Source organism: Pseudomonas sp. RP-B7 (assembly GCF_059803535.1).
In genome coordinates this window covers 1-56,792 of record NZ_JAPFHC010000037.1, presented here as the reverse complement: position 1 = coordinate 56,792, position 56,792 = coordinate 1, and the positions used below count along the sequence as shown (strand labels likewise).

The 56,792-nt window shown below is 61.8% G+C and carries 51 protein-coding genes and 1 pseudogene (1 of these 52 running past the window's edge); 22 read left to right on the top strand and 30 right to left on the bottom strand.

The genetic code is table 11. The features are described 5' to 3' along the window. From OPU96_RS25225 to OPU96_RS25215, 3 genes are all read right to left on the bottom strand, one after another. Positions 1–96 carry the start of a class II aldolase/adducin family protein gene (locus OPU96_RS25225; RefSeq protein ID WP_192300592.1) on the bottom strand. Its footprint begins 687 nt before the window's first position, so only the first 96 of its 783 coding nucleotides appear in the window; its start codon is at positions 94–96; its stop codon lies off the left edge, out of view. A gap of 150 nt (positions 97–246) precedes the next feature. Next, the gene (locus OPU96_RS25220; protein ID WP_305391509.1) at positions 247–933 is read right to left on the bottom strand and encodes an LrgB family protein; all 687 of its coding nucleotides are present in this window, start codon (positions 931–933) and stop codon (positions 247–249) included. Further along, positions 923–1,294 carry a CidA/LrgA family protein gene (locus OPU96_RS25215; protein WP_192300594.1) on the bottom strand — a complete coding sequence of 124 codons (372 nt, stop codon included), beginning with the start codon at positions 1,292–1,294 and terminating at the stop codon, positions 923–925. The genes OPU96_RS25220 and OPU96_RS25215 overlap by 11 nt, the downstream gene beginning before the upstream one ends. Positions 1,295–1,392: 98 nt before the next feature. Here OPU96_RS25215 and OPU96_RS25210 point away from each other — a divergent pair, with 98 nt between their 5' ends. After that, positions 1,393–2,289 carry a LysR family transcriptional regulator gene (locus tag OPU96_RS25210; protein ID WP_192300595.1) on the top strand — a complete coding sequence of 299 codons (897 nt, stop codon included), beginning with the start codon at positions 1,393–1,395 and terminating at the stop codon, positions 2,287–2,289. Here the strand turns inward: OPU96_RS25210 and OPU96_RS25205 are convergent. Further along, a complete protein-coding gene (locus OPU96_RS25205; RefSeq protein ID WP_226457266.1) occupies positions 2,270–2,725 on the bottom strand; it encodes a flavodoxin in 456 nt (151 codons plus the stop codon). The genes OPU96_RS25210 and OPU96_RS25205 overlap by 20 nt on opposite strands. A 129-nt stretch (positions 2,726–2,854) precedes the next feature. Here OPU96_RS25205 and OPU96_RS25200 point away from each other — a divergent pair, with 129 nt between their 5' ends. Both OPU96_RS25200 and OPU96_RS25195 read left to right on the top strand, forming a co-directional pair. Beyond that, on the top strand, positions 2,855–3,322 hold the full coding sequence (locus OPU96_RS25200; protein WP_226457265.1) for a PAS domain-containing protein: 468 nt from the start codon (positions 2,855–2,857) through the stop codon (positions 3,320–3,322). Positions 3,323–3,382: 60 nt separating this feature from the next. Then, on the top strand, positions 3,383–3,988 hold the full coding sequence (locus tag OPU96_RS25195; RefSeq protein ID WP_192300598.1) for a hypothetical protein: 606 nt from the start codon (positions 3,383–3,385) through the stop codon (positions 3,986–3,988). A 2-nt stretch (positions 3,989–3,990) separates the two neighbouring features. Here the strand turns inward: OPU96_RS25195 and OPU96_RS25190 are convergent, their stop codons facing one another. Continuing rightward, entirely contained in the window at positions 3,991–4,950 is a 960-nt protein-coding gene (locus OPU96_RS25190) for a MerR family transcriptional regulator (RefSeq protein WP_498559901.1), read from the bottom strand. 212 nt (positions 4,951–5,162) lie between these two features. Here OPU96_RS25190 and OPU96_RS25185 point away from each other — a divergent pair, with 212 nt between their 5' ends. The 6 genes from OPU96_RS25185 to OPU96_RS25160 are packed head-to-tail and all read left to right on the top strand — an operon-like array spanning position 5,163 to position 8,098. After that, positions 5,163–5,723 carry an antibiotic biosynthesis monooxygenase gene (locus OPU96_RS25185; RefSeq protein WP_192300600.1) on the top strand — a complete coding sequence of 187 codons (561 nt, stop codon included), beginning with the start codon at positions 5,163–5,165 and terminating at the stop codon, positions 5,721–5,723. 57 nt (positions 5,724–5,780) lie between these two features. Further along, complete coding sequence (gene folM, locus OPU96_RS25180) at positions 5,781–6,491, top strand: dihydromonapterin reductase (protein WP_498559900.1); 711 nt, start codon at positions 5,781–5,783, stop codon at positions 6,489–6,491. Positions 6,492–6,511: 20 nt separating this feature from the next. Next, on the top strand, positions 6,512–7,072 hold the full coding sequence (gene folE / locus OPU96_RS25175; RefSeq protein ID WP_429479971.1) for a GTP cyclohydrolase I FolE: 561 nt from the start codon (positions 6,512–6,514) through the stop codon (positions 7,070–7,072). A gap of 2 nt (positions 7,073–7,074) precedes the next feature. Then, positions 7,075–7,452 carry a dihydroneopterin triphosphate 2'-epimerase gene (gene folX, locus OPU96_RS25170; protein WP_226457260.1) on the top strand — a complete coding sequence of 126 codons (378 nt, stop codon included), beginning with the start codon at positions 7,075–7,077 and terminating at the stop codon, positions 7,450–7,452. Between the two features lie 15 nt (positions 7,453–7,467). Further along, positions 7,468–7,764: a DUF1244 domain-containing protein gene (locus OPU96_RS25165; protein WP_305391513.1), complete on the top strand. Its 297-nt coding sequence runs from the start codon at positions 7,468–7,470 to the stop codon at positions 7,762–7,764. After that, positions 7,757–8,098: a HopJ type III effector protein gene (locus OPU96_RS25160; RefSeq protein WP_192300605.1), complete on the top strand. Its 342-nt coding sequence runs from the start codon at positions 7,757–7,759 to the stop codon at positions 8,096–8,098. The genes OPU96_RS25165 and OPU96_RS25160 overlap by 8 nt, the downstream gene beginning before the upstream one ends. A 181-nt stretch (positions 8,099–8,279) precedes the next feature. Here OPU96_RS25160 and trxB read toward each other — a convergent pair whose 3' ends face one another. Continuing rightward, positions 8,280–9,242 (bottom strand): thioredoxin-disulfide reductase, encoded by a 963-nt coding sequence (gene trxB, locus OPU96_RS25155; protein WP_192300606.1) that lies wholly within the window; start codon positions 9,240–9,242, stop codon positions 8,280–8,282. A 282-nt stretch (positions 9,243–9,524) separates the two neighbouring features. Between trxB and cysZ the strand changes: the two genes are divergently transcribed. Both cysZ and OPU96_RS25145 read left to right on the top strand, forming a co-directional pair. Then, on the top strand, positions 9,525–10,289 hold the full coding sequence (gene cysZ / locus OPU96_RS25150) for a sulfate transporter CysZ (RefSeq protein ID WP_192300607.1): 765 nt from the start codon (positions 9,525–9,527) through the stop codon (positions 10,287–10,289). A 54-nt stretch (positions 10,290–10,343) separates the two neighbouring features. After that, complete coding sequence (locus OPU96_RS25145) at positions 10,344–11,522, top strand: glycosyltransferase family 4 protein (protein ID WP_226457257.1); 1,179 nt, start codon at positions 10,344–10,346, stop codon at positions 11,520–11,522. 796 nt (positions 11,523–12,318) lie between these two features. Here the strand turns inward: OPU96_RS25145 and OPU96_RS25140 are convergent. From OPU96_RS25140 to rplU, 7 genes are all read right to left on the bottom strand, one after another. After that, positions 12,319–13,428, bottom strand: coding sequence for an NADH:flavin oxidoreductase (locus tag OPU96_RS25140; protein WP_226457300.1), 1,110 nt, complete (start codon positions 13,426–13,428; stop codon positions 12,319–12,321). 149 nt (positions 13,429–13,577) lie between these two features. Continuing rightward, the gene (locus OPU96_RS25135) at positions 13,578–14,060 is read right to left on the bottom strand and encodes a glutathione peroxidase (protein ID WP_192300609.1); all 483 of its coding nucleotides are present in this window, start codon (positions 14,058–14,060) and stop codon (positions 13,578–13,580) included. A gap of 101 nt (positions 14,061–14,161) precedes the next feature. After that, a complete protein-coding gene (locus tag OPU96_RS25130) occupies positions 14,162–14,626 on the bottom strand; it encodes a CreA family protein (RefSeq protein ID WP_034100556.1) in 465 nt (154 codons plus the stop codon). 16 nt (positions 14,627–14,642) lie between these two features. Further along, positions 14,643–15,761, bottom strand: a complete 1,119-nt coding sequence (gene proB, locus OPU96_RS25125; protein ID WP_003176047.1) for a glutamate 5-kinase — start codon at positions 15,759–15,761, stop codon at positions 14,643–14,645. A gap of 123 nt (positions 15,762–15,884) precedes the next feature. After that, positions 15,885–17,108, bottom strand: coding sequence for an Obg family GTPase CgtA (gene cgtA / locus OPU96_RS25120; protein ID WP_003230855.1), 1,224 nt, complete (start codon positions 17,106–17,108; stop codon positions 15,885–15,887). A gap of 194 nt (positions 17,109–17,302) precedes the next feature. Continuing rightward, positions 17,303–17,560, bottom strand: coding sequence for a 50S ribosomal protein L27 (rpmA, locus tag OPU96_RS25115; protein ID WP_003176049.1), 258 nt, complete (start codon positions 17,558–17,560; stop codon positions 17,303–17,305). A gap of 34 nt (positions 17,561–17,594) precedes the next feature. Next, positions 17,595–17,909 (bottom strand): 50S ribosomal protein L21, encoded by a 315-nt coding sequence (rplU, locus tag OPU96_RS25110; RefSeq protein WP_007950961.1) that lies wholly within the window; start codon positions 17,907–17,909, stop codon positions 17,595–17,597. Between the two features lie 239 nt (positions 17,910–18,148). On the opposite strand from rplU, the gene OPU96_RS25105 reads away from it, so the two are divergent. The 3 genes from OPU96_RS25105 (at position 18,149) to OPU96_RS25095 (ending at position 20,050) form a co-directional block, all read left to right on the top strand. Beyond that, positions 18,149–19,117, top strand: a complete 969-nt coding sequence (locus tag OPU96_RS25105; RefSeq protein WP_192300610.1) for a polyprenyl synthetase family protein — start codon at positions 18,149–18,151, stop codon at positions 19,115–19,117. A 174-nt stretch (positions 19,118–19,291) separates the two neighbouring features. Continuing rightward, entirely contained in the window at positions 19,292–19,633 is a 342-nt protein-coding gene (locus OPU96_RS25100) for a zinc ribbon domain-containing protein YjdM (RefSeq protein WP_027617845.1), read from the top strand. A 159-nt stretch (positions 19,634–19,792) separates the two neighbouring features. Continuing rightward, a complete protein-coding gene (locus OPU96_RS25095; RefSeq protein WP_056858344.1) occupies positions 19,793–20,050 on the top strand; it encodes a PA4570 family protein in 258 nt (85 codons plus the stop codon). 144 nt (positions 20,051–20,194) lie between these two features. Here OPU96_RS25095 and bamJ read toward each other — a convergent pair whose 3' ends face one another. Continuing rightward, positions 20,195–20,812, bottom strand: coding sequence for a BamJ family beta-barrel-assembly machinery protein (gene bamJ, locus OPU96_RS25090; protein ID WP_192300611.1), 618 nt, complete (start codon positions 20,810–20,812; stop codon positions 20,195–20,197). Positions 20,813–21,011: 199 nt separating this feature from the next. On the opposite strand from bamJ, the gene OPU96_RS25085 reads away from it, so the two are divergent. The 3 genes and pseudogenes from OPU96_RS25085 (at position 21,012) to OPU96_RS25075 (ending at position 28,739) form a co-directional block, all read left to right on the top strand. After that, complete coding sequence (locus OPU96_RS25085; RefSeq protein WP_498559899.1) at positions 21,012–26,648, top strand: membrane-targeted effector domain-containing toxin; 5,637 nt, start codon at positions 21,012–21,014, stop codon at positions 26,646–26,648. A 171-nt stretch (positions 26,649–26,819) separates the two neighbouring features. Continuing rightward, positions 26,820–27,884, top strand: a pseudogene (locus OPU96_RS25080) (methyl-accepting chemotaxis protein); the annotation flags it as partial. Continuing rightward, positions 27,876–28,739, top strand: a complete 864-nt coding sequence (locus OPU96_RS25075; protein WP_429480038.1) for a methyl-accepting chemotaxis protein — start codon at positions 27,876–27,878, stop codon at positions 28,737–28,739. The pseudogene OPU96_RS25080 and the gene OPU96_RS25075, both read left to right, overlap by 9 nt. A 638-nt stretch (positions 28,740–29,377) precedes the next feature. On the opposite strand, the gene OPU96_RS25070 is transcribed toward OPU96_RS25075, so the two are convergent. From OPU96_RS25070 to OPU96_RS25055, 4 genes are read right to left on the bottom strand one after another with little or no spacing between them, the layout of a single operon-like run. Then, a complete protein-coding gene (locus OPU96_RS25070; protein WP_498559898.1) occupies positions 29,378–29,746 on the bottom strand; it encodes a glyoxalase superfamily protein in 369 nt (122 codons plus the stop codon). Between the two features lie 30 nt (positions 29,747–29,776). After that, positions 29,777–31,240, bottom strand: a complete 1,464-nt coding sequence (locus tag OPU96_RS25065) for an N-acyl-D-amino-acid deacylase family protein (protein ID WP_226457253.1) — start codon at positions 31,238–31,240, stop codon at positions 29,777–29,779. Position 31,241: 1 nt separating this feature from the next. Beyond that, positions 31,242–32,102, bottom strand: a complete 861-nt coding sequence (locus tag OPU96_RS25060; protein ID WP_498559897.1) for a MurR/RpiR family transcriptional regulator — start codon at positions 32,100–32,102, stop codon at positions 31,242–31,244. A 12-nt stretch (positions 32,103–32,114) separates the two neighbouring features. After that, a complete protein-coding gene (locus OPU96_RS25055) occupies positions 32,115–33,518 on the bottom strand; it encodes a GntT/GntP/DsdX family permease (protein ID WP_192300617.1) in 1,404 nt (467 codons plus the stop codon). A gap of 194 nt (positions 33,519–33,712) precedes the next feature. On the opposite strand from OPU96_RS25055, the gene OPU96_RS25050 reads away from it, so the two are divergent. After that, positions 33,713–34,093, top strand: coding sequence for a lysozyme inhibitor LprI family protein (locus tag OPU96_RS25050; protein WP_192300618.1), 381 nt, complete (start codon positions 33,713–33,715; stop codon positions 34,091–34,093). Positions 34,094–34,132: 39 nt separating this feature from the next. On the opposite strand, the gene OPU96_RS25045 is transcribed toward OPU96_RS25050, so the two are convergent. From OPU96_RS25045 to OPU96_RS25030, 4 genes are all read right to left on the bottom strand, one after another. Further along, positions 34,133–35,578: a SulP family inorganic anion transporter gene (locus OPU96_RS25045; RefSeq protein WP_498559896.1), complete on the bottom strand. Its 1,446-nt coding sequence runs from the start codon at positions 35,576–35,578 to the stop codon at positions 34,133–34,135. A gap of 197 nt (positions 35,579–35,775) precedes the next feature. Beyond that, the gene (locus OPU96_RS25040; RefSeq protein ID WP_305391517.1) at positions 35,776–36,672 is read right to left on the bottom strand and encodes a LysR family transcriptional regulator; all 897 of its coding nucleotides are present in this window, start codon (positions 36,670–36,672) and stop codon (positions 35,776–35,778) included. A gap of 30 nt (positions 36,673–36,702) precedes the next feature. After that, the gene (gene mdaB, locus OPU96_RS25035; RefSeq protein WP_498559895.1) at positions 36,703–37,293 is read right to left on the bottom strand and encodes an NADPH:quinone oxidoreductase MdaB; all 591 of its coding nucleotides are present in this window, start codon (positions 37,291–37,293) and stop codon (positions 36,703–36,705) included. Between the two features lie 116 nt (positions 37,294–37,409). Beyond that, positions 37,410–38,174, bottom strand: coding sequence for a sulfite exporter TauE/SafE family protein (locus OPU96_RS25030; protein WP_498559894.1), 765 nt, complete (start codon positions 38,172–38,174; stop codon positions 37,410–37,412). Positions 38,175–38,373: 199 nt separating this feature from the next. Here OPU96_RS25030 and OPU96_RS25025 point away from each other — a divergent pair, with 199 nt between their 5' ends. From OPU96_RS25025 to OPU96_RS25015, 3 genes are all read left to right on the top strand, one after another. Further along, on the top strand, positions 38,374–39,264 hold the full coding sequence (locus OPU96_RS25025) for a LysR family transcriptional regulator (RefSeq protein ID WP_498559893.1): 891 nt from the start codon (positions 38,374–38,376) through the stop codon (positions 39,262–39,264). A 109-nt stretch (positions 39,265–39,373) separates the two neighbouring features. Next, a complete protein-coding gene (locus tag OPU96_RS25020) occupies positions 39,374–40,774 on the top strand; it encodes an amino acid permease (protein WP_192300624.1) in 1,401 nt (466 codons plus the stop codon). 222 nt (positions 40,775–40,996) lie between these two features. Then, the gene (locus OPU96_RS25015) at positions 40,997–41,341 is read left to right on the top strand and encodes a cupin domain-containing protein (protein WP_498559892.1); all 345 of its coding nucleotides are present in this window, start codon (positions 40,997–40,999) and stop codon (positions 41,339–41,341) included. A 62-nt stretch (positions 41,342–41,403) separates the two neighbouring features. Here the strand turns inward: OPU96_RS25015 and mmsB are convergent, their stop codons facing one another. Continuing rightward, entirely contained in the window at positions 41,404–42,291 is an 888-nt protein-coding gene (gene mmsB, locus OPU96_RS25010) for a 3-hydroxyisobutyrate dehydrogenase (protein WP_226457247.1), read from the bottom strand. A 15-nt stretch (positions 42,292–42,306) separates the two neighbouring features. After that, positions 42,307–43,824, bottom strand: coding sequence for a CoA-acylating methylmalonate-semialdehyde dehydrogenase (locus tag OPU96_RS25005; RefSeq protein WP_226457246.1), 1,518 nt, complete (start codon positions 43,822–43,824; stop codon positions 42,307–42,309). A 129-nt stretch (positions 43,825–43,953) separates the two neighbouring features. Here OPU96_RS25005 and OPU96_RS25000 point away from each other — a divergent pair, with 129 nt between their 5' ends. Then, positions 43,954–44,910, top strand: a complete 957-nt coding sequence (locus OPU96_RS25000; protein WP_226457245.1) for a LysR family transcriptional regulator — start codon at positions 43,954–43,956, stop codon at positions 44,908–44,910. Between the two features lie 127 nt (positions 44,911–45,037). Here the strand turns inward: OPU96_RS25000 and yfiB are convergent, their stop codons facing one another. The 6 genes from yfiB to recC form a co-directional block, all read right to left on the bottom strand. Next, entirely contained in the window at positions 45,038–45,529 is a 492-nt protein-coding gene (gene yfiB, locus OPU96_RS24995; protein ID WP_498559891.1) for an outer membrane lipoprotein YfiB, read from the bottom strand. 4 nt (positions 45,530–45,533) lie between these two features. Then, positions 45,534–46,796, bottom strand: a complete 1,263-nt coding sequence (gene dgcN, locus OPU96_RS24990) for a diguanylate cyclase DgcN/YfiN (RefSeq protein WP_498559890.1) — start codon at positions 46,794–46,796, stop codon at positions 45,534–45,536. Further along, positions 46,793–47,359 (bottom strand): regulatory sequestration protein YfiR, encoded by a 567-nt coding sequence (yfiR, locus tag OPU96_RS24985; protein WP_305391521.1) that lies wholly within the window; start codon positions 47,357–47,359, stop codon positions 46,793–46,795. The genes dgcN and yfiR overlap by 4 nt, the downstream gene beginning before the upstream one ends. An 89-nt stretch (positions 47,360–47,448) precedes the next feature. Next, positions 47,449–49,521 carry an exodeoxyribonuclease V subunit alpha gene (gene recD / locus OPU96_RS24980; protein ID WP_498559889.1) on the bottom strand — a complete coding sequence of 691 codons (2,073 nt, stop codon included), beginning with the start codon at positions 49,519–49,521 and terminating at the stop codon, positions 47,449–47,451. Next, a complete protein-coding gene (gene recB, locus OPU96_RS24975; RefSeq protein WP_498559888.1) occupies positions 49,518–53,192 on the bottom strand; it encodes an exodeoxyribonuclease V subunit beta in 3,675 nt (1,224 codons plus the stop codon). Before recB ends, recD begins: the two co-directional genes overlap by 4 nt. After that, positions 53,189–56,641 (bottom strand): exodeoxyribonuclease V subunit gamma, encoded by a 3,453-nt coding sequence (recC, locus tag OPU96_RS24970; protein WP_498559887.1) that lies wholly within the window; start codon positions 56,639–56,641, stop codon positions 53,189–53,191. The genes recB and recC overlap by 4 nt, the downstream gene beginning before the upstream one ends. Positions 56,642–56,792 lie beyond the last annotated feature (151 nt).

Sequence of the window (56,792 nt, the reverse complement as noted above, 5' to 3'; positions counted from 1 at the left end):
GCGATAGCAGGCTGCCAGGTCGACACGGGTCTGCCATTCGGCAGCGCTGACCTGGCCTTGGACATTTTGCGGCGATAGAACCGGGGCTAAGCTCACGGTGATGACCTCCTTGGCGCACTTTCTTATTGTTTTTTTGAGTGATGGGCCAGTCTAGTCAGACGTCCCAGTCGTCGTAGTTGCCTTGGCAGCCAGCTTGATGACCGTACGAGTCAGCTTTGAGAATAGTTGAAACCTGCGCAAATGGCGTCAGAGAAGCGCCGCCAATAAAGGCGCGGCAAACAGGTTGAGCAGCCCGGTCAATACCATCACCAAACCGGCAACCGAGCCTTCTTCACCGCCCACTTCATGTGCCCGGCTGACCCCGGCGCCATGGGCCCCCACACCAAACAATGCGCCACGCGCCAAGGGCGTGCGCAGCGGCAGCCACTTGAGCAACACGCCACCGAGCATCGCACCGAATACGCCGGTGAACATCACGAACACGGCGGTGAGTTCCGGCACGCCGCCCAAGTCGGACGACACCGGCATGGCAAACGGTGTGGTGATGGAGCGCGGCACCAGGGACATTGTCACCGCGCTGTCCAGCGCCAGCGCTTTGGCCAGGCCGAACGAAGTGCCGATGGAGGCCACGCTGCCGGCGACCATTCCCAGCAGCAACGCCGACCAGTGCCGCGCCAACAGGCGGCGCTGTTGCCAGATCGGCACGGCGAATGCCACGGTGACCGGCCCCAGCACCAGCATCAGCCAGTGGGTATCGGCGGCGTATTCGGCGTAGGCGGTGTGCATCGGCACCGCCACCGCCAGCAAGAGCACCGGCACCAGAATCAGCGGCGACAACAGATAGCGCCCGGTGCGCCGGTAGATCCAGCGGCTGAAGATGTACGCGCCCAGGGTCAGGGCGAGCCAGAACACCGGCATCAGTTCAAGCTTCATGGCGCAGCCTCCAGCGGCAGACGATCTCAACGGTGAACGCCGTCACCAACATCACCGCCAAGGTGCTCACGCCGATCACCAGCAGGATGCGCCAGCCCTCGTTGCGCAGCAGGCCGCCGTAGTCCAGCAAACTCATCAAGGCCGGAATAAAGAACAGCAGCATCTCGGCCATCAACACGCCAGCGCCCAGTTGCAGGGCGGCGGGCTTGACCAGGCCGCTGGCGAACGTTGCCAGGAGCAGGCCCAGACCGACGACACCACCAGGGATAGGCCAGGCGAACCACACGGCCAGTTGGCAGCCGAGAAAGTAGATGGCCAGCAACACAACCAATTCAATAGACAGACGGGTGAAACGTTTCATGGGCTTTGGGTCCTCGCAAGCGCCCATTTTAAAGAGGCCACCCCCATACCCAAAGCGAATTGTTAGACTGTCAACTATTCCAAACCGGAATTGAGAGCATGGAATTCAAACAGCTGCGCAGCTTTGTAGAAGTCATCCACCGGGGCGGTTTTACCCAAGCCGGTAAAACCTTGCACATCAGCCAATCCGCCGTGAGCAAACAGGTGGCGCAATTGGAGCACAGCCTTGGCACACCGTTGCTTGAGCGCACCGGCTCGCACGTGCGCCTGACCGCCACCGGCGCCGTGGTATTACAGCGCGCCGAGGCGATGCTGCGCCTGCAAAGCGAGTTGCTCAGTGAGCTGGACGACATGCAGCAACTGGCCCGCGGCGAGCTGCGCCTGGGCTTGCCGCTGCTGGCGGGGGATACGTTGTTCGCCGGGCTGTTTGCCGAGTATCGCAAGCGTTACCCCAACGTCACTATCCAGTTGCTGGAGGGCGGCAGCCGCACTATCGAACAGGCGATCCTCAACGGTGAGCTGGATGTCGGTGGCAGCCTGATGCCCAACGACCCGGCCTTCGCCTGGCAAGCCTTTTGCGACGAGCCTTTGGACGCCCTGCTGCCGATGGATCACCCGCTGGCGGAAAACGCCCAGGTGCGCCTGGAGGAATTGGCGGACACGCCATTCCTGATGTACCAGCGCAGTTTTGTGCTGAACGACCGGCTGATGCAGGCGTGCAAGCAAGTGGGTTTTACCCCGAAGGAAATCGGCCGCAGTGGCCAGGCGGATTTTCTCGTGGCCTTGGTCGCGGCCGGTCAAGGCGTGGTGCTGCTGCCCAGCGTGGTCGCCCGTGGGCTGGTGCGACCGGGCGTGGTGCGCCTCACGCTCAAGGCGCCGGACTTCCTGCGCTGGGACATTGCATTCATCTGGCGTGAGGGCGCCTATCTGTCGAGAGCCGCCCAGGCCTGGCTGGCGTTGTTGCGCGAGTATCCGGTCAGCCGCGCAGTGCAGTGACCAGCTCGGCCAACCAGGGCTCGGCGTCGGCCTCGGGGGTGACGCTTTCGCTGGCGTCCAGGCGCAACATCGGCAGCACTTCGCGCACGCCCAGTTCGCCGAACAGTTCACGCATTTGCTCGCCGCCGCCGCAGAAGGTGTCGCCGTAGCTGGCGTCGCCCAGGCCGATCACCGCACCGGGCAGACCGCGCAAGGTGGCGGGCAGTTGGTCACGCAGGGCCGAATACAGGGGTTGCAGGTTGTCGGGCAGCTCACCCATGCCGGTGGTGGACGTCACCGCCAGAAACGCTTCGGGCGCGAAAGCCTGTACGTCCGCCAGGGTGGCGCGCGGGTTGTACCAGGCTTCAAAACCGGCGGCGTTGAGGATACCGGCGGCGTGGCGGGCGACTTCTTCAGCCGTGCCGTAGACCGAGCCGGAAAGGATGGCGACTTTCATCAATCTGATCCTGTAGTTGAGTGAAAGGCTGGGATATTAGCAGTTGTCACAAATATTTCAGCGGGCCCGGTGAAACATTCAACCGTTGCCATAAACTCAAAGCTCCCAAAACAAGCCATGGACCGCTCAATGATCAACGCAAAGCTGATGCAAATGGTTGTCAACGCTTCCAACGACGGGATTGTCGTCGCCGAGCGCGAAGGCAAGGACAAGCCGATAATCTACGTCAACCCGGCATTCGAGAAGCTGACCGGCTACCACCTGGATGACATCCTGTACCAGGATTGTCGCTTCCTGCAGTCAGGTGACCGCGACCAGCCGGCGCTGATGGCGATTCGCGAGGCGCTGGACAGTGGCGGTTCGTGCCGGGAAATCCTGCGCAACTATCGTCAGGACGGCAGTCACTTCTGGAACGAATTGTCGTTGTCGACGGTGTACAACGAGGCCGACAAGCAGACTTATTTTGTCGGTGTGCAAAAAGATGTGACCTTGCAGGTCAAGGCCCAGCAGCGCGTCGCCCAGTTGGAAGCCGAACTGGCCCAGGTCAAGGCCGAGCTGGCCGCGCTCAAGATGACGAGCGGATCTAACAAAATTTAGATAATGCGGTCTGTAGAGCGGATAATGGCATTTTAGTACCCCCTCATTGAGCAATGATCGATGCGACGCGACGCACTTCTGACCCAGGATGAACTGGATTTCATTCAGAACATGCAGCACACCCCCCAGCTAAACCTGCGGGATGCTTCATCGAGCCTGACCGTCAACGGCGGCGCGCAGATCCGCGATTTGCTCACACGCCTGGCCGCCCACGATCACGTCACCATCCAGGCACAGTTCGACAACCAGCAACTCACCTTCCCCCTGCATCTGGTGGAGGATGAGTTTCATGCGGTGCATCTGCGTCTGGGGGTGCCGAGCATTTTCGAAGACGGGCCGATGATCCGTCCATGGCGCCTGGCCCTCGAGGCACCGGTGGCACTGGAGAACATCAAAGGCACGCCGGGCGCGCTGTGGGTGCACGAAGTGTCATTCAAGGGTGTGCTGGTCGAGATCCGCGGCCGGGTCAAGGCGCCCAAGACCTTTGCGCTGTGGTTCAGCCCTTCCGGTTACGAACGCATTGCGCTACGCGGCACGTTGGAACGGGTAACCGCACGCGGTTTGTTCGCCTACCGCCTGAGCCAGAGCGATGCGGATGAGATCGAGCGCCTGCGCCAATTCATCCTGCATCAACACCGCCTGGTCCACCCGCACGTACACGCCTGATCTCAGGTATCCAGCAGCCCACTGAGAAACTGCTGCAAGCGACGCTGCATCAGGCGTCCTTCATTGCCCAGGCAGCCGATGGAAGAACCGGCGAGGTCCTTCTCGGCCAGGTCCGACGCGACCCCCGCCAGGAACAACGGGCAATCCAGGGTCAGCGCCAGGCGGCTCAGGCGCCCCGGCAGGTCATAACGGTGGGAACGGTTGGAATAGACGATCAGGGCCTGGGGACGGGTCTTTTCACAGACCAGTGTCAGCTCATCAAATGGCTGGCCCATGCCCAGCACCTTCACCGCCAGGTCGTCGCGCGTCATCAACAGCCCGGCCACCAGCAATTCCAACTTGCGGCATTCGCCGGGCATGGCCGCCAACAGCACCCGGGGGGCCGACGACGCGCACGCCACATGCAGACGCGCCAACGCCTGTACCCGCAGGAACGCGTCGAAGAACAGCCACTCACTGGCCTGGCCGAATCGGCCTTGATGGCGCAGCAGCTCGCTCCACAGGGGCATCAGGATGTCCTGGAACACGATGCTCTGGGGGTAGGTCGCAAAAATCTGGCCGTACACATGCTCCAACTGGCGATCATCGAAAGCACTCACGGCCAGCCTCAACCGCGCCTGCCATTGAGTCCACTCGGCGCCCTCGGGCGTGTCGTGCTCGGCACGCACGGCTTGCGCCTGCTGGTCATCGCGCGCCAGGATCTTGCCGACCTTGCTTACGGCCACGCCGCGCTCGATCCAATCAAGAATGCGATTGACCGTCTCAATATCGGCCTTGGAGTAGAGCCGGTGCCCGCTTTCGGTGCGCGTCGGCTGTATAAGGCCATAACGCCGCTCCCATGCACGCAGCGTCACTGGATTTATGCCTGTCAATCTCGACACTTCACGAATCGGAAAAAACGCCTCGGAATCGGTCGAATCCAGATGTGAAATGCTATCAAGGGGAGCAGTAATTTCGGGCATTTGAGACCAAAAAACCAATGGTAATTGGGGCAGCCATTTAACGCCTTTAGAGCTGTCTTTTTCAAGGTCCACCCTCTTTAGACCAATGTCACTGGCGTATTTCTGTAAAACAGGAATAATCCTTGCCTGTTTTTACATAGCGGCACTACCCCGCCGCTATGTTCGTGCGCCACCTACCCGGTCCAGCGCACCCGTTTATTTGGAGATACATAATGTCTACCTCCCCAGTCACCCTGATGGTTGCGCGTCGCGTGGCCAAAGGTCGCTACGAAGAACTGATGGCCTGGCTGCGCGAAGGCGAGCAATTGGCCACCGACTTCCCCGGTTACCTGGGTTCAGGCGTGCTCGCACCGCCGCCCAATGACGACGAATTCCAGATCATCTTCCGCTTCGCCGATGAAAAGACCCTGCATGCCTGGGAGTTTTCCGCGTCCCGCAGTGCCTGGCTGGGCCGTGGCAGCGAGCTGTTTGCCGACCCGTCCGAGCATCGCGTGAGCGGCATCGACGGTTGGTTTGGTGCAGTGGGGGCACGGCCGCCGCGCTGGAAGCAGGCCGTGGCGATCTGGCTGGCGTTTTTCCCGGTGTCACTGATCTTCAACTTTGTACTGGGTCCGCTGCTCAATGAGCTGGAGTTGGTGCCGCGCGTGCTGGTCAGCACCCTGGCACTCACGCCGCTGATGGTTTATCTGTTCATTCCACTGTCGACCCACCTGCTGGCCAACTGGCTGCACCCTGCGCCCACACCACGCAAGGCCACCGAAGCCGCCGCGTGAGTACAGGGGGGGCCGCTCGCTGGTATGATTTGAACCTGCCAGCGAAGCGAGCCCTCCATGACTGCAACACACGCCCCGATCCTGATCACCGGCGCCGGCCAGCGTGTCGGCCTGCATTGCGCCCAGCGCCTGCTGGACGACGGCCATCCGGTGATTTTCAGCTACCGCAGCGAACGTCCCGGCGTGCAGGCCCTGCGCGAACGTGGTGCGATCGGTGTGTTTGCCGACTTCTCCAGCGAAGCCGGCATCCTGGCGTTTATCGCCGAGCTGAACACCCACACCCAAAGCCTGCGTGCGATCATCCACAACGCCTCGGCCTGGATCGCAGAGAGTCCCGATGACGAAAGCCGTGCCTTTACCGACATGTTCAGCGTGCACATGCTTGCGCCTTACCTGATCAACCTGCATTGTTCAGCTTTGCTGCAACGCTCGACACCCGCCGACATCGTGCACATCAGCGATGACGTGGTGCGCAAGGGCAGCCGCCAGCACATCGCCTATTGCGCCACCAAGGCCGGGCTCGACAGCCTCACGCTGTCGTTTGCCGCGCAGTTCGCGCCGCTGATCAAGGTCAACGGCGTCGCGCCCGCGATGGTGATGTTCAACGAAGGCGACGACGCCGCTTATCGCACCCAGGTGCTGGCCAAGTCCGCACTGGGCATCGAACCCGGGCCCGAGGTGATCTACCAGAGCGTGCGTTACCTGCTGGACAACCCCTATGTCACTGGTACCACCCTGACCGTCAACGGCGGGCGGCATATCAAGTAAGCCGTTTGTGAGGATGTTGTATGACCTTATCCCTGCCCCAACACTACCGCGAGATCCTCAAAGGCCTGGGCGAAGACCCGGAGCGTGAAGGTTTGCTCGACACCCCCAAGCGCGCGGCCAAGGCAATGCAGTACCTGTGCCACGGCTACGAGCAGAACCTGGACGACATCGTCAACGGCGCGCTGTTTACTTCCGACAATGACGAGATGGTGATCCTCAAGGACATCGAGCTGTACTCGCTATGCGAGCACCACCTGCTGCCCTTCATCGGCAAGGCCCACGTGGCCTATATTCCGACCGGCAAGGTCCTCGGCCTGTCGAAGCTGGCGCGCATCGTCGACATGTATGCGCGGCGCCTGCAGATCCAGGAAAACCTCACGCGGCAAATCGCTGATGCGATCCAGCAAGTGACCCAGGCCGCCGGCGTGGCGGTGGTGATCGAGGCCAAGCACATGTGCATGATGATGCGCGGTGTGGAGAAACAGAATTCAACCATGAACACCTCGGTGATGCTCGGCGCGTTCCGCGAGTCGAACACCACGCGCATGGAGTTCCTGCAACTGATCGGACGGAGCAAGTAGCAATGCCACAACTTCAACCAGGCATGGCGCGCATCCGGGTCAAGGACCTGTGCCTGCGCACCTACATCGGCATCAACGAGGACGAAATCCTCAACAAGCAGGATGTGCTGATCAACCTGACCATCCTGTATGCCGCCCAGGAGGCCGTGCGCGACAATGACATCGACCATGCGCTGAACTATCGCACCATCACCAAGGCGATCATTGCCCATGTGGAGGGCAACCGTTTTGCCCTGCTGGAGCGCCTGACCCAGGAACTGCTGGATCTGGTGATGAGCAATGAAACAGTGCTGTACGCCGAAGTCGAAGTGGACAAGCCCCATGCGCTGCGCTTTGCCGAATCGGTGTCGATTACCCTGGCAGCCAGCCGCCAACCCTGAACCTGCGTGAGCCCTATGAACGACCAAGAACGCCTCGAACTCGAAGCCGCCGCCTTCCGCCGGCTGGTGGCACACCTGGACAGCCGCAAGGATGTGCAGAACATCGACCTGATGAACCTCGCAGGCTTCTGCCGCAACTGCTTGTCCAAGTGGTACAAGGCCGAGGCCGATGAGCGCCACATCGAGCTGAGCCTCGATGATGCCCGAGAAGTGGTGTACGGCATGCCGTACGCCGAGTGGAAAGCCCAATACCAGAAAGAAGCCAGCGCCGATCAACAGGCGGCGTTCGCCAAAGGAAAAACCCATGACTGATTTGAACACCCTGCGCGCCAGCCTCAACAGCGGCGAACATGCGTTTGCCGACACCTTGGCGTTTATTGCCGCAGGTTATGACTACCAGCCGCAAGCCTTTACCAATGGTGATGTGGAAAACGCTGCCGGCCAGAACGAAGGCTCCTGCAAGACCCTGGGCCTGGCTGTGCTGGAAGGCTTGAGCGATCAGCAAGCGCTGCTGGCGTTTGGCGAGCACTACCGTTCGGTGGTGGCGACGCCTGAGGGCAGTGACCATGGCAACATCCGTGCACTTATCGCACACGGCTTGGCGGGTGTGACGTTCACGGCGCAGCCCTTGACCCGCAGATCCTGAGTCAGACACCAATCAAACTGTGGGAGCGGGCTTGCCCGCGAAAGCGTTGGGTCAGTCGCCTAATTCAGTGACTGACACTCAGCATTCGCGGGCAAGCCCGCTCCCACATTTGTGCTTTGGTGTCAGTTAAAACGTGGGTGTAAAAAAACCGGCCTCTCAGCCGGTTTTTTATTGCTACGGTTTAGAGCGAAGCGTTACCCAAACCATCCAGGTAACGCTCGGCATCCAGTGCCGCCATGCAACCAGCGCCGGCCGAGGTGATGGCCTGGCGATACACATGGTCGGCTACGTCGCCAGCAGCGAAGATGCCTTCAAGGTTGGTCGCAGTCGCATTGCCTTCACGGCCGCCCTGTACGACCAGATAACCGTCTTTGGCTTCCAGCACGCCTTCGAACAACGATGTGTTCGGCGTGTGGCCGATGGCGATGAATACGCCGTCGACTTTCAGCTCGTCGAAGCTGCCGTCGTTGTTTTTCAGGCGGGCGCCGGTCACGCCCATGTTGTCGCCCAGGACTTCGTCCAGGGTGGCATTGAGCTTGAGGATGATCTTGCCTTCAGCCACACGGGCGTGCAGCTTGTCGATCAGGATCTTCTCGGCGCGGAACGTCTCGCGGCGGTGAACCAGGGTCACGGTGCTGGCGATGTTGGCCAGGTACAGCGCTTCTTCCACGGCAGTGTTGCCGCCACCGACCACAGCGACCGGCTTGTTGCGGTAGAAGAAACCGTCGCAGGTCGCGCAGGCGGAAACGCCCTTGCCCATGAACGCTTCTTCCGATGGCAGGCCCAGGTAACGGGCGCTGGCGCCGGTCGCGATGATCAGTGCGTCACAGGTGTAGACGCCGCTGTCGCCGGTCAGGCTGTAAGGCTTCTTGGAGAAGTCGACCTGGTTGATATGGTCAAACACGATCTCGGTTTCGAAGCGCTCGGCGTGTTCTTTCATGCGCTCCATCAGCGCCGGGCCGGTCAGGCCGTGGACGTCGCCCGGCCAGTTGTCGACTTCGGTGGTGGTGGTCAATTGACCGCCCGCCTGCATGCCGGTGATCAGCAGCGGCTTGAGGTTGGCCCGGGCAGCGTAGACGGCAGCGCTGTAACCGGCAGGGCCGGAACCGAGAATAATCACTCGCGAATGACGGGTATCAGACATGACTCACTCCTGTCGACCGCCCGGACCACAAGGCGGCTGGAATAAAAAAGGGACCACGAAGCACTTGGGGAAGGCTTTAACTCGCAGGCCCTGAAAATAATGGGTGCAGCGTATAGAGGGGGGCAAGATTAAGGAAATACGCATTAACAATCCAGCTCATAGACGGTCCCTATGCAGTCGACCCGGCTGATCGACGGGTTTGTTACGGCTGATGTCGCCGCTTTCGCCCGTGATACAAAGCCGGTAAGGTCGGCGCGTTCGCCCCTTTGCTCGGAGTTATCCATGCCCGCCCCTGCCCTTTCCGGCCCGCAATACCTGCGTGAAGGCCTCAAGCTGGTCTTGAGCCCTGGCCTGCGCCTGTTTGTGCTGCTGCCACTGGCGATCAACCTGGTGTTGTTCGTCGGCTTGATCTATTTCGCCGGCCATCAGTTCAGCCTGTGGGTCGACCACCTGATGCCGACGCTGCCGAACTGGCTGAGCTTCCTCAACTACTTGCTATGGCCGCTGTTTGTGGTGTTGGTGGTGCTGATGGTGTTTTTCACCTTCACCATGCTGGCCAATATCATCGCCGCGCCGTTCAACGGTTTTCTTTCGGAGAAAGTCGAAGTGGTGGTGCGTGGCACCGACGATTTCCCGGCGTTCAGTTGGGGTGAGTTGATCGCCATGGTGCCGCGCACACTGGCCCGGGAAATGCGCAAACTGGGTTACTTCCTGCCACGGGCCATCGGCTTGTTTATCCTGTCGTTCATTCCGGTGGTCAACCTGATCGCCGCGCCGTTGTGGCTACTGTTCGGGGTGTGGATGATGGCGATCCAGTACATCGACTACCCGGCCGACAACCACAAGCTGGGCTGGAACGAGATGCTCGCCTGGCTGCGCCAGAAACGCTGGCAGAGCATGAGCTTCGGCGGCATCGTTTACCTGGTGTTGCTGGTGCCGGTGGTCAACCTGTTGATGATGCCGGCGGCAGTGGCCGGGGCGACCTTGTTCTGGGTGCGTGAGCAGGGCGCCGAAGCGATGGCGCGACAGAACGTGACCACGTCATAAATCCATCATCCCAATGACACAATGACGACACGGCCCACAGTGACACTGTGGGCCATGACGACAGCCTCGCTTCACATCACTCTGATCACCGAAACCTTCCCGCCCGAAATCAACGGGGTGGCCAATACCCTTGGCCGCCTGTGCGAAGGTCTGCGCGCGCGCGGCCATCAGGTCGAACTGGTGCGTCCACGCCAGAACGCTGACCAGAGCCGTCCCAGCGACGACGAATTGCTGCTGTGCCGTGGCTGGCCGCTACCGGGCTACCCGGGCCTGCAATGGGGCCAGTCGTCGATGCACAAATTGCTGCGCCGCTGGACCCGCCAGCGTCCGGATGTGCTGTACATCGCCACCGAGGGCCCGCTGGGCTTATCCGCGCTGCGCGCTGCCCGGCGCCTGGGGATCAGCGTGGTCAGTGGCTTTCACACCAACTTCCAGCAGTACTCGAACCAATATGGGTTAAGCATGCTGAGCCGGGTAGTCACCCATTATCTGCGCTGGTTCCATAACCGCTCGACCTTGACCCTGGTGCCCAGTGCCAGCCAGCGCCTGGAGTTGGAACGCCGCCACTTCGAGCGGCTGGGCATGTTGTCGCGGGGCGTCGACAGCCAATTGTTCCATCCGGCCAAGCGCGACAACGTACTGCGTGAGAGCTGGGGCCTGGGCAATGACGACATTGCAGTTTTGCACGTAGGACGTTTGGCCCAGGAGAAAAACCTGGGTGTACTCAAGCGCTGTTTCGAGTCCCTGCGCAGCACATATCCACAGCGCAGGCTGAAATTGATCATCGTCGGCGACGGGCCGCAACGCTCACTGCTGGAACATGACCTGCCCGACGCCGTGTTCTGCGGCACGCAACGCGGCGAAGAACTGGCGCGGCATTACGCGTCGGGCGATCTGTTCCTGTTTCCCAGCCTCACCGAAACCTTCGGCAACGTGGTGCTGGAAGCCATGGCTTCCGGGTTGGGCGTGGTGGCGTATGACCAGGCGGCTGCGACCCAGCATATCCGCCATGGCTATAACGGCGTACTGGCGATGCCGGGGGATGAGGAGGCGTTTTGCGATGCGGCCTGCTGGCTGCTCGAAGAGCGCGAGAGTTTGCGCAGGGCGCGCCTGAACGCACGCCAACATGCCAGCCGCCAGGGTTGGCCGGCGATCATCGAGCAGTTCGAGCACCAGTTACGGGGTGTGTGCAAGGGAGAGTTTGTCGCTCCGCCGTTACCCTCCACCCGCTGATCCGGCGACAGTTTAAGTCATCCACTTCCCCACCCGGCGCCCACAGCCGACGGCTTATGGGGCCGCGATTCGGAATAGGCAATAGGCATTGTCTGAATCCCCGCCACCAAACAGGATATTTCGGGAACGCCACTCCGATTATGGCCACCCATGACGCACCTGCCTGGTGAAGGTGGGCACCCCATAATCTGAAAGAGTTTTTTATGTCGACACACATCAACGGAGCAGCGGCTCACGGTAATTGGCACTTCAGCGCTCCGGCGGATACGGGCAATCCCTCGCAAAGGCCCGAGACCCATCTTCAGCAACCGTGGTATCGCCCGCGCCCACCCCGGCCGGATAACCAACACACCCAGCCGGGCTGGAACCCACCACACCGGCCACAGCCGGATCAGCCATACACCCGGCCAGGCTGGAACCTTCCGTACCAGCCACAGCCGGACCACCAGTACACCCGGCCAGGCTGGAACCCTCCGTACCAGCCACAGCCCGACTGCCAGCACACTCGGCCAGGCTGGAACCCTCCGTACCAGCCACAGCCCGACTACCAGTACACCCGGCCAGGCTGGAACCCTCAGTACCGGCCACAGCCGGATCGCGACTACTCACAACCCGGCTGGGACTTCCGGCAAACCTCGTCAAGGCCTACACCGAGGCAGCCCGACCACGATGACGGTTACCGGACGCCCTATGCAGAGCGGCGGCCGGTACAACCACACCATCGTTTGAGCAACCGCTGAAATAAAAGGGCCGGGTATCGACATACCCGGCCCCTCTCCAACGCCGAATGGCTTGATCAGACCAATGTGGTCAACGCCTCGCGACTGAACGGCAGAATGTCGCCCTCGCGACCTTCGCGCACCTTCACCGCCCAATCCGGGTCCACCAGCAACGCACGGCCCACGGCAACCAGGTCGAATTCCTCATTGTTGAGGCGTTCCAGCAGCTTCTCCAGGCTGGCCGGCTGCGCGACCTTGTCGGTGTTGACCATGAATTGCAGGAACTCGCCGTCCAGGCCAACACTGCCTACGGTGATGGTCGGCTTGCCGGTGAGCTGGCGTGTCCAACCGGCCAGGTTGAGGTCGGAACCTTCGAATTCCGGCTCCCAGAAGCGGCGAGTGGAGCAGTGGAAAATGTCCACACCAGCGTCAGCCAACGGCTGCAGGAACTCACCCAGCGCCTCGGGGGTTTGCACCAGGCGTGCGGTGTAGTCCTGCTGTTTCCACTGGGAGAAACGGAAGATGATCGGAAAGTCCGCGCCAACCGCGGCGCGGGTGGCCTGGATCAACTCGATGGCAAAACGCGAACGGTTGGCCAAGCTGCCACCGTATTCGTCGGTGCGCTGGTTGCTGCCTTCCCAGAAGAACTGGTCGACCAAGTAACCGTGGGCGCCGTGGATCTCCACACCGTCCATGCCGATGCGTTGGGCATCCTTGGCGGCTTGGGCAAAGGCATTGATCACGTCTTGGATGTCTTGCCGGGTCATGCCATGGACAACGACATTGCCGTCCTTGAGTTTTTCCATTGGGCCGTAGGCCGGCACACTGGCATCCGGCTCGGTGCCGATGCGCCGCACACTGCCCACATGCCACAGCTGCGGGACGATCTTGCCGCCCTCGGCATGCACGGCGTCGACCACTTTTTTCCAGCCAGCCAGAGCGGCCTCACCGTAAAAATGCGGGACGTTGGGATAGCCGTTGGACGCTGGGTGGCCGACCACCGTGCCTTCGGTGATGATCAGGCCCACACCGGCAGCGGCGCGGCGGCGGTAGTACTCGATGACTTGGGCGTTGGGTACGCCGCCCGGCGAGAACGAACGGGTCATCGGCGCCATGACTACACGGGTCGACAGTTGCAGAGCACCGAGCTGGAAGGGTTTGAACAAGGCTTGGACAGGCATGGGGATGCTCCACGTAAGGCGGGTTTATGACGTGGATAATATTGGCCCCACACAGACCTGAACAGCACTATTGATCTGAATGATTAAAGGATAAAAGCGAACGGCGACTGACCTGTGGCGAGAGAGCTTGCTCCCTCTCCACAGGCCGGGCCGAGTTAATTCAAGGCTTTTTCGATGGCTTGGACGATGGTGGGATCATCCGGTGCGGTACGCGGAGAGAAGCGTGCAAGCACCCGCCCATCCTTGCCCAGCAGGAATTTCTCGAAGTTCCAGGTTATATCCCCGGGAAACTCCGCGCCCTCGCCCGCCAGCAAGCGGTAGAGCTGGTGACGGTCCGGCCCGTTGACGTCAAGCTTGCCGCCCAGCGGGAAGGTCACACCGTAGTTCAGGCTGCAGAACTCGCGGATCTCCTCTTCGCTGCCCGGCTCCTGGCCTGCAAACTGATTGCAGGGCAAGCCCAACACGACAAACCCCTGGCCCTTGTATTGCTGGTAGAGGTTTTCCAGAGCCGCATATTGCGGGGTCAAGCCACACTTGGAGGCCACATTGACCACCAGCACCACTTGCCCCTTGAAGGGTGCCAGTGGCAGCTCTTGTCCGTCCAAAGCTTTGAGTTTCAGGTCGTGGAAAGCACTCATGACGAACTCCAGATATCCCATGTTCTTAGCAAAGCGGCTCGTCGAGATTACAACCCGCAAGCCTGCAATCATAGACGCCGATGACAAAACCCGCCTGCGGATTACTGAGCGGTCGGCCACGGCAGGATCGGAATCGCCGTCACGGCGTTCTGCGGGCTGCCTTCGATCAGGCGGTCGCTGTACACCAGGTAAACCAGGGTGTTGCGCTTCTTGTCGAGGAAGCGCACCACCTGCATGGTCTTGAACACCAGCGACGTACGCTCCTTGAATACTTCGTCGCCATCCTTGAGCTCGCCCTTGAAGCGGATCGGCCCCACCTGGCGGCAGGCGATCGAGGCTTCGGCACGGTCTTCGGCCAGGCCCAGGCCGCCTTTGACGCCGCCGGTCTTGGCGCGCGACAGGTAGCACGTCACACCGTCGACCTTGGGGTCATCGAAGGCTTCGACGACGATCCGGTCGTTGGGGCCGACAAACTTGAATACCGTCGACACCTGGCCAACTTCTTCGGCAGACGCCAACAGTGGCATGGCCAATAGCAGGCCGAGCAATCCCTTCATTACGCGCATCGAATACTCCCTTTGTTTAAACCAGGATCAGGTTGTCGCGGTGCACCAGTTCCGGCTCCGCCATATAACCCAACAGGCCCACAATCGCGTCAGACGACTGCCCAATGATTTTCTGCGCCTCCAGGGCGCTGTAGTTGGCCAGGCCGCGGGCGATTTCACGACCGTCCGGGGCCACACACACCACCATCTCGCCACGGCGGAAGCTGCCCTGCACCAGCTTGACGCCGACCGGCAGCAAGCTTTTGTTGCCTTGGGACAGCGCAGATACAGCGCCATCGTCCAGCACCAGGGTGCCACGGGTTTGCAGATGACCGGCCAACCATTGTTTGCGCGCCGCGAGCATACCCCGCTCCGGCGACAGCAGCGTGCCGATCCGCTCGCCAGCCTTGAGGCGGTCGAGCACACGCTCGATGCGCCCGCCGACGATGATGGTGTGGGCACCGGAACGCGCAGCCAGGCGTGCAGCGCGCAGCTTGGTCTGCATGCCGCCACGGCCCAGGGCACCGCCGACGCTGCCGGCCACGGCGTCCAGCGCAGGGTCATCGGCGCGGGCTTCGTAGATCAGTTGCGCATCGGGGTTGTTGCGCGGGTCGGCGTCAAACATGCCGTCGCGGTCGGTGAGGATCACCAGCAGGTCGGCTTCCACCAGGTTGGCCACCAGGGCGGCCAGGGTGTCGTTGTCGCCGAAGCGGATTTCGTCGGTGACCACGGTGTCGTTTTCGTTGATCACCGGGATGACTTTCAGCTCTACCAGCGCACGCAGGGTGCTGCGGGCGTTGAGGTAGCGCTTGCGGTCGGACAGGTCGTCGTGGGTCAGCAGGATCTGCGCCGTGTGGCGGCCGTGCTCGGCGAAGCTGGATTCCCAGGCTTGTACCAGGCCCATCTGGCCGATGGCGGCGGCGGCTTGCAGTTCGTGCATCGCGCTGGGTCGCGCGGTCCAGCCGAGGCGGCTCATCCCGGCGGCAACCGCCCCGGACGACACCAGCACCAACTCAACGCCAGCCTCATGCAAGGCCACCATTTGCTCGACCCAGACGCTCATGGCTGCACGATCGAGCCCCTTGCCATCCGCCGTCAGCAGCGCACTTCCGATCTTTACGACCCAGCGCTGCGCACCTGTCACTTTGCTCCGCATCATCTTCAACCTTAGATAGAGGGCTGCGCGACCCAGCGCAACCCATAACGTTATTCGTGACTACGTATACCCAGATACCAAAACGCCGCTCAATTGAGCGGCGCTTAAGTTTACTGCAACGAATCAGTCGCGCACGTAAATGATTTCAGGACCGTCTTCATCATCCACGTCTTCTTCGTCCCAATCGTCGTCACCGATGTCATGGACCGACTTCACGCCGCTGCGGCGCAGGGCACGCTGGTCGTCCAGCGCCTGCAACTGGGCACGGGCTTCGTCTTCGATCTGCTGGTCGAGTTCAGCCAGTTCGGCCTTGAACACCGGGTCGGCCGCCAGGCGGTCGGCGCGGTCTTCGAGGTAGCGCATGATGTCGCGGGTCAGGCGCTCGGTGCCTTCTTTGGCGATGGCCGAGATCACGTAGACCGGGCCTTCCCACTCCAGGCGGTCGACGATTTCCTTGACGCGCTCTTCGTGCTCTTCTTCGAGGATCTGGTCGCACTTGTTCAGGACCAACCAGCGATCACGCTCGGCCAGGGCCGGGCTGAACTTGGTCAGTTCGCTGACGATCACTTCAGCGGCGTCCGCTGCGCTGGTTTCATCCAACGGCGCCATGTCCACGAGGTGCAGCAGCAAACGGGTGCGGGACAAGTGCTTGAGGAAGCGAATGCCCAGGCCGGCGCCGTCGGAAGCGCCTTCGATCAGGCCGGGAATGTCGGCGATCACGAAGCTTTTCCAGCGGTCGACGCTGACTACGCCCAGGTTTGGCACCAGGGTGGTGAACGGGTAGTCGGCGACTTTCGGCTTGGCGGCCGAGACCGAGCGGATGAAGGTACTTTTACCCGCGTTCGGCAGGCCCAACAGGCCTACGTCGGCCAGTACTTTCATTTCCAGCTTGAGGTCACGCTGCTCGCCCGGCTTGCCTGGCGTGGTCTGGCGTGGCGCACGGTTGGTACTGGACTTGAATCGGGTGTTACCCAGACCGTGCCAGCCGCCCTGCACAACCATCAGCTTCTGGCCGGCCTTGGTCAGGTCGCCGATCACTTCCTGGGTAGCGGAGTCGATAATCGTGGTGCCGACGGGTACGCGCAGCACCAGGTCTTCGCCTTTTTTACCGGTGCAGTCGGTGCTGCCGCCGTTGGAGCCACGCTCGGCATCGAAGTGCCGGGTGTAACGGTAGTCGACCAGGGTGTTGAGGTTTTCGTCGGCCATCATGTAGATGGAACCGCCGTCACCGCCGTCACCGCCGTTTGGACCACCGTTTTCGATGAATTTTTCGCGACGGAAACTCATGCAACCGTTACCGCCGTCGCCTGCTTTTACTCGGATGGAAACTTCATCAACGAACTTCATAACAAAACGCCTCTCGCCGCACGGACGAGCTTAAGAAACCAAGACATAAGACTCTTGCAAAAATGAGCGCAGCGACCTCAAGCAACGACCGCATATCCTGCTGCTATCGCCCATTACAAACAGCTTTGCAAGAGACTCACTCCACAAACGAAAAAGCCCCGTCGCAAGACAGGGCTTTTCCAGCGATCTCGCAATTAAGCTGCGACAACGCTCACGTAACGGCGGTTGAACGCGCCTTTTACTTCAAACTTGATCACGCCTTCGATTTTCGCGAAGAGGGTGTGATCTTTACCCATGCCTACACCGTAACCGGCGTGGAATTGGGTGCCGCGCTGACGCACGATGATGTTGCCCGGAATGATTTTCTGGCCGCCATACATCTTCACGCCAAGGCGTTTGGCTTCTGAGTCGCGACCGTTACGGGTACTACCACCAGCTTTTTTGTGTGCCATGAGTCAATTCTCCTAGTGAGGAATTAGGCTGAAATTAAGCCTGAATACCGGTGATTTTGATCTCGGTGTACCACTGGCGGTGGCCCATACGCTTCATGTGGTGCTTACGACGACGGAACTTGATGATGCGGACTTTATCGTGACGACCTTGGGAGATCACTTCAGCCACAACGGTAGCGCCAGCAACAACTGGAGCGCCGATGTTCACGTCATCGCCATTGGCGACCAACAGAACGCGATCAAAGGTAACGGATTCGCCGGTAGCGACTTCCAGTTTTTCGATCTTCAGGTATTCACCTGGGGCGACTTTGTATTGCTTGCCACCAGTAACAATTACTGCGTACGACATGGTATTTCTCCGATAATCCTGCTCACCCAGCTCTTTATAAGAAGAGGTATTGGCTGGCATGGCTGCATGGGATGGACGTCCCGAATGCAATTGCGTAAGGCAGGTGCTGCCCAGGAAGTTCAGGGTGCGCGATTGTACGCAAGCTATAGAAGCCTTGCAAGGGGCCGTCTATCGCGCCTTGACACTGCGGGGTCAGGGTCCTAGCATGCCGCGCAACCCTTCTGGAGCGACTGTAGCTGATGCAACCCCAAGCTTTCTACCGCGCGGTCGCGGACGATTTTAGCGCCGTCGACGGCATCATCAAGAAACAGCTCACGTCCAAAGTGCCGCTGGTCTCCAAAATTGGCGACTATATTACGTCGGCGGGCGGCAAACGCCTGCGTCCTTTATTAGTGTTGCTGTGTGGCAAGGCCCTGGGTCGCGAAGGCGACGACTTGCGTTTGCTGGCGGCGACTATCGAATTCCTGCACACCGCGACCCTGCTGCATGACGACGTGGTCGACATGTCGGGCATGCGCCGTGGCCGCGAGACCGCCAATGCCATGTGGGGCAACGCCCCCAGCGTGCTGGTCGGCGATTTCCTGTACTCGCGCTCGTTCGAAATGATGGTCGAACTGGGTTCGATGCCGGTGATGAAGATTCTGTCCCAGGCCACCCGCATCATCGCTGAAGGCGAAGTGTTGCAGCTGTCCAAGGTGCGTGACGCCAGCACCACCGAAGAAACCTATATGGAAGTGATTCGCGGCAAAACCGCGATGCTCTTCGAAGCCTCCACCCATAGCGCCGCCGCGCTGTGTGGCGCGACCGCCGAACAGGCCGAAGCCCTGCGCACCTTTGGCGACCACCTGGGCGTGGCCTTCCAATTGGTAGACGACCTGCTCGATTACCGTGGCGACGCCGAGACCCTGGGCAAGAACGTCGGTGACGACCTGGCCGAGGGTAAACCGACCTTGCCGCTGATCTACACCATGCGCGAAGGCACGCCGGAACAGGCGGCCCTGGTGCGCAAGGCGATCCAGAAAGGCGGGATCGAAGACCTCGAAAGCATCCGCGAAGCCGTGGAGGCCTCGGGTTCGCTGGACTACACCGCGCAATTGGCGCGTGACTACGTGGCCCGCGCCATTCAATGCCTGGAAGCCCTGCCGGCCAGCGAATACCGGGATGCACTGGTTGAGCTGAGTGAGTTTGCGGTAGCCCGTACGCACTGATTGCACACCGTTTAATGTGGGAGCTGGCTTGCCTGCGATAGCTTTAGTGAATTCACTGCCGATATCGCAGGCAAGCCAGCTCCCACATTAGACCGAGCCAAGCCGCCCCTCCCGCCGCTAAAACCCTATATAATGTGCGACTTTTAGCCATCCCTGACTCTACAAGGAGCTTTAGTGAGCACGTTGCCACCCTGCCCGAAATGCAATTCCGAATACACCTACGAAGACGGCGCCCAGCTGATCTGCCCGGAATGCGCCCACGAGTGGTCCGCCAATGGCGAGGCCGAAGCGGCTAGCGATGAAACCGTGAAGAAAGACTCTGTGGGCAACGTCCTGCAGGACGGCGACACCATCACCGTGATCAAGGACCTCAAGGTCAAGGGCACCTCCCTGGTGGTCAAGGTCGGCACCAAGGTCAAGAACATCCGCCTGTGCGATGGCGACCACGACATCGATTGCAAGATCGACGGTATCGGCCCGATGAAACTCAAGTCCGAGTTCGTCCGCAAGGTCTGAACCTGCAACTTCCATCCCGCGCCCGCCGCGGGATGGCGTTTCGCCCTCCCGGTTGACCCCGCGCAATAACCACACAGAAAAAACCACAAACCGCCAATAGGCACTTGCTATTCTACGAATAAGAATTATTCTCATTGAAACCCATCAAGGAGAACGACCATGACTTATTTGATAGACGCCTGGCTGGACCGCCCACACCCTTACCTGCGCATCCTGCATCGGGAAACCGGCGAAGTCTGTGCGGTATTGGAAGAAGAAGCGCTGAGCGAGCTGCAGGACCAGGGCGACCTGGACGTGAATGGCTTGAGCTCAAGTGAGCCCGGGGTACTGAAGGAAGTGGTGCGCAATCTGTTTCTGTTCTGCTATGCCCGAGCGTTGCGCCCGGCCACTGAATTGAATGGCAAATTCCATCCATGAGCCCATCCTGTGGAAGCGAGCTTCATGTGGGAGCGGGCTTGCTCGCGAAAGCGGTGGGTCAGTCAATAAATGTGCGACTGACACGCCGTCTTCGCGAGCAAGCCCGCTCCCACACAAGCCATTTCCCGCAGTAATCAGCAGGTCTTACAGAACGTCGAGCAGCTCGACGTCGAACACCAGAACGCTGTGCGGCGGGATGCTGCCAACGCCTTGAGCGCCGTAAGCCAGTTCGCTCGGCACGTACAGGCGCCATTTGCTGCCGGCATTCATCAGTTGCAGGGCTTCGGTCCAGCCGGCGATCACGCCGCCAACCGGGAATTCTGCAGGCTGGCCGCGCTCGTAGGAGCTGTCGAACACAGTGCCGTCGATCAGGGTGCCGTGGTAGTGGGTACGTACCTGGTCTTCACGGGTTGGCTTGGCGCCTTCACCGGCAGTCAGCACTTCAAATTGCAGGCCGGAAGCCAGGGTGGTGATGCCATCACGCTTGGCGTTCTCAGCCAGGAAAGCCAGGCCTTCGCCAGCAGCCGCTTCGGCCTTGGCAGCCGCTTCGGCTTGCATGATTTCGCGGATAACCTTGAAGCTGGCAGCCATTTGCTCTTGATCAACACGGCTTGGCTTGCCGGCGAAAGCGTCGGTCAGGCCAGCCAGGATGGCGTCCAGGCTCACACCCGGTGGCGGGTTGTCGCGCAGTTGGTCGCCCAGTTGACGGCCAATACCGTAGCTGACGCGGGTTTCGTCGGTGGACAGATTAACTTCGGACATGAAGGTGCTCCGCTGTAGGACAACACTGAAAACGCCGCACAAAAGCCGCGCGTTCCTTGTCACCCAAAACTAAAAGGGCCAGCAGACTAGCACACAACACCGTGCCTTGATGAGCGCACCGACATACCTATCTACTGCCGAACACGCCCCTGCGCTGCCCATGCTGGTGATTCCACTCACCACCTCAGGGGTTGTGCCAATGAGTACGCCGAATACCCGCGATGCCGCGCCCACGCTTGATCAGATTCACGCCCACTTGCTGGAGATTGACCCCACCCTGCGCAGCCAGAGCAAACGCCCCGTTACCTTGCCGGCGGAGTACGCCACGCTGCAACAGCTCAACACTGACCTCAAGCGTATCAACGCTACGTTTATGAGCCAGGCGCGTGCCCTGTATCAGGATGTGATCCCACCGGACCTGAACAGCCGCCTCAAGGCGCTGGATGAAACCAGCGCCGTCGCAGGGCAGAGCCGTAAGACTTATCTGACCTTCACCGCCGGCATCAACGCGCTGGAACTGGAAACCCGGCTCAACGTCAGTGACAACCTGCTGTCCCCCGCCGACCAGCAGATGCTGGAAAACTGCTCGCTGGGGCCAACCTTCCGCCCCGGCATGTACGCCCTGGCCTTCACCTACCAGGAACAGACCGTCACGTTCGCCGGTGCGTTTGTGCTGACGCGCCAGGCCAACCCCGTCGTCGACAGCCTGCAAGCAGCGCCCCCCGTGGGGCCGGTCTTGTTGTTCACGCCCGCGCGGGGTCTGGAAGCCTTCGACTCACTGCACGACCTGGACCAAGGCCTGCAATCTGCGATGGCGCTCGCCACCGGGCGGGCAGAGTTCAATCGTCACCTGCCTGTGCGCTACCAACACCTGGATACCGTTGATATATGGCCACTGACCTTACTTCCGATCCAGGACAAACCGCTGTTCGAACACGTCTACCAAGCCCTGCTCGACAAACGTGAACAGGACATCAATTACGCCCTGAGCCATGCAGACGCCACACACATCAAGGAGCACCTCGACAACGCCATCCAAGCCGCGTTGCCCGACCTGACGTTGCGCCTGGACTTTCGCGCACAGCGACTGCTTGAGCGCGACCTGTTCTACGCCCTGCCCGACTGGTACCGCAGCGCCAGCAAGCCGCTTCGCGACACCCTCGACCAACACCTGCGCAACTACAACCAGGCGCGCGAGGCGTTCATGAATCTGTTCGGCCCGGCGGCAACGCCCCAGGCCCTCGCCCGGCACCAATGGGCCGAGAAACTGGCCGATGAACTGGACATCCACGACCTCGACCCGGATCTGCTGCGCATCACAACCCGGCGCACAGTGCCGCCGGTCGGCACCTACGAGCAGCAGCGTTCACTGGTGGAACTGGCCTTGCGCGGCCTGCACACCGGCGACAGTGCGCCGGGCTCAGCCTTCCTTGAACACAGCACCTTGAGCTACGCCGGCGCCCCGCTCGATATGGCTTATGCCCGACTCACCCCGCAAGTGCTGATCCCCCTGCTGCAAGACCTGCAACCACGCCTGGACTTTGCCGACACACAAAAAACCGTGCTGGGCACGCCGCAGATCAAACAGGCGGCCCGCACGTTTTTCGATCAGCGCCTGGTCGCCTTGGCCTACATTGCCCAACTGCAAGGCCACCTCAGTCCGGACGATGTGCAGCTGTTTGCAGACCTGCGCGAAAATCCCCGCCCGCAGCTCTGCGCACAAACCGTGCTGCTGCACGGCGCTCAACTGCGAGACCTGTGGCTGCTGCGCGAAGATGATGCTCACGGCCAGGTCAAACGCCTATTGCTGTGCACCCCTGACGCCCCCAGCGCACAACAGTTCTTCGCCTTCAGCAGCCTGCGCGAATGCCAGACCCATATCATCGGCTGGCTGGATCAACCTCACACGATGAGCAATTACGTACTGCAACAAGTGCCGCTGCGCTTCCGCCCGAAAATGAGCACCTTCATCCAGGCGATCAGCCTGCGCCCCGATGCCGAAGAACACCGCGAGGTGACCTTCGGCAAACCCTGCAGCCACGCCGATTGCCTGGACGCGATGGCCGCACACCGCCTGGCGCTGCAACTGGATGATTACAGTTTCAGCTCACCAGCCTGGTTTCGTAACGCCTCCCTGGAAGACAGAACCCGGCTGATCACCCTGGCGGATAACATCGAAGGTGCCCTGCGCACCTACAATGCCAGACCCGATGCCGAAGCCAATTTCCCGAGCTTCGACAGCTATTTGCGCGATAAAGCCAGGCTCAGCCTGAACAGACTGCTGGGACGCTCCAAAAATGACGTCGACCCGGACAGCGTCTTCGCCTACTCGCCACGGACATTGCTCGGTGCGCCGCCAACACCACTGTCCTACACCACCCTGTACCGCGACGGTTATGCAGACGGCATCGGCTTTCTCGACGAGAAGTTTTCCAGATCCGCGGTCTTTCGCGGCCCCAGGGGCGTAGACCTGAGCCCGCTGACTGCACAGAACGTTGCCCGCTCGGTCACCGGCGTATGGGTCGGAGAACACTATATCAATGAAGTGCGCCAGCGCCTGCAATCCAGCGACAGCCCCGGTTATCACGAACGACGCAGTGCGGTGCTGGCGATTCACCAATTGCAGATGCAGAGTGCCGCGCTGGAGGCCCGACTCAAGGGGCATATCACCAGTGTCGACCTGAGCTGGCTCAACCAGGCCATCGACAGCTTGTCGGATACCCGCAGCACCACGCGCAATACCTACAAAGTCCACCGCTTGTTTATCGACGGTGATTGGGTGATGGGCAACTACCTGTTCAGCCACGCCGACTATCCCGTGTTGCTGTACACCCCCAACGCTCCGGACGGCGTCAACTTTCGCGAAGCGAAGCTGTTCAACTACCTGCTGAAAAAAGTCGAGGGCATGCCCGGCTATTGGTGCTCTCGCGTGTCGTTGCCGTCGATACGCAGAGTGCACCTGTTTCTGGAGAATGCCCGCAACGGCCTGCCGGATGACATCGACCGCACCACCCCAAGCCCGGCTCGGCACGACTCGATAAGCCGCGTCACGCCGCTGCTCGATCTGCGCCACGAGCTATACAACATGAGCTTGCAGCGCACCATCGATGACGTGCACGGCACAACGATCAATCGCACCCAAATGATTACCGGCATCCTGTGGACCTGTATCGAGTGGGTAACGGCCATTGCAACGATGCCATTCCCCTTGCTGAGCTTGACCTTGGGCGGCCTGCTGGCATTCAAGGACGCCATGCTGGCCCTCAACGCCTATCACCAGAACGACAGGGCAGCCGCGATTGAGCACTACGTCGGCTTCCTGGCCAATGCTATGGGGGCCGTGCTGTTCGATTTGCGCCCACTGCTCAAAAGCAGCTTCAAACCCCTGCGTGCCGTCATCCAGACCAGTTCACACGCCGTCGGCAGTGCGCCGCTCAGGCAACTGGATGCGATCAACCCCGAAGGCATGCAATCCATCCTGTTTGATGGGCAGCCACTGTGGGTATCGCAGACTCCCGACGCCTTGGGCCGTTACTTGCTGTATCGCCACGACCCGCTGACCGGCCAGCTCCATTCGACCGCACGCCTGGTCAGCCAGAACAGTGATGGGCAGTGGGTGCGCTTCAGCGTCCCCGGGGGTGGGCGCAAGCAATACGAAAAGCTGCTGGCGGATGAAAGCAGCCCGTTGGAGGCCTTCGACGTAGCGCCCGATCAGGCCAAGACCTTCCGCACCCTGCTCGACTCAGGCTTCCAAACACACATGCAAAGCCGGGGGCAGGACGCGGCGGCTGCCCAAGGCAACGCGTTTATCGAAGCGCAACCACTGCGCACGGCCTATGAACAAAACGTCGCACGCTTGAGCGAAGACGCCGACGCGTTCTACCAGGCGTTACCGGCCCCGGCGCCGAAAAGCGCACTGCCCGCACTGGCGAGCAACGCAGCCCACAGCGACATTCTCAAGAGCCTGTTCAGCCGCAACAAGCGCTTGATAATCGGAGCCGTCGACAACTCCATCGCCAGTAAACAGCTGTTGATCGAACAACTGCCAGGCCTGGCGGAACAGGGACTCAAGCGGGTGTACATCGAGAACCTGCCCCGCGACCTGTTCCATCGCAAGTTGAAAGTCCTCAACAACCAGCTCAACGGCAACAAAGCCCACGCCCTGCAACAGATCGAGCGGCATCTGGCGCAGGTGGACGAGGCCTTGGGGTTCGCAGCGGATGCGCCGTTCACGTACCGCAAACTGCTGCTCGAAACCCAGCGCCTGAACATCGCCATCGACGGCCTGGACGCTGCAGTTTCATACCATATGGGCCACGTGCTGGCCCTGGGCGAAGGCGCGCGTTTTGTGCCGCGCAGCAGCAAGCTGCGCAATTTCTACTCTCACACCGCTATCGAGCTCAACCTGAAACACAACCCGGACGAAGGTTGGCTGGCGTTGGTCGAGACCAACCGCCTGGGCAGTTACGAACGCATTGCCGGGCTGGCGGAGTTGCAACAGGCGCCAGCGCTGCGCGTTCACGACGTGGCGCCTGGGGAGCCGACCGGCCTGTGGCCCGACACACACAGCAGCGCCCAGTCCCGAGGTGACTACGCCCTATCCATTGCAACAACCCATGGGGCACTGCGCGCACCGAGCAGCCTCACGCCAGCATCGGGCACCGTCTCTCATTACGCGGCGTTCGACATCCCGGCGCCGATGCGCGCGAACATCGACCAGATGCGCCTGGAGCGGCGTGGCCTGGACTCGCGTTACTCCCACGCCCAGCCAGAGAATGCCAGGGCAATGAACACCTTCATCGAGACCCGCCAGCGCCTGTACGCCACTGCCAAAGCGCATTTCGCCGACCTCACCTTGCCCCAACGCAGAGCCTTGGGCGAGCTGACCAGCGCAAGAGACGAGAGCGTATTGTTTGAACGGCTGTTCAAACAGCGCAATGGGCTGGTCATCGGCGAGGCCCATACCGCGCAATCCAGCAAGCGCCTGCTGATCCAATACTTCAAGCACCTGAAAAAGCTGGGGGTCAAGACGCTGTACCTCGAGCATTTGTTGACCGATCTGCATCAGGAAGCCCTGGAAACCTACTACCGCACCTCGAAGATGCCGTCGATCCTGGAGAACTACCTCCGGCAGTTGGACCGAGGCCAGATGCCCCTTTACGAGGGCACGGACACCTACACTCACCTGGTCAAGAAAGCCAATAAATACGGGATACGCATACGAGCGCTGGACTGCACGGCCACCTATTACATCAAAGGTCTGAATGGCGATTTGCCGCGCCTCCAAATGTTCAGCTACTTCGCCAACGAGGTGATCAAGGCCGACCAACTCGCCCAAGGGCCGCACAAGTGGGTCGCGTTCGTGGGCAGCACCCACACTGATACGCACCTGGGCGTGCCGGGCCTCGCCACGCTGCAGGATGCCGTCAGCCTGCATGTGCGCGACAGCGCCCCGGAACTGGCCAGGCCGTTGCACCAGGGGGCGTGGGAATCGTTCGAGGAAGGTAAGGGCGTGGCGTTGCGCAGTGACTTCACGCTCTACGTCGGTATTCCTGGGCGAAAAGTGCCAAGCGTGCCGGCGCCGCCGGACCGCAGCAGACTCACAACACCCGGGCATTTCATCGTCGAGCGCCGAACCTCCACCGAGATCAACCTTGTGCACATGTCCCGTGGCAATGAGATTGTCAGCACCCCCATTCAAATCAACGACAAGGGCCAGTTCCTCATCGAGCGCTGGCCAGAACAGCGTCATCAGCGCTTTTTCTATTTATCGCAACTGGTCGATATGCTCAAAACCCCTCCGCCCAGAGGTGTTGGCCTGAATCACGTCGGCTAAACCCCACGAGCCAGTAACCCAATTCTCCCGCAACCACTCATCGGCGCCCTGCGTCGATGAGCCGAAATAGCATTTCAGATTCAGGTTTTGCCGCCGATAACCCGCTACACCTCGGCTGGCTCAAACAACAACATCAACCAGCAAACAGACATCACTCTTGCGGAGCATTCGATGAACAGCTGGTTCGGTAACATCAGCGTCAACCTCAAACTCGGCCTGGGCTTCGGCCTGGTACTGGTCCTCACTTCGATCCTGGCCCTGACCGGCTGGACCAGCCTGGGCGGCCTGATCGACCGCAGCAACTGGATGAGCGATATCACCCAGCTCAATGCCTCGCTGACCAAGCTGCGCATCGTGCGCCTGCAATACATGCTGGCCAACGGTGACGAAGCCGTGGCACAAACCGTACAGACCAACCTGGACGCTTTCGCTGCCCAGCAACAAAAGCTGCTGGACAGCTTCAAGAGCCCGGATAACCTCAAGCTGCTCAACGAGCAGAAAAGCGTCATCACCGCCTACCAGCAATCCTTGAACAAAATGCGCGAGGCCTACCGTAACGGCAACGCCGCGCGCCAGGTCATGGGTGACAAGGCCGACATCGCCAACGCCCAGATCAATGCCCTGGACACCAGCGTGCAGCAGATGGCCGACAGTCCGGAGCGTTTCGTCCAGTACCAGGCACTGACCCAGGCCAAGGAAGAGTTCCAGCTCGCTCGTTATGAAGTGCGTGGCTACACCGGCAACGTCAACGCCGAAACCGAAGCCCGCGCCGCCGCACAAATCGAAAAAGCCATCAGTGGTTTGAAAAAGCTCAGCGCCGTCTTTGGTTCCGAACAGCAAACCGCACTGGCTTCGCTTGAAACCGCCCTCGGCGCCTACCGCTCCGCCGTACAAAGCTACAAGGCCGCCAACGCCAACATCGTCAGCGCTCGCGCAGAAATGACCACCCAAGGTGCCGACATCGTCACCATCAGCGACAAGCTCTACGACATCCAGCTTGAGCGCCGCGACGCCGAAAGCGCCCAGGCCCGCAGCCTGCAATTGATCAGCACCTTGCTGGCCCTGCTGGTCGGTGTTATCGCCGCACTGGTCATCACCCGCCAGATCACCCGCCCACTGCAGGAAACCCTGGCCGTGGTCGAGCGCATCGCTTCCGGCGACTTGAGCCACAACATCCAGGTCACCCGCCGCGACGAACTGGGCGTGCTGCAACAAGGCATCCAGCGCATGGGCACGACCCTGCGCGAGTTGATCAGCGGTATCCGCGACGGTGTGACACAAATCGCCAGCGCCGCCGAAGAACTGTCGGCCGTGACCGAACAAACCAGCGCCGGGGTGAACAGCCAGAAGATCGAGACCGATCAGGTTGCCACCGCAATGCATGAAATGACCGCCACCGTGCAGGAAGTCGCGCGCAACGCTGAACAAGCCTCCCAAGCCGCCTCCGACGCCGACGGCCAAGCCCGCGAAGGCGACAAGGTGGTGGGTGAAGCGATCGCCCAGATCGAGCGCCTGGCCGCCGAAGTGGCACGTTCCACCGACGCCATGGCGCACCTGCAACAAGAGAGCAACAAGATCGGCAGCGTGATGGACGTGATCAAGGCCGTGGCCGAGCAGACCAACCTGCTGGCACTCAACGCCGCGATTGAAGCCGCGCGTGCCGGTGAAGCCGGTCGTGGGTTTGCCGTGGTCGCCGATGAAGTGCGGGGCCTGGCCCAGCGCACACAGAAATCCACCGAGGAAATCGAAGGCCTGGTCGCCGGTTTGCAGAACGGCACCCAGCAAGTGGCCAATGTGATGAACAACAGCCGCAGCCTCACCGACAGCAGCGTCGAGCTGACGCGCAAGGCCGGTGTGTCCCTGGAAAACATCACCCGCACGGTGTCGAACATCCAGTCGATGAACCAACAGATTGCCGCCGCCGCCGAGCAGCAGAGTGCCGTGGCAGAAGAGATCAGCCGCAGTATCGTGAACGTGCGTGATGTCTCGGAACAGACGGCAACGGCGAGTGACGAGACGGCGAAATCGAGTGTTGAATTGGCGCGTTTGGGTAGCCAGTTGCAGCAGATGGTCAGCCATTTCCGGGTGTAGGAAACCAAAAAGCCGCCTCGGCCTGAACCGAGGCGGCTCCACTTCTCAGACCTTAACGGTCATCGAAGCTGTCCCGCAGGAACTTCCAGACGTGATAAGCACGCAGGCAGTTCACTACGAGGTTCCACGTACGTCGTGCAAACTTAGACATACTCGGCCCTCCGTGAGTTGGGCCTTACCTCCAGCGCACTTACCGGAACACGTGAGCCTTCGGAAGCAGGTCAGCGCTTCCAATGAGGCAGCCGGGCTTTGGTTCCTCCCGCATGAATCCGGCACGGATTACTAGCCCGTGGCGGGCGGTCCATAATTCCGCGCGCACACCCAGCCACCTGCAAAACGACATACTTGGAACGGAGGTGATACTAACCAACATTTTGGTAAAAGGTGTGGCAGGTCACAACAATCCCTCAATAAAAAGCAGCTGATTTATTGCAATTTTTTTCGGTCAGGCTTACAAAAAAATATGACAACTAGCAAAAATATTGCCGACCACCGTCAAACCTTGCGTGATACAAAAACCGGCATTACTATCCGCGTTGCAGGTCAGCGCTTCCAGTGAAGCCGCAGCCCCGGTCACTAACGGGGGTTGCAAAAAAACCGCCCTACTAAGGCGGTTTTTTATTGCCTGCGATTTCCCCTCAGCCCTCACCTTCCTCAACAAACACCACCCGATTCCCAAACGGGTCCTTGATGCTCATCTCCCGCGAGCCCCACGGTGTTGGCTCAACCTCAGGCTTGGCATAGCGATAGTCCTTGCCCTGCAACTGCTGCTGATAGGCGTCCACGCCTTGTGCCTGAATTCGCACCGCTGCGCCCGGCGAGGCGTCACCATGATGCTCGGTCAGGTGCAACACACATTCCCCCAGTGACACTTGCAGATACAGCGGAAAATTCGCCTCGAAACGATGCTGCCAATCCACCTTGAACCCCAGGAACTCGACGTAGAACTCCAACGCCATGGCCTCGTCGAAAATCCGCAAAATGGGGATGACTTTTCCTAAGTGCATGGCAACCGCTCCGTGTATGAAAAGCCCCCACTATAAAGACGAAAAACCACAACGCAAATCGCCATTGCGCGCCAGGAACCGGCCGGCGTGTTGGCCATTCGCCTGCCCCTCGCAGTAACTCAACACGCCGTTGACCCACACCCCGTCAATGCCCTGCGCCGCCCGTTGCGGGTCCTTGAAATCGGCCACATCACGCACGCGCAACGGGTCGAACAGCACCAGGTCGGCCCAGTGCCCTTGGCGAATTTCGCCACGCTCGGCCAAGCCAAACCGCGCCGCCGACAAGCCGGTCATCTTGTGCACCGCCGTGTGCAGCGGGAACAGCCCCACATCCCGGCTGAAATGCCCGAGCACCCGCGCAAACGCGCCCCACAACCGTGGGTGGGGGAACGGGTCTTCCGGCAACCCATCCGAGCCCACCATGGACAATGGATGCGCGAGGATGCGGCGCACATCCGCCTCGTCCATCCCGTAGTACACCGCCCCCGCCGGTTGCAGGCGACGTGCAGCATCCATCAGCGAAACGTCCCACTCGGCGGCGATGTCCTGCAAATCACGCCCGCCCAACTCGGGGTGCGGCGTCGACCACGTGATGGTGATACGAAACGCGTCGGTGACTTGCTTCAGATCCAGGGTCGAAGAACTCGCCGCATAGGGGTAACAATCACAGCCCACCGGGTGGGTTTTCGCCGCCGACTCCAGCGCGGCCAACAGCTGCGGACTGCGCCCCCAATTACCCGCTCCGGCACATTTGAGGTGAGAAATGATCACCGGAACCTTGGCGTGCCGGCCGATCAGGAACGCCTCGTCCATGGCCTCCAGTACCGGCTCGAATTCACTGCGCAAATGGGTGGTGTACACCGCGCCGAACGCCGTCAGTTCTTCACTCAGTTGCAGCACTTCATCGGTCTCGGCGCTAAACGCACTGGCGTAGGCCAGGCCTGTGGATAAGCCGAGGGCGCCGGCCGCGAGGCTGTCTTGCAATTGCTCGCGCATGGCGGTGATTTCGTCCGGCGTGGCGGTGCGATACAGATCGTCCATATGGTTGCTGCGCAACGCCGTGTGGCCGATCAACGCCGCGACGTTGACCGCTGGATGGGCACTTTCCACGGCCGCGCGGTAATCGGCAAACCGTGGATAAGTGAACGCCTCACGCGTGCCCAGCAAATTCATCGGGTCCGGTGGGTCACTGCGCAAACTCACTGGCGAGGCGCTGATGCCACAGTTGCCGACAATCACCGTGGTCACCCCCTGGCTCAGCTTGGGCAGCATCTGCGGCTGGCGGATCACCATGGTGTCGTCGTGGGTGTGCACGTCGATAAACCCCGGCGCCAGCACGCGCCCCGTGGCGTCGATCTGATCCGTGGCCGTTGCCTGCGACAAATCACCGATCGCCGCGATGCGCCCCTCCCACAGTCCCACATCGGCGATGTACCCGGGGGTGTTGCTGCCATCGATGATCAGCGCCTGGCGAATCAGCGTGTCGTACTTCATATCAGTCTCCAAGCGGCAGGCTGTCGGGGCCGCCGCGGTATTCGTCGAGGGCCAGCTTGATGCGGCGCAGGCGCTCGCGGTTGTCGTCCGGCTGGGCCAGTGCCAGCTCGGTGGCGAGCAGGTCGATGGCCAGCAGCATGCCGTAGCGCGCCGCCGTCGGTTTGTAGATAAAACTGGTCTCGGCCGGTTGCAGCGGCAGCAGGACATCCGCCAACTGCGCCAAGGGTGAGTCGGCCAAGGTGATGGCGATGACGCGTGCATCGTAATTGCGCGCCAGTGCCACCACGTCCAGCAGCTCAGGCGTGCGGCCGGTCAACGAACACACGATCAACACGTGATCCGAGCCCAGGGTCGCCGCCGTGACCCGCATCATCACCGGGTCATGGCAGGCGGCAATCGGATAGCCCAGGCGCACCAGGCGCACCTGCAATTCGTCGCTGCACAGGCTCGACGGGCCGCCCATGCCAAACGCGTGGACCATCCGTGCCTTGCCCAGCAGGCTGACCGCATCGGCAAACCCTGCCTGGTTGAACCCCGACAAGTGCTGGCGCAAGGTCGCCTCGATGTCGCCAAGAATCTGCCGATGAAACGCCGACTGCTCAGGCTTGCCCGCCGGGTCCAGAAAACGGCTGCCCACCCCACTGGCCTGGGCCAATTGCAGGCGCAGGTCACGCAAATCGCGACAGCCCACGCTGCGCGCAAACCGCGACAGTGTGGCTGTGCTGACCTCGGCCCGCTGGGACAACGCTTCCAGGCTGGCCGACGCGGCAAACCCCACGTCGTCGAGCAGCAGCCTGGCGATACGCCCTTCACCGGCGCTGAAGGAATCCTGGCGGGCACGGATCTGGTAGAGGATGTCCATGGAATCTCCGGGTTACAGAAGGCAGGACAGACCATAGGTGAGACCGAAGGCGACCACTGAAATCAAGGTCTCCAGCACGGTCCAGGTCTTGAAGGTCTGGATTACCGTCATATTGAAGTATTCCTTGATCAGCCAGAAGCCGCCGTCATTGACGTGGGAAAAGATCACCGAACCCGCACCAGTGGCCAACACCAGCAATTCCGGGTGTGGATAACCCAGACCCATGGCCACCGGCGCCACCACGCCGGAAGCGGTAGTCATGGCGACCGTCGCCGAGCCGGTGGCGATGCGCATCAACGCCGCGAACAGCCAGCCCATCACCAGCGGCGACAGCTGAAACGCGTGGGCCAGCCCCAGGATTTCATTGGTCACGCCCGCATCCACCAGGATGCGGTTCAAGCCGCCGCCCGCGCCCACCAGCAAGGTGATGCTCGCCGTCGGCGCCAGGCATTCATTGGTGAACTTGAGGATCGACTCGCGGTTAAACCCCTGGGCGATGCCCAAGGTCCAGAAACTCACCAAGGTCGCCAGCAGCAGCGCAATCACCGAGTTGCCGATAAACAGCAGGAACTGGTTGAAACCGCTGCCCGGCGTAGAGATCACGTTGGCCCAACCACCGATCATCATCAGCACCACCGGCAACAGGATCGTGCCCATGGTCAGCGCAAAACTGGGCAGGCGGGTACGCGGCTCGCGGTCGATGAACTGGCGTTCCAGCGGGTTTTGCGCCGGCAGGTGAATGCGCGGCACGATGAATTTGGCGTACACGGGGCCGGCGATGATCGCCGTGGGAATACCGATCAAAATCGCATACAGCACGGTCTGCCCCACCGACGCGTTATACGCCAGCACCGCCATCATCGCCGCCGGGTGCGGTGGCACCAAGGCATGCACCACCGACAAACCGGCGACCATCGGCAAACCGACCATCAGGATCGACACGCCCACACGTCGCGCCACGGTAAAGGCGATCGGCACCAGCAACACAAAACCGACCTCGAAAAACAGCGGCAGCCCTACCAGGAACGCGATGCAGACCATCGCCCAATGCGCGTTGCGCTCGCCGAACCGATTGATCAGGGTACGCGCCACCTGCTCGGCGCCGCCGGACTCGGCCATCATCTTGCCGAGCATGGTGCCCAGCGCCACGACCAGGGCGATATGCCCCAGGGTCTTGCCGACGCCCGCCTCATACGAACCCATGATGGTGTCCGCCGGCATCCCGGCCAGCAGCGCCAGGCCGATTGACACCAGGGTGATGACGATAAACGGGTTGAGTCGGTAGCGTGCAATCAGCACGATCAAAGCGATGATGGCGATGGCAGCGTATGCCAATAGCCCCAAGCCCGGTAATGCGGCCATGCGGTACTCCTCGGAAAGGGTCACGTCGAATAGGTTGTGAAAGTCATAAATCATTACCGATGAGTATTTTCAATTTTTATGAAAGTAATTTTCGCCCACAGACAAGCACTGTCGCCTGGGGATATGCCCGACAGCTGTGGATGAAAATTCGGGGGGTGTTCTTACATGAAGATCAGAGGATGTCGGAAACTCAAGCGTCGTCGTCGAGTCCTACAATGCGCAATCACTCACGCTCAGGAAACACGACCATGACTCGTACATCCCTAGCCACCGGCGCCCTGCTCCTCGTCCTGTGCGGCGCGGCCTCGGCTGCCGAAAACGCGGCGTTGCAAAAATGCATGGACGGCGCCAACACCACCGCCGACATGGTCAATTGCAACGCCAAGGAAACCAAGGTGCAGGACAAGCGCCTGAACGCGGCCTACAAGACCGCCCTCGCCGCCCAGGAAGGCGCACGCAAACAGCAACTGCAAGACGTGCAGCGCCTGTGGATAAAATACCGCGATGCCAATTGCGCCTTCGCCGGCTCAGCCACCGGAGGCAGCATCGATCAGGTCAACGGCTCCGGCTGCGTACTGGACATGACCCAGACCCGCGCCCAGGAACTGGAAAACCTGGTCGGACCATGACCCTGTAGGAATAAGCTCCCTCGCCACAAGGTTCCACCCTCAGTCGTGATGCACCTTGGCGCGCTTGAGCAGCTTCTTGCAGCGCTCCGACAAATGCAGCACCCGCAGGTGCTTGCCGGCCTTGGCATACCGCTCGCGCAAGGTCATCAGCGCGGCAATCGCTGAATAATCGACAAAGCTCAGGTGCCGGCAATCCAGCGTCACCTGCGCGGGGTCGCCCGCCGGGTCGAACTGGTTCAAGAACGGCGTGGTCGAGGCGAAGAACAAGGTGCCGTGCACCCGATAGAGCTTGCTGCCATCGGCCTCCAGATGCGTATCGGCGTACAACTCGCGGGCCTGTTGCCAGGCGAAGTTCAGCGCCGCAATCACGATCCCGCACAGCACGGCGGTGGCCAGGTCGGTGAACACGGTGATCACCGTCACTGCCAGGATCACCAGCACATCGTTGAGCGGCACCTTGTTGATCACCCGCAAGGACGCCCAGGCGAAGGTCTGCTGGGACACCACGAACATCACCCCGACCAGCGCCGCCAGCGGAATGCGCTCGATAAACGGCGACAGGAACAGGATAAACAACAGGATCATCACCCCGGCAAACACCCCGGAAAAACGCCCGCGCCCGCCGGAACTGAGGTTGATCACGGTTTGCCCGATCATCGCGCAACCCCCCATGCCGCCAAACACGCCCGAGACCATATTCGCCGCGCCCAGTGCCACGCTTTCGCGATCGGGGTAGCCACGGGTCTCGGTGATTTCGTCGGTGAGGTTAAGGGTGAGCAGGGTTTCCAGCAGGCCGACCATGGCCATCAGGAACGCGTACGGCGCGATGATGCCAAGGGTTTCCTGGGTCCAGGGGACCTGCGGCAGCGCAAACGTCGGCAGGCCGCCGGCGATGTGGGCCATATCGCCCAGGGTGCGGGTCGGCAGGCCAAGCAGGTACACCGCCAGGCCCACGCCGAGGATCGCCACCAGCGCCGGCGGCACTGCGCGGGTGATGCGCGGCAGCAGGTAGACGATGGCCATGGTCACCAGCACCAGGCCGATCATCACGTACAGCGGCATGCCGCTGAGCCAGTGTTCACCGCTCTTGAAATGCTCCAGTTGCGCTAATGCAATGATGATCGCCAGGCCGTTGACGAACCCCAGCATCACCGGGTGCGGCACCATGCGCACCAGCTTGCCCAGGCGCAACAGGCCAAAGGCGATCATGATCAACCCGCCCAGCAGCACCGTGGCCAGCAGGTACTCCACGCCGTGTTGCACCACCAGTGCGACGATCACCACCGCCATCGATCCTGCCGCACCCGAGACCATGCCGGGACGACCGCCGAACAGCGCCGTGAGCGTGCAGATGATAAAGGCGCCGTAGAGCCCCATCAGCGGGTTGAGATGGGCTACCAGGGCAAAGGCGATGCATTCGGGCAGCAGCGCGAAAGACGTGGTGAGGCCGGCCAGGGCATCGGCGCGCAGACGGGTGAGGTTCATGAAGTACCAGGGTATGGCGGGAATAAGGCGGGCGATGGTACGCAATTGCGGGGGGGTGGGGCTAGTCTGGCGGACCGTGTCGGGCCTTTCGCAGGCAAGCCAGCTCCCACACTTGACCGCGTTTGAACCTTGGAATGCCGTCAAGTGTGGGAGCGGGCTTGCCCGCGAAAGGCCGCACCGCGGTCCCAAGCCAACCGCTAGCAGGCATACCGCGCCAGCTTGGCCTGGATAAAGTCGAGGAAACACTGGATGCGCAGCGCCAACTGCGAGTTGCGATAGAACACTGCATGAATCGGCTGGCGATAGCCGCTGTTGAACGCCTCCAGCACCGGCACCAGGCGCCCGGCGTCGATGTCGGCGCTGGTCATGAAGTTCGACAGGCAGCAAATGCCCTGCCCTTCCAGCGCCAGCTGGCGCAGGGTCTCACCGCTGGACGCGGCAATGCCCGGCTGGATCAGCCAGCGGTCGCCTTCCACATGGCGCAGTGGCCAGTGGTTGAGGGTTTCAGTCTGGGTGAAGCCAAGCAAGGTGTGGTCGGCCAGCTCAGCTACCGTGGTCGGCGTGCCGAACTGCTCGATATAGGCAGGGCTGGCGAGGATATGCAGTGGCGTGCAGCCCAAGGCGCGGGCATGCAGGGTGGAGTCGGCCAGCGTACCGATGCGGATCGCGATGTCGGTGCTTTGCTCCAGCAGGTCGATGATCAAGTCATCGCTGTTCAGCTCCAGCTGGATCTGCGGGTACAGGCGGCGAAATTCGGCGATGTACGGCACGATCCCGTGCAGCATGAACGGCACGGCCGCATTGATACGCAGGCGCCCGGCCGGGTGCTTCTGGCGCGACGACAGGCGTTCTTCCAGCTCATCCATCTGCGCCAGGATCAGCTTGGCCTGCTCGAAGAAGTACTTGCCCTCTTCGGTCAGGTCCATGCGTCGCGTGGTGCGGTTGATCAGCGTGGTGTCGAGCTTGGCCTCCAGGCGCGACAAGGTGCGGCTGACCGCCGACGGCGTCTGCCCGACCTGCTCCGCCGCGGCGGAAATCGAGCCGCACTCAATCACGCTGACGAAGATTTGTAGCTCGTCGGATCGGGCTTTCACTGGCTGTCCTCGTAATCGGTTAGCCGCAGCTTACACCGAGAGCTTGAACACCTGCGCCAGATGCTGCTCGTAGCGCGCCACGTCGGCGTCGATGGCCGGGCGTTTCATCACGTCCACACAGAGGAAGGTCGGCAGGCCGGTCATGCCAAGGAATTGGTTGGCCTTGTGGAACGGGAAGTAGACCGCGTCCACGCCCTTGGCTTCGAAAAAGTCGTTCGGGTCGTCGAAGGCTTGCTGCGGTGCGTTCCAGGTCAGCGACAGCATGTATTGCTTGCCCTGGATCAGGCCGCCGCTGCCGTATTTCTGCGACGCATCGGAGCGGGTGCGGCCATCGCTGGCGTACAGGCTGCCGTGGCCTTCGGTGAAGACCTCGTCGATGTATTTCTTGACGATCCACGGTGCGCCCATCCACCAGCCGGGCATCTGGTAGATGATTACGTCGGCCCAGAGGAATTTCGCGACTTCTTCGGCCACGTCGTAGCCTTCATCGATATGGGTGACCTTGACGTCGATACCGCCACGGTCCAGCACGGCCACGGCGGCGTCATGCAGGGTGTTGTTGTAGCGGCCATCGGAGTGGGCGAACTTTTTGCCGCCGTTGAGCAGGAGTACTTTTTTCATGGGAGGGTCTCCAGAAGTTGAAATGTCTGGACGCAGACTATCGACCTCAGCCCCTCGGAATAAGCGGTGGCGCGGCAAAATACATTTGACTGCAATGCACGAATACCTGGCGATTGTTAACCGTTGATCAGCAGATGGCCGCCCAGCAGTACCATACCGATAAGAAACACACGCTTGAACAGCACCGCGCTGATGCGCTGACGCACCACTTGGCCCAACCCCATACCCAGCAGCGCGGGCACCAGCGCCAGCAGCGAGGCATTGATCTCGCCACCGCCGAGGCTGCCGCGCCAGGCCAGGCCGGCGGCCAACGCCAGGGTTGATACGCTGAACGACAGCCCCAGCGCCTGCACCAGTTGGTCGCGGCTCAAGCCCAGGGCTTGCAGGTACGGCACCGCCGGAATCACGAAGACGCCGGTGGCCGAGGTGATGATACCGGTGACCAGGCCACACACCGGGCCAAGCCAGCGTTCGGTTTCAGGCTTGACCTTCAATGTAGGCAGGCACAATCCGCTCAACGCATACACCAGCAGCGCGCCGCCCAAGGCGTGCACCACCCAGCCGCCGCCGTCCATGCCCAGCCACAACGTGCCGAGCCCGGTGCCGAGGAAGATCAGCAGCAACAGCGGCCACAGGCGTTTGAGCAGCGCACGCAGGTGGCCGCCGAATGCCAATTGCCAGAGGTTGGTAACGGTCGATGGAATGATCAGCAACGCCGCAGCCTGCGCCGGGAGCATAGCCAGGCCGAGCAGGCCCATGGCGACCGTGGGCAGGCCCAGGCCGATCACGCCCTTGACGGCGCCGGCCAGCAGGAAGGTGCCGAATACCAGCAGGGTCAGGGCGGGGCCGATGTCTTGGTAGAACGTGAGGACAGTAGTCATGGCCGGATTGTGGCGGGTTGAGGCGGGGTTGGAAATTCGCCATATACTGAGGCAGCCTCTTGTTTTGCGTGAGGCTGATGACGCTTTCGCGGGCAAGCCCGCTCCCACACTTGACTGAGTTCCAGCATGAGAATGGGGTCGAATGTGGGAGCGGGCTGGCCCGCGAAGAGGCCAGCCCAATCACTCGAGAACCCCCGCCATGCACTTTGACCTGATCGACATGCGCCTCTACCTGCACATCCTCGACACCGGCAATATCACCGCCGGCGCCGCCCGCAGCCATTTATCCCTGGCCGCTGCCAGTGCACGCATCCGGGCGATGGAAGCGTCACTGGGCATCGAGTTCCTCGAACGCGGCCGCCGTGGCGTCACCCCCACGCCCGCCGGCAAGGCTCTGGCCCGTCACGCGCGCCTGTTGCTGCAACAGGCCGAACACCTGCAACAGGACCTGGCGGAATACGCCAACGGCGTCAAAGGCCAGGTGCGCCTGCTGTGCAACACCACCGCCCTCAGCGAATACCTGCCGGAACTGCTGGCGGACTTTTTGCGTGAGCACCCCAACCTCGACATCGACCTTCAGGAATTACCCAGCCTGCGCATAACCCAGGCATTGCGCCAGGGTACGGCCGACCTCGGGATCATTTCCGACGCAGTGGACACCCACGGCTTACAGACCCTGGCGTTTCACGACGACCCGCTGGTGTTGATCATGCCGCTGGATCATCCGCTCGCCAGCCGGAACGTCAGCTTCATCGATAGCCTGCAACACGACTACGTGGGCCTCGCCGCCAACAGCGCGCTGGCGGTGTATCTGGAAGAACAGGCCTTGCACGCCGGGTTCCGCCTGCAAACGCGGATCCGCGCGGAAGGTTTTGATGGGGTTATCCGCATGGTCGCAGGCGGCGCCGGGCTCGCCATCGTGCCCCAGGCGGCCCTGGAGCGTTGGCCGAAGGAGCGCCGCTTCAAGGCTCAACCCTTGCGCGAAGAATGGGCCTGCCGACAGCTGCTGCTCAGCGCGCGCTCATTTGAACAGCTACCCGGTTACGCCAAAGCCTTGTTCGACGCCCTGAACCCTTCACACATTTTTTGACCGCGTTGATAACGCTCGGCGGTCACGCAGAGTAATATCTGCCCCCTCAGCAGTTCCAAGGGCAGGTGCGATGTGCACCACCTCGCGAAAAAAGTAGAAGGTAACGTGAATGGCGGATGACATGGTTAACCCGGTGGGCCTCAAGCGGGGCCTGAAGAACCGGCATATTCAGCTGATCGCCTTGGGAGGGGCGATTGGTACGGGGCTGTTCCTCGGTTCGGCGGGCGTGCTCAAGTCAGCGGGGCCGTCGATGATCCTGGGTTACGCGATCGCCGGTTTCATCGCATTCCTGATGATGCGCCAGCTTGGCGAAATGATCGTCGAAGAGCCGGTGGCCGGTTCCTTCAGCCACTTCGCCCACAAATACTGGGGCGGCTACGCGGGCTTTCTGGCGGGCTGGAACTACTGGGTGCTCTACGTACTGGTCGGCATGGCCGAACTGACGGCGGTGGGCAAGTACATCCAGTTCTGGTGGCCAGAGGTTCCGACCTGGGTCAGCGCGCTGGTGTTCTTTGCGGCCGTGAACCTGATCAATACCCTGAACGTGAAGTTCTTCGGTGAGGCCGAGTTCTGGTTTGCGATCATCAAGGTGGTGGCGATCATCGGCATGATCCTGCTCGGCTGCTACCTGCTGTTCAGCGGCCTTGGCGGCCCGCAAGCGTCCATCAGCAACCTGTGGGACCACGGCGGGTTCTTCCCGAATGGCGGCATGGGGCTGTTGATGTCGATGGCGTTCATCATGTTCTCGTTCGGTGGCCTGGAGCTGGTGGGCATCACCGCCGCCGAAGCCAGCGAGCCGCGCAAGGTGATCCCCAAGGCGATCAACCAGGTGGTGTACCGCATCCTGATTTTCTACGTCGGCGCCCTGACCGTGCTGCTGTCGCTGTACCCGTGGGACCAACTGTTGCAAACCCTCGGCGCGTCGGGCGATGCCTACAGTGGCAGCCCGTTTGTGCAGATCTTCTCGTTGATCGGTAATGACACCGCGGCACACATCCTCAACTTCGTGGTGCTGACCGCAGCGTTGTCGGTCTACAACAGCGGCGTGTACTGCAACAGCCGCATGCTGTTCGGCCTGGCCGAGCAAGGCGATGCGCCAAAAGCGCTGATGAAGCTGAACAAGCAAGGCGTGCCGCTACGCGCCCTGGCGGTCTCGGCGTTGGTGACGATGCTGTGCGTGGTGGTCAACTACGTGGCACCGCACAGCGCGCTGGAACTGCTGTTTGCACTGGTGGTTGCCTCGCTGATGATCAACTGGGCACTGATCAGCCTCACCCACATCAAGTTCCGCAAGGCCATGGGCGAGCAAGGCGTGACCCCATCGTTCAAGACCTTCTGGTTCCCGTACACCAACTACCTGTGCCTGGCATTCATGGTGGTGATCATCAGCGTGATGCTGGCGATCCCGGGGATTCGCAATTCGGTGTTTGCAATGCCGGTGTGGGTGGGGGTGATCTACATTGCCTATCGCTTGCGGATGAAAAACACGAAAGTCGCTGTGGCGCAGTAATCCGTGTGGGAGCGGGCTTGCTCGCGAATGCAGTCGGCCAGTTACGGCTGAGTTGACTGGCCCACCGCATTCGCGAGCAAGCCCGCTCCCACAGTAAACAAAAGCGTGTCAGAGGAATCGGACTCTGCTGCGCTTCTGGGCATCCCGATGTCGAGTTCAGACCACTGGCGCAACGCCCGAGGCCGTAGGGTTCATCTTTGAATTCCCTGCCTCGGAGACATCATGTCCAAGCCCATCACCGTACTGCGCGACACTCACCCCCTGCCGGTCCTGGACGCGTGCAAATGGGAAAAGCTCGAAGGCGACCCGCACACCGTCAACCTCAACGCCTATACCAGCGAAGACGGCAGCAAGATCATGGGCACCTGGATCTGCACACCGGGCAAGTGGTATGTGGACTACGTGAAGTGGGAATACTGCCACTTCCAGGAAGGCTACTGCATCATCACCCCAGACGGCCTGGAGCCGATTCACTTGCGTGCCGGGGACATCTTTGTGGTGGAACGTGGGATGAAAGGCACCTGGGAAGTGGTCGAGACCGTGCGTAAGTACTTCGTGTTCGCCTGACCTGCTGCTGAAGCCAAAACCGCTGTCGTGAGCAGGCTTGCCCCGCTCACGACAGGTTGACCTTATTCGGGTTTGCGGTAGCTGTTGATGATTGCCGAGAAGTCCTTGCCCCCCTCCCCACGCTGACTCATCGATTGGTACAACTGCTGCGCCACCGCGCCGAGGATCACAGGTTGGTGCGCCTGGCGTGCCGCTTCAGTCGCCAGCCCCAGATCCTTGAGCATCAGGTCGGCACCAAACCCGCCGGTATAGCCACGGGACGACGGCGCCGTTTCGATCACCCCCGGCCACGGGTTGTAGGTATCGGAACTCCAGCAGCGCCCGGTCGAGCTGTTGATGATTCCCGCCAGCACCTGGGTATCGATGCCCAGCGCATCCCCCAGCGCCATGGCTTCGCTGACGCCGACCATGCTGATGCCCAGCAGCAGGTTGTTGCAGATCTTGGCGATTTGCCCGGTACCCACGTCGCCGCAGTGCACGATGTTGCGGCCCATCTGCGCCAGCACCGGTTGCAGGGTGGCGAACAGTTCTGCGGTGGCGCCGACCATAAAGGTCAACGTCCCGGCCTGGGCGCCGCCGGTGCCGCCGGACACCGGTGCATCCGCCATCACCACGCCTTGCTTGGCGGCAGCCGCGGCTACGTCACGCGCGGTTTGCGGGTCGATGGTGCTGCAATCCACCGCCGGTACGCCTTTGCCGATGCCGGCGAGTACGCCGTCTTCATTCAGCCAGACGCTGCGCACATGGGCCGCGGCCGGCAGCATGGTGATCACCAGTTCGGCGCCGTTGGCCGCGTCACGCGGTGAGGCGCTGATAGTGCCGCCCAGCTCGGCCAGCTCCTTGAGGACCGTCTGGTTCAAGTCGAACAGGTTCAGCGCGTGGCCGGCCTTGATCAGGTTGCGGGCCATGGGCGCGCCCATGTTGCCCAGGCCGATAAATGCAATCTTCATGCTCGTCTCCCGGAATCAGCGCAGGTTGATGGTGGTGTTGACGCCATCGTTGACCGTGTCGTCGTCGAACCAGCGGCTGGTGACGGTCTTGGTCTGGGTGTAGAACTGCACCACTTGCTTGCCGTACGGGCCGAGGTCGCCAAGTTTGGAGCCACGGGAACCGGTGAAGCTGAAGAACGGCACCGGCACCGGGATCGGAATGTTGATGCCGACCTGGCCTACATCGATTTCGCTCTGGAACTTACGCGCCGCCGCTCCACTTTGAGTGAACAGGCCTGTGCCATTGCCAAACGGGTTGGCGTTGACCAGTGCGATGGCCTCATCGAGAGTCGCAACTTCGATCACCACCAGCACCGGGCCGAAGATTTCCTGGGTGTAGATCTGCATGTCGGTGGTCACGCCGGAGAACAGGGTCGGGCCGACAAAGTTGCCTTGCTCGTAGCCCGGCACCTGGATGTCACGGCCGTCCAGCTCCAGCTTGGCGCCTTCCTTCACACCGCTTTCGATCAGTTCCAGGATGCGCGCCTTGGCACGCTTGGAAATCACCGGGCCGACGTCGGTGCCGGCTTCACTGCCGGCGTTGACCTTGAGTTGCTGCGCCAGCGCCTTGAGGTCCGGCAGCCATTGCTTGGACGCCCCCACCAGCACCACCACCGAGGTGGCCATGCAGCGCTGGCCTGCTGCGCCGAAACCGGCACCGACCAGGGCGTTGAGGGTGTGCTCGCGGTTGGCATCCGGCAGCACCACGGCGTGGTTCTTGGCGCCCATCATCGACTGCACGCGTTTGCCGTGCTTGCCCGCCAAGTCGTACACATGGGTGCCGACTGCGGTCGAGCCGACGAAGGACACGGCCTTGATGTCTTTGTGGGTGCACAGCGCATCCACCACGTCCTTGCCGCCGTGCACCACGTTGAGCACGCCCGCCGGCACACCGGCTTCCAGCGCCAGTTCTACCAGCAGCATCGTCGACAGCGGGTCCTGCTCGGACGGTTTGAGGACGAATGTGTTACCGCAGGCAATTGCCATCGGGAACATCCACAGCGGAATCATCGCCGGGAAGTTGAACGGGGTGATGCCGGCGCACACGCCGATCGGTTGACGCAGGGTGTAGGTGTCGACGCCACCGGCGACGTTCTCGGCGAATTCGCCCATCTGCAGGGTGCCGATGGAACAGGCGTGTTCCACCACTTCCAGGCCGCGGAAAATATCGCCTTCGGCATCGGCAATGGTCTTGCCCTGCTCGGCGCTGAGGACCACGGCGATGCGCTTGGAATGTTCGCGGATCAACGCTTGCAGCTTGAGCATGATGCGCATGCGCGCGCCGATCGGCGTCAGCTTCCAGGTCTGGAAGGCGCGGTGGGCGGCGTCGATGGCGGCATTGACTTCATCGGCCGTGGCGAACGGGACTTTGGCCAGCACTTGCTGGGTGGCCGGGTTGACGATGTCTTGCCAGTGGGTGGTCTTGGACTCGACCCATTCACCATTGATCAGCAATTTGACCTGTTGTACGGAGATATCGGCAGAAGCGTTCATGGGGTCTCCAATCTTGTAGTTATGCAGAGACAAGGCGCGTGAATCGCCTTGGGAATGAGGCGTTCGGACTGTTTTTGGAGTATAGATGTGCAAATCTCTAATAAGAACGCACATAAAAGCCGGACCAATATGCAAAAAAACATCACGTCACTGGGCGCCCTGAACTGGGATGACCTGAAGTTTTTCCTCGAAGTGGCCCGCACCCGCAAAGCCAGCGTCGCCGCCAAGCGCCTGGCGGTGGACTACACCACGGTGTCGCGGCGCATCAGTTCGCTGGAGGTGTCACTCGGCACCCTGCTGTTCGAAAAGTCCCGCACCAACGGCTTCGTCCTCACCCCCGAAGGCCAGCGTTTGCTGGGCTATGCAGAATCGATCGAAAGCACCCTGCACATGGCCTGCGAGCAGGTTTCCGGCTCTGGCGTGGCGCTGTCCGGGCATGTGCGCATGGGCTGTACCGAAGGGTTCGGCAGCTTTTTCGTCACGCCGCAATTGAGCCACTTCGTCGATACGTATCCGGCAATTTCGGTGGACATCCTGCCCCTGCCCCACTTCATCAGCCTGTCCAAGCGCGAAGCCGACATCGTCATCGCCCTGGAACGCCCGGAACACGGGCCTTATGTGTGCTGCAAGCTGTGCGACTACAAACTGCAGTTGTACGCGACCCAGGAATACCTCGACCAACACCCGCCGATCCGACGCCCGACGGATCTGGCCGAGCATCCGTTCATCAGTTACGTGGATGACTTGGCGTTCAGCTCCGAATTGTTGTACCTGGCAAACGTGGTGCCCGGCGCCAGCGCCAGCTTGCGCAGCACCAGCGTGATTGCGCAGTACGTGGCAGCGCAGCAGGGGCGGTCGATGGCGATCCTGCCGTGTTTCCTGGCGGCGCAGGACCCGCGCTTATTGCCGGTGCTGGGAGAGGAGATCGCGATTACGCGGCAGTTCTGGATGTATTGCCGCGAGGACTTGAGGAAGTTGAAGCGGATTACGTTGTTGTGGGACTACATCCGGGAAGTGACGGAGCAGAACCAGGGGTTGTTGATGGGGGAGACACGAGAGATGGGGTTTAAAGCACACCCCAAATAGAGTGTGGGAGCTGGCTTGCCTGCGATTGCGGTTGATCAGTCGGCACTTCACGGCTGATAGACCGCTATCGCAGGCAAGCCAGCTCCCACAGTTGATTGTGTTTCAATTTGAAAATAGGTGAGTCGACTCAGTCGGCGATCACCACGAGCGACACCCGCCGGTTCTCCGTACGCCCTGCCACCGTGGTATTCGGCGCTACAGGTTCGCTGCTGCCCAGCCCGCGCAACTGGATGTTTTCTTCCTTCATCCCCACGCCGGTCAGCACCTTGGCCACGCTTTTCGCGCGACGCAGCGACAGTTGCTGGTTGTAGGTTTCCTTGCCCGAGGCGTCGGTGTGGCCGTCGACACGCACCCGTTCGATACCCACGCCGAGCAGGGCCTTGCCAATGCGTTCGACGATTTCGGTACTGGGCGGGTTCAGGCTTTCGACATCGCTGCCAAACAGCACTTTGCCAGACAGGCCAAAGGCCCAGCCGTCGTCGGTGAGTTCAAAGCCTTGTTGCTTGAGCACGGCAATCTGCGCCGGGGTCAGGCCTTTGGGTGGGGCCGTCTGGCAGCCGCCGAGGGCGAGCAGCGCCACCAGGAGGGTGATAAACATAAAGCGCGCGGTCGAGAACAAGGGGTCAACTCCTGTGTTGAACGTTGACGACGGAGGCTTCCGATTCCGCCGTTTGCTGGCCGCCCGAAGACGAGCGTTTGGCCTGGTACATCGCCGCATCGGCGGCATTGAGCAGGGTGCCGGGGGTGGCACCATGATCGGGGTAGAGGGCGATGCCGATACTGAGGGAGGTAAACACCTGGGCCTCTCCCGGCACAGAGATGGGCAGGTCCATGCTGGCGATGATGTTGTCGGCGATACGCTGGGCATCTTCCAGTTTGTGCAGGGGCGCCAGCAGGATCGCGAATTCGTCACCGCCCAGGCGTGCCACCAGGTCATCCTCACGCAGCTGCGCACGCACACGGTCGGCGACGGCCACCAGCACCGCATCACCGGCGGCGTGGCCGAAGCTGTCGTTGATTTCCTTGAAGCGGTCGCTGTCGAGGTACAGCACCGCCAGTTGTTCCTTGGCCTTGGCGGCACTGCGCAGGGCGCGGATCAAGCGGCCTTCGAAGAACGCGCGGTTGGGCAGGCCGGTCAGGCTGTCGTGGTTGGCCAGGTGCACGAGGGTTTCGTTCTCGCTTTGCAGGTGGTTCTGCCAGGCTTGCATCTCACCGAGCAAGGCGTTGAAGTCGCTGCCCAGGCTGTCGAGCTCGGCAATCCGCGCCGGCGGCACGCGGCGGTCGAAATCCCGCTCGCTACGGGCAGCGTGGGCCACGGCGGCGAGGCTTTGCAACGGCCCGGTGATGCCGCGCAACAGGCGCTGGGCCAGGTGCAGGGCGACCCAGGCGCTGAGGGCGGTGCAGATCAGAATCCCGGCCAGGCCGCTGAGCAAGAAGCGCAGCAGGCTGCCGCCGTGGCCGGTCAGGTGGATGCTGCCGATGATGCGCCCTTGGTGCAGGATCGGCTGGCTGATGGGTTGTTCAAGCAGGGTATGCGCCAGCGCCAGCTCTACCCGCGAAAGCATGCCGGTGTCCGGACGCACCCATTGCGCCAGCAACTTGCCGTTGGCATCGAAGACTTCGGCCTGGGCCACTTCTTCGGTGGAGGCAATCAGACTGAGGGCCTCGGTGGCCGCCGCGCTGTCGTTGAACACCACCGCCGCTTCCACGGTGTAATTGATCGAACGCGCGATCAGGTGCAGGTTGTGTTCGGCATAGACACGCAGCGCCAGCACGCCGAGCAGGGTCAAGGACACACTCGCCAGAATCACCGCCACCAGCGCCAGGATCATGTGCCCACGGCCGATGACCGAACGTAGGGTCGGGCGTTCTTTCAGCGCGGTCATGGCTCTGGCGCCCTGCGTCGGGACAGTTGCAGCACACTCGGGTGAATGCGCACGCCGCTGCGCGCCACCGAGTCGAGATTGACTTCGAACGACACCTGCTCATCCCCTACCCGCAGGCAGAACAGACTGCCGACGGTGCACTGGTCGCCACCTTCACTGATGCTCAGCACCGGGTGGCCGATCAGCGAGGCAAACAACTTGCTGCGTTCATCAGCGCTGAGTTTGCCGATGTATACGGCGTTACAGGTATTGACGATGTCGGGGTGATCGGCCAGCAAGCGCTGGACCAACACCGGACGGCCGGTGGCCTGGGTGGTACCTTTGATCAGGTCGTCGGTGTACTGGGTGGGCCCGACGATGCACAGCCGCAGCTGCGCAGGTTCCACCGGCCAACGGGCGTAGCTGAGGATACCGAGTACCACCTGGGTGACGGCCTGGGCGCGATGATCCGCCGGGCTGGGCGCCTGGGCAAACACGCGGGGAGCGAGCATGCACAGAACCGCCGTCAGCAGCATGTGTCTCCAGCTCAAACGACGCTCTGTAGGCGAGACAGCCACGTTCATGCAGCGTTTCTCTCAGGACTTGTCACAATGATGCCGCAACGATAGCACAGCGACGGAAACCCCCGCGATATAGCGCCATAAATGACCTATCAGTCAGGTTTTTGCGCCACATGCCCCAACTCCAGCATCAGCCCGCTCAAGCGCTTGACCTTACGCCGCACGGCCTCTTCAAATACCCCGCCACGGGGTTCGATCAGGCTGAACCAGCGCTTGGCCCGGGTGATGCCGGTGTAGATCAGTTCTTTGGTCAGCACCGGGTTCAACGCATCCGGCAGGATCAGCGCGGTGTGGGTAAATTCCGAGCCCTGGGATTTGTGCACGGTCATGGCGTACACGGTTTCCACATCGTTCAGACGACTGGGCAGAACAAACCGTACACCACCCTGGCCATCGTTACGTGGGAAAGCGACGCGTAGCACCTGGGGCCCGCCGTCACTTTCGGGCAGCTTGAGGGCGATGCCAATGTCGCCGTTCATCAGGCCCAGGCCGTAATCGTTGCGAGTCATCAATACCGGGCGGCCTTCGTACCATTGCTCGTCGCCGTCGATCAGCCGCGCTTTGCGCAAGGCGGCGGTGATGCGCAGGTTCAGCCCTTCTACACCCCACGGGCCTTTGCGCACGGCACAGAGCAGTTGGAAGGCGTCGAAAGCCTGCAATAACTGTTGTGCCCAGTCGATCCAGGCATTGTCTTCGCGCGGGGTGTCGAGGGTGGGACGCGCACTGCGCAGCAGGTCGAGGTAGTAGCGATAACCTCTGGCGCCGTCACTGCCCTGCCCGTCCAGGACCAAGCGTTCCAGGGCATGGTCGTGTTCCCCTTTGAGCCTTACGCAAGCCAGGTCGGCGTGGCTGCCGGTATTCAACAGGTCACGGGCTTGCTCGGGGTTTTGCTGGTTGACCCAGCGGGCGAGCTGACCGATGCCGCTGCCTTCGCCGAAACGCCGCGAGTAGCGCAGCATCACCACTTGCTGGGCCAGGGGATGGCTGGCGTCGCGGTCTTCCTCCAGGCCGCTGGCGCTGAGGTCTTCGCCACTGACCGCTTGCAGCCATTGGCGGGTGTCGGCGCTGTACCAGCCGGCTTCGGCGTCGCGGCACAAGTCGCCAAGCACGGCGCCCGCTTCCACCGAGGCGAGTTGGTCCTTGTCGCCCAGCAGCACCAGCCGTGCATGGGGCGGCAAGGCGTCCAGCAGGTTGGCCATCATTTCCAGGTCGATCATCGAGGCTTCGTCCACCACCAGCACATCCAGCGGCAAGGGGTTGCCCAGGTGATGACGGAAATGGCGCGTCCCCGGGCGGCTGCCCAGCAAGCGATGAACCGTGGTGACCTGGGTCGGGATTTTTTCGCGCACGTCGTCAGGCACGGTCAGCGACTGGACTTGCTGGCTGATGGATTCGGTGAGACGCGCCGCCGCTTTGCCGGTGGGCGCGGCCAGGCGAATGCGCAACGGGCTGCCGGCTTCTACCGCCGGCGCTTGCAGCAGTGCGAGCAGGCGCACCACGGTGGTGGTCTTGCCGGTGCCGGGGCCGCCGGTGACGATGCTGAATGCACCGCGCGTAGCCAAGGCACAGGCGAGTTTTTGCCAGTCGATCACGCCGTCCGGTGGCGGCTGGTCGAACAGGCCATTGAGACGCTGGGGCAAGTCGGCAGCGACGCTTTCCTGGGTGGCGAGGCGGCGACGCAAGGCGCTGTCGATGCGCCGCTCGTAAGTCCAGTAACGACGCAGGTACAGGCGCGTGCCGGCCAATACCAGCGGGCGGCTTTGCGCGGCCTCACTGGCGTCGACGGCCTGGGCCACCAGGCGACTGGCAGCCAGCGCCTGGCACCAGTGGCCACCGTCGAGGCCGTCGAGCAGTTGCGACGGCAGCAACATCGCACCGGTCTGCAGGTCGCCTTCGGGCGGCAAGGACAGCGCGAAGTCCGGCGCCTTGAGGGTTTCGAACAGGTCCAGGCAGACGTGACCGTGGCCCAGTTGGTGGCTGGTCAATGCAGCGGCCAGCAGCACCAGCGGGTCGGCCTGGGGATCGAGTTCGTGCAGGAAGCCGACGAAGGCTTTGTCCAGGGCGCGCAGCCAGCCGCGGTCAACCCAGCGCTCCAGCAGTTGCACGAGGTCGGCGGCGCGGCTGAGGGGGTCCAACGCCTCCAACGGCAATGGCGACAGGCTCATAGCAGAACTCCTTGTTCCCAGGCGGGCTCAACCTTGGGTGGGATGGGCTTGCCCTGAAACAACAGGTCCAGGCTTTCAATCAGTTCGCGCGGCGGGCGGGTGAAATACGCGCCACGGCTGGCGGCTTGAACGCCGCGCAGGAACACGTAGAGCGCACCGCCGACGTGGCGGTCGTAGTCATAATCGGGCAGGCGTGCCTTGAGCTGGCGGTGCAGGGCCAGTAGGTAAAGCACGTATTGCAGGTCATACCGATGCTCGAGGATCGACTGCTCCATGGCTTCCAGCGTGTAGGCCGAATCGTCGGGGCCGAGCCAGTTGGATTTGTAGTCGGCCACGTAATAGCGGCCGTCGTGTTCAAAGGTCAGGTCGATAAAGCCCTTGAACATGCCGTTGAGCAGCACCGGTTCGGCGGCGACCCGGGACACTCCGTTGTGGGTGGCCTGGCACACCAGCTTGTCGAGGGCGAGCACGTCGACTTTGTGGCTGGCGAACCAGAACTCCATTTCGATCTGGTATTGCTGCAGGTTGCTGAGTGCGACCTGATCGTTATCCACCGGCAGCGGGGTGTGCAGCAACTGGCCCAGCCAGGCGCTGAGGGTGGTGATCCAGCCTTCCCAATTGCGTCGGTTGCAGCGCGCACCAACGGCTTGTTCGATGGCCTGCGGGGTGACGTTGAAACCATCTTCGCCCGCCCACTCCAACAGGCCGTGGAGAAAAGTCCCCGGATTCGGACCGCGTGGGAAACGGTGAATGTCACCGCCGGACGCCGCCACTTCGCGCGGCGCATCCGGGTCGAGGCGCTCGTCATCGAACAGCTTTTGCGCCTGCGGGCTTTCCGGGGCTTCAAGGGTGGCCACACTCATGCTGTCGCCAATGCGCAGGGCGCTGTAGGACGCGATCCACCAGTTCTCTGCCGCTTTGCGTTTGGGCAGCAATGGTGCAAGCAAGGTGGCTTCGTTGCGCGGTGGGTGGAAGAGGATGTCTTGCGCGTCGGGCACGTGGCCGTAGTGAACGGCGGGGCAGCCTTCCTGCAAGTCCAGCAACCAGCGCGCCAGGGCAGCGGACTCACCCAGCGCGGCACCGGCGCCGAGCAAGTAGCCCAGCGCCGAGAGATGTAACACCGAGCTGCTGCTGTTGCCGCGCTTGAGGTCGGCGATACCGAGCCAACAGGCGTGCTTGGCGCGAGTCAGGGCTACGTAGAACAGGCGCAGGTCCTCGGCCAGGCGCTCATCGTCGGCCTGGGTGATGAGCTCGGCGGTCGGGCGCAGGCTAACTTGGGGTTTACCCTTTTCATCGTGGTAGTGCAGCGGCAAGCGCGTGCCGTCCACCGGTTTGGCCGAGCAGATGAACGGCAGGAAGACCAGGTCGTACTCCAGGCCCTTGGACTTGTGAATCGTCACCACTTTGACCAGTTGCTCATCGCTTTCCAGGCGCAGGATCTGCTCTTCCCCGGCTTGCCCCGACAATGCCAGGTGTTCGGCCAGATGGCGGATCAACGCCTGTTCGCCGTCCAGTTCCGAGGCGGCTTGTTGCAGCAGTTCACTGAGGTGCAGCAGATTGGTCAGCACCCGTTCGCCGTCGCTACGGGCGATCAGGGTTTGCGGCAATTTGAAGTCATGCAGCAAGCGCCGCAGCATCGGCAGCACGCCTTGGGTACGCCAGATCGCGCGGTAGCCACGGAACTGCATGACGCGGGTTTCCCACGCCAGTTCGTCCTGGTTCAGACGCTCCAGTTCCGGCAGTGACAGGTTCAAGGTGACGCAAGCCAGGGCAGCGCGCAGCGGGCGCTCGACGTCCGGCTCGGCGCAGGCCTTGAGCCAGGCCAGCAGGTCATGGGCTTCCTGGGCGGCGAAGACCGAGTCCTTGTCCGACAGGTACACGCTGCGTACGCCACGGGCGGCCAGTTCGGCGCGCACGGCTTGGGCTTCCTTGCCATCACGCACGAGGATGGCGATGTCTGACGGCAGCACCCCGTTGAAACTACCATCTGGCTGTAGGAAACCTGCTGTGCCCTGCTGCCCGCCGTTGAGCAGTTCAGCAATCTGCGTGGCACAGGCGCCTGCCAGTTGATGGCGATAGGCCACAGTGGAAATCGGTTGGTCGGTGGGCAGGTGCCACAGGTTCATCGCCGGCAGCGTCTGGCCATTGACCTGCAACAGCTCCTTGCGGCCTTGGGACAAGACCGGCTGGAACGGCACCGGGTTTTCACCGTCCGGCTTGCGGAAGAGAAACGCGCCACGGCCGCTTTCGGCACGTTGGAACACGTGGTTGACCGCCTCGACCATCGCGTGGCTGGAGCGGAAGTTGGTGCCCAGGGTGTGATGGCGCCCGGTAGTGGCCTCGCGTGCGCGCAGGTAAGTATAGATGTCGGCGCCGCGGAAGGCGTAGATCGCCTGTTTGGGGTCGCCGATCAGGAACAGGCCGCTGTCGAGGTGGTTTTCTTCGATGCGGTAAATGCTGTCGAAGATGCTGTATTGCACCGGGTCGGTGTCCTGGAATTCGTCGATCAGCGCGACCGGGAACTGCTCGCGGATCACACTGGCCAGGCGCTCGCCGCCGTCGGCCTGGAGCGCGGTGTTGAGGCGCGTGAGCATGTCGTCGAAGCCCATTTCGGCGCGGCGACGCTTTTCTTCTTCGAAGCGTTTGCCAACCCAACCGGCGGCATGTTGCAGCACCGCGGCATCGGGGGTTGGCAGCGCGTCGAGGGCGGCCTTGAGGTCGGCCATGGCCTCGATGCCAGGGTGCTGCGGCGGCTCGCCCTTCCAGGCTTCGGCCATGCCGTCGGGGCTCAGGCGCGTGAAGCCGGTGCCGATGTCGAGTTGTTCGAGGGTTTCGTCAGCGGCCCAGGCGCTGATCTTTTCGAACCAGGGCTCGAAGTACCGCGCCTGCATCTTGCGGCCGTCGACGGCTTTGGCGGCCACGGCTTGCAGGCAGATGTCACGCAGTTCGATGGCCCATTGCTGCCACGGTGCCTTGAGCTCGATCAGTGCTTCGCGGCGTTCCTGCAGGCAGGCGTTGATCAGTTCGGCAGGGTCGCGGCTTTCACCGCTGGGGCGTTCGCTGCCAAACAATGCGCGCACCCGCGGCATCAGCGCGGCGGGGCCACCCCAGTGGGTGCGGACCCAGTTGAGCGCATCGTCGTGCATCGGGTAGCAGAACAGTCGCCAGTAATCGCGCAGGACTTCGCCAAGCAAGTCGCTGTGGTCGGTTTCCAGGGTTTGAGTGAACAGGCTGCCGCTGTCGAACGCGTGCTCGCGCAGCATGCGCTGGCACCAACTGTGGATCGTCGAAACTGCGGCTTCGTCCATCCATTGCGCGGCGATGTCCAGGCGGTTGGCGCAGGCGGGCCACTGTTCGGGCAGGTATTGGTTGCGCAGGTCGGCGATCAGCGCATCGGGTTGCTGGATTTCGTCGCGAAAGTAGCGCGCGGCTTCGGCCAGGCGGATGCGGATACGCTCGCGCAGCTCCTTGGTGGCGGCGTCGGTAAAGGTTACGACGAGGATTTGCGGTGGCAGCAGTTCGCGGCCAAACCCGGACTCTTCGCCACCGTGCCCCAGTACAAGACGCAGGTATAAGGCAGAAATGGTGAAGGTCTTGCCGGTGCCGGCGCTGGCCTCGATCAGTTGGCTGCCTTTGAGCGGAAAGGCCAGGGCCAAGGGTTTGCTGCTCATGCGCTGGCCTCCTCGCTGGTCAGTGATCGCCATGCTGCGTTCATCAGCGGGCGATACAGGGTTTCGCAGCAGCCTTCGAATTCGGCGCTGGCGATGAGTGTCGCGTAGTCGGGGAATTGGCGGGTAAGCGCAGGGCTTTCGCGGCGCTCGCCGTCGGTGTTCACGCCGTCACCTTCGTAGGCTTTGCTGGCTGCGGCGTCGGCTTTGGCCGGGTCGGTTTGGCCGAGCCAGGCGAAGGCGGTCTTGACGGCCACGGGGAGCGGCTGTTGCATCCCGCGATGCCAGGCCTGGAGCAGCTTGCGCAGGATGTCCTGGGCGGTGGATTTCTCCAGAGGGGCCAGCAGCAGGGTGTCGTCGCTGGCGACCAGGCCGGTACTTAACGAAAGGCCACAGGCGCACGCGACCACGTGGTTGACCCAGGGGCGGATCAGCCGATGCCACTTGCGAGTCTTGATCGAACCGATGCTGTTGGGAATAGTGGTCACGCTAAGCAATCCGCCATCACTGCGCCGGTGCAGGCCGCTGATCCAGCCTTCCAGCTGAATGCCTTGATGCTCAAAACTGATCGGTTCAGCACCGGTGTGTGGCGTGGGCCAGAGAGCCAGCAGTTGTTGGTAACGTTGCAGCAGGTCGGGCAACGGCTCGATCAATTCATTGCGCAGGCATTCGCCAAAACCGACCATGGGCAGCAGGCCACTCCCTTGCAGGCGCAGGGCTTGGGCGTTGAGGGCCTGGTCAGGATGATCGGGCTCGGCCAGTGCCGCGTTTAACAAACTGTCGCTGAGGCTGTAGCGTTGCAGGGCGTCGAGAACGAAGGGTTCTTCATCGGCCAGAGGCACTTCAGCGGCCTCGAAGAACACTTTCAGACGCTGGCTGAAGAAATGTTTGACCGGGTTGCGCAGGAAGTCTTGTAACTGGCCGAGACTCAGAGGTTCTTCCTGGTGATGCTCCGGCAATTGCTCTGCTTTGGCTTCGACATCAGATGCTTCGTGCAGCAGCTGCCATTCGCGAGCGTAGCTGAACAGCGCATCGCCTTCGTGGAAGTAGCGGGCGCTGAAGGGTTGCAGCGGGTGTTCCTGGGTCATTGCCTCAAGCAGCGGTTCGGCGCTGTGGGCGTGGTGCCAGCCGCTGGCGAGGTGGTCGCGCAACTGGCCGATCAGCACCGAGGCCGGGCGCTCGCTGTTGTCGCGGATGCTGCGGCCGACCCAACTGATGTAAAGCTGGTCGCGCGCCGAGAGCAGGGCTTCGAGCAGCAGGTAACGGTCGTCTTCGCGGCGTGAACGATCGCCGGGACGGTAGTCGCTGCCCATCAGGTCAAAGTCCAGCGGCGGCTGGGCGCGCGGGTAGTCGCCATCGTTCATGCCGAGCAGGCAGACAAGTTTGAATGGGATCGCTCGCATGGGCATCAGTGTACAAAAATTGACAGCTCCAGCGAGGAAGCGTTGGGACAGGCGGCCTTGGTCCAAGCCAGCCAGCCAAGCCTCACGGACTACGGTGAGCGGTAACTCGTCCTGTAGGCCTACGGACTCGCAGGTTTCCATCCAGGTTTCGCGCAGCTGTTCGAGTTGGCCCAGCAAGTAGTCGTCGTGCTCGCTGCTAGGCAGGAAGAACAGTTGCATCAGGCGTTGCAGGCGCTCGCCCCAGACCTGGGGAGTTGCCGACTCGGACAGGGTTTTATGCGCGTCATTGAGGGCGTCGAGCAAGGCGACCAATGGGCCGATGAGGGCGGCATCCAGGCCGCCGATTTCGTCGTAGGGTTCGATGCCTTCGCAGGACGCGCCGCTGCCTACGGCGTAACCAAGCAACATCCGACGTAGGCCGAATCGCCAGCTGTTTTGTTCCAGTTCTTGTGGCAGCCCCAGCCCTGCGCGTTGCTGCGCATCAAGCCCCCAACGAATTCCGGCGCCTTCGATCCAGCGGTGCAGCGTGGGTAGGTCGCGCTCCTTGATGGCGAAGCGTTCGCGCAGGGCGGGCACATCGAGCAGGTCGAGGATTTCGCTGACAGGGAAGCGGCTGTCGGGGAGTTTGAGCAGGTGTTCGACGGCGATCAGCAAGGGATCGCGGCCGCGTTGGCCCTGGTCTGTCAGGGTGAAGGGGATGAAGCGTGGGTCGTTGCGTTCCAGCTGGCCGAACACGGCGCGGATGTGCGGCGCATAGCTGTCGACGTCGGGGACCATGACGATGATGTCTCGCGGGCGCAATGCGGCGTCGGCGCTGAAGCGTTGGAGCAGTTGGTCGTGGAGGATCTCCACTTCGCGCTGGGCACTGTGGGCGACGTGGAAGCGGATTGAGGTGTCACGCTCCAGGTCGACAGCGGGCCAGCGTTCGCGGGTTTCGTTGAGTGGGCGCAGTTCGAGGATGTCGTCCTGGAGCTGGTTGAGCAGCGTGGTGGGTTCGCTGTCGCTGAACAGGTCGATGCGACCGTCGCGGAATGCGGCGCGGTAGCTGTTGGGATCGTCATAGCTGTCGAGCAGGCTGATGTAGTCGCGGCCTTGCTTGCCCCAAGCGGCGAGCAGCGGGTGGGCGTGCTGGTGCAGGGTTTGCGGGTCGATGGTGAGCGGCATGCCGGCTTTGCGTGCTTGGCGCTTGTATTCGTTACGCAGCAAGTCTTTGTCGGCAACGATGTCGGACCAGTGGTGACGGCAAGGGTTGTGCACACAGAGCAGGACTTGGCTGAAACGCGCGAGGCCGGCGAGTGCTTCCAGTGCTTGGGCGGGCAGCGATGAAATCCCAAACACGATCACCCGCGAAGGTAGGCCTGGGGGGGCCGTTTCAAGGGTATTGATGCGCTCGATGAAACGCTGGTGAACGCCGGCACGGCTTTCGGCCATGCCCTCTGCGCCGACATCCAGCAATAGCGCACGCCATAGTTCGGCTTGCCAGCAGTTGGCAGGGTCGAGGGGTTTTGACTCGCCTCGGCCGTTGCGTAATTGGTGGCTGCCTGCGGCCCAGTCCTCAAGCCAGTCGGCGCGGTAAACCTGATATTGGTCGAACAGGTCGGCCAGGCGCTCGGCGAGTTGGTAGCGTTTGCGTAGGTCGGTGTCGTGGGTGAGGAAGCGTTGCAGCGGCTCGAAGTAGGGTTGATCGATGAGTTCCGGGAGCAGGCGCATGAGGCGCCAGGTCAGTGGGGCTTTGTCGAGCAGAGACTTGAGCGGGATTTCGTCACGGCCGAGGACCATGCGGTAGAGCTGCCACATGAAACTGCCGGGGAGTTGCACGTCAATTGCTGCGGCAATACCACAACCGCCCATGTCGTCATCTTCCGGGTCTTCGGCCAAGGCCAACTTGAGCCATTGGGCGATACCGTTGCTTTGTACCAAGGCGATCTCGTTTTCAAGCGGCGCCAGGGGATAGCGACGCATCCAGCTGACGACCAGGCTACGCAGTTCATCCAGGCGGTTGCCATGAACCACCATGAATCCAGCACTGAGAGACGTCGCATCCGGCATAACGGCTTCCTTGGGAAAAGCAAAATCGAGGCGTGGACTTTAGCATTGAAGGCCATTGCAATGGCCCTCTTCGCACTTTTCGACCGCCCAAAACAAAACCCCTGTTTGCGTTAGCAAACAGGGGTTTTGGAATTTAATCTTGACGATGACC

Bases quoted from the DNA above. Each gene is read 5' to 3' on its own strand.
- OPU96_RS25220 (WP_305391509.1), bottom strand. From the start codon at position 933: ATGAAGCTTGAACTGATGCCGGTGTTCTGGCTCGCCCTGACCCTGGGC.
- OPU96_RS25215 (WP_192300594.1), bottom strand. From the start codon at position 1,294: ATGAAACGTTTCACCCGTCTGTCTATTGAATTGGTTGTGTTGCTGGCC.
- OPU96_RS25210 (WP_192300595.1), top strand. From the start codon at position 1,393: ATGGAATTCAAACAGCTGCGCAGCTTTGTAGAAGTCATCCACCGGGGC.
- OPU96_RS25205 (WP_226457266.1), bottom strand. From the start codon at position 2,725: ATGAAAGTCGCCATCCTTTCCGGCTCGGTCTACGGCACGGCTGAAGAA.
- OPU96_RS25200 (WP_226457265.1), top strand. From the start codon at position 2,855: ATGATCAACGCAAAGCTGATGCAAATGGTTGTCAACGCTTCCAACGAC.
- OPU96_RS25195 (WP_192300598.1), top strand. From the start codon at position 3,383: ATGCGACGCGACGCACTTCTGACCCAGGATGAACTGGATTTCATTCAG.
- OPU96_RS25190 (WP_498559901.1), bottom strand. From the start codon at position 4,950: ATGCCCGAAATTACTGCTCCCCTTGATAGCATTTCACATCTGGATTCG.
- OPU96_RS25185 (WP_192300600.1), top strand. From the start codon at position 5,163: ATGTCTACCTCCCCAGTCACCCTGATGGTTGCGCGTCGCGTGGCCAAA.
- folM (WP_498559900.1), top strand. From the start codon at position 5,781: ATGACTGCAACACACGCCCCGATCCTGATCACCGGCGCCGGCCAGCGT.
- folE (WP_429479971.1), top strand. From the start codon at position 6,512: ATGACCTTATCCCTGCCCCAACACTACCGCGAGATCCTCAAAGGCCTG.
- folX (WP_226457260.1), top strand. From the start codon at position 7,075: ATGCCACAACTTCAACCAGGCATGGCGCGCATCCGGGTCAAGGACCTG.
- OPU96_RS25165 (WP_305391513.1), top strand. From the start codon at position 7,468: ATGAACGACCAAGAACGCCTCGAACTCGAAGCCGCCGCCTTCCGCCGG.
- OPU96_RS25160 (WP_192300605.1), top strand. From the start codon at position 7,757: ATGACTGATTTGAACACCCTGCGCGCCAGCCTCAACAGCGGCGAACAT.
- trxB (WP_192300606.1), bottom strand. From the start codon at position 9,242: ATGTCTGATACCCGTCATTCGCGAGTGATTATTCTCGGTTCCGGCCCT.
- cysZ (WP_192300607.1), top strand. From the start codon at position 9,525: ATGCCCGCCCCTGCCCTTTCCGGCCCGCAATACCTGCGTGAAGGCCTC.
- OPU96_RS25145 (WP_226457257.1), top strand. From the start codon at position 10,344: ATGACGACAGCCTCGCTTCACATCACTCTGATCACCGAAACCTTCCCG.
- OPU96_RS25135 (WP_192300609.1), bottom strand. From the start codon at position 14,060: ATGAGTGCTTTCCACGACCTGAAACTCAAAGCTTTGGACGGACAAGAG.
- OPU96_RS25130 (WP_034100556.1), bottom strand. From the start codon at position 14,626: ATGCGCGTAATGAAGGGATTGCTCGGCCTGCTATTGGCCATGCCACTG.
- proB (WP_003176047.1), bottom strand. From the start codon at position 15,761: ATGCGGAGCAAAGTGACAGGTGCGCAGCGCTGGGTCGTAAAGATCGGA.
- cgtA (WP_003230855.1), bottom strand. From the start codon at position 17,108: ATGAAGTTCGTTGATGAAGTTTCCATCCGAGTAAAAGCAGGCGACGGC.
- rpmA (WP_003176049.1), bottom strand. From the start codon at position 17,560: ATGGCACACAAAAAAGCTGGTGGTAGTACCCGTAACGGTCGCGACTCA.
- rplU (WP_007950961.1), bottom strand. From the start codon at position 17,909: ATGTCGTACGCAGTAATTGTTACTGGTGGCAAGCAATACAAAGTCGCC.
- OPU96_RS25105 (WP_192300610.1), top strand. From the start codon at position 18,149: ATGCAACCCCAAGCTTTCTACCGCGCGGTCGCGGACGATTTTAGCGCC.
- OPU96_RS25095 (WP_056858344.1), top strand. From the start codon at position 19,793: ATGACTTATTTGATAGACGCCTGGCTGGACCGCCCACACCCTTACCTG.
- bamJ (WP_192300611.1), bottom strand. From the start codon at position 20,812: ATGTCCGAAGTTAATCTGTCCACCGACGAAACCCGCGTCAGCTACGGT.
- OPU96_RS25085 (WP_498559899.1), top strand. From the start codon at position 21,012: ATGAGTACGCCGAATACCCGCGATGCCGCGCCCACGCTTGATCAGATT.
- OPU96_RS25075 (WP_429480038.1), top strand. From the start codon at position 27,876: ATGGGCACGACCCTGCGCGAGTTGATCAGCGGTATCCGCGACGGTGTG.
- OPU96_RS25070 (WP_498559898.1), bottom strand. From the start codon at position 29,746: ATGCACTTAGGAAAAGTCATCCCCATTTTGCGGATTTTCGACGAGGCC.
- OPU96_RS25065 (WP_226457253.1), bottom strand. From the start codon at position 31,240: ATGAAGTACGACACGCTGATTCGCCAGGCGCTGATCATCGATGGCAGC.
- OPU96_RS25060 (WP_498559897.1), bottom strand. From the start codon at position 32,102: ATGGACATCCTCTACCAGATCCGTGCCCGCCAGGATTCCTTCAGCGCC.
- OPU96_RS25055 (WP_192300617.1), bottom strand. From the start codon at position 33,518: ATGATTTATGACTTTCACAACCTATTCGACGTGACCCTTTCCGAGGAG.
- OPU96_RS25050 (WP_192300618.1), top strand. From the start codon at position 33,713: ATGACTCGTACATCCCTAGCCACCGGCGCCCTGCTCCTCGTCCTGTGC.
- OPU96_RS25045 (WP_498559896.1), bottom strand. From the start codon at position 35,578: ATGAACCTCACCCGTCTGCGCGCCGATGCCCTGGCCGGCCTCACCACG.
- mdaB (WP_498559895.1), bottom strand. From the start codon at position 37,293: ATGAAAAAAGTACTCCTGCTCAACGGCGGCAAAAAGTTCGCCCACTCC.
- OPU96_RS25030 (WP_498559894.1), bottom strand. From the start codon at position 38,174: ATGACTACTGTCCTCACGTTCTACCAAGACATCGGCCCCGCCCTGACC.
- OPU96_RS25025 (WP_498559893.1), top strand. From the start codon at position 38,374: ATGCACTTTGACCTGATCGACATGCGCCTCTACCTGCACATCCTCGAC.
- OPU96_RS25020 (WP_192300624.1), top strand. From the start codon at position 39,374: ATGGCGGATGACATGGTTAACCCGGTGGGCCTCAAGCGGGGCCTGAAG.
- OPU96_RS25015 (WP_498559892.1), top strand. From the start codon at position 40,997: ATGTCCAAGCCCATCACCGTACTGCGCGACACTCACCCCCTGCCGGTC.
- mmsB (WP_226457247.1), bottom strand. From the start codon at position 42,291: ATGAAGATTGCATTTATCGGCCTGGGCAACATGGGCGCGCCCATGGCC.
- OPU96_RS25005 (WP_226457246.1), bottom strand. From the start codon at position 43,824: ATGAACGCTTCTGCCGATATCTCCGTACAACAGGTCAAATTGCTGATC.
- OPU96_RS25000 (WP_226457245.1), top strand. From the start codon at position 43,954: ATGCAAAAAAACATCACGTCACTGGGCGCCCTGAACTGGGATGACCTG.
- dgcN (WP_498559890.1), bottom strand. From the start codon at position 46,796: ATGACCGCGCTGAAAGAACGCCCGACCCTACGTTCGGTCATCGGCCGT.
- yfiR (WP_305391521.1), bottom strand. From the start codon at position 47,359: ATGAACGTGGCTGTCTCGCCTACAGAGCGTCGTTTGAGCTGGAGACAC.
- recD (WP_498559889.1), bottom strand. From the start codon at position 49,521: ATGAGCCTGTCGCCATTGCCGTTGGAGGCGTTGGACCCCCTCAGCCGC.
- recB (WP_498559888.1), bottom strand. From the start codon at position 53,192: ATGAGCAGCAAACCCTTGGCCCTGGCCTTTCCGCTCAAAGGCAGCCAA.
- recC (WP_498559887.1), bottom strand. From the start codon at position 56,641: ATGCCGGATGCGACGTCTCTCAGTGCTGGATTCATGGTGGTTCATGGC.